This is a genomic window from Paracoccus mutanolyticus, from assembly GCF_003285265.1.
Classification (GTDB): Bacteria; Pseudomonadota; Alphaproteobacteria; order Rhodobacterales; family Rhodobacteraceae; genus Paracoccus; species Paracoccus yeei.
Map to the genome: position 1 here is coordinate 1632501 of NZ_CP030239.1, position 53659 is coordinate 1686159.

58 protein-coding genes, 1 tRNA gene, 2 rRNA genes and 14 pseudogenes (2 of these 75 only partly in view) are annotated in these 53659 nt (G+C 65.3%); 41 read left to right on the plus strand and 34 right to left on the minus strand.

Annotated features, from left to right (window positions below):
* The 3 genes from DPM13_RS08735 to DPM13_RS08745 form a co-directional block, all read left to right on the plus strand.
* Positions 1–1636: ribosomal RNA gene (locus DPM13_RS08735) — 23S ribosomal RNA — on the plus strand; it begins 1195 nt to the left of the window's first position.
* Positions 1637–1721: 85 nt separating this feature from the next.
* Positions 1722–1836: ribosomal RNA gene (rrf, locus tag DPM13_RS08740) — 5S ribosomal RNA — on the plus strand.
* Between the two features lie 60 nt (positions 1837–1896).
* Positions 1897–1973, plus strand: a tRNA-Met gene (locus tag DPM13_RS08745).
* On the opposite strand, the gene DPM13_RS26805 is transcribed toward DPM13_RS08745, so the two are convergent.
* Complete coding sequence (locus DPM13_RS26805) at positions 1930–3786, minus strand: recombinase family protein (protein ID WP_397246318.1); 1857 nt, start codon at positions 3784–3786, stop codon at positions 1930–1932. The two genes, DPM13_RS08745 and DPM13_RS26805, sit on opposite strands and share 44 nt — an antisense overlap.
* A 217-nt stretch (positions 3787–4003) precedes the next feature.
* Between DPM13_RS26805 and DPM13_RS08760 the strand changes: the two genes are divergently transcribed.
* Positions 4004–5299 (plus strand): hypothetical protein, encoded by a 1296-nt coding sequence (locus DPM13_RS08760; protein WP_080621405.1) that lies wholly within the window; start codon positions 4004–4006, stop codon positions 5297–5299.
* A gap of 138 nt (positions 5300–5437) precedes the next feature.
* Here DPM13_RS08760 and DPM13_RS08765 read toward each other — a convergent pair whose 3' ends face one another.
* The 8 genes from DPM13_RS08765 to DPM13_RS22765 all read right to left on the minus strand — a co-directional run bounded on the left by DPM13_RS08765 (position 5438) and on the right by DPM13_RS22765 (position 12298).
* On the minus strand, positions 5438–5869 hold the full coding sequence (locus DPM13_RS08765) for a hypothetical protein (RefSeq protein WP_080621406.1): 432 nt from the start codon (positions 5867–5869) through the stop codon (positions 5438–5440).
* Positions 5870–5960: 91 nt separating this feature from the next.
* Positions 5961–8027, minus strand: a complete 2067-nt coding sequence (locus DPM13_RS08775) for an AAA family ATPase (RefSeq protein WP_080621408.1) — start codon at positions 8025–8027, stop codon at positions 5961–5963.
* A gap of 93 nt (positions 8028–8120) precedes the next feature.
* Positions 8121–9086, minus strand: a complete 966-nt coding sequence (locus DPM13_RS20625) for a hypothetical protein (protein WP_080621410.1) — start codon at positions 9084–9086, stop codon at positions 8121–8123.
* A 169-nt stretch (positions 9087–9255) separates the two neighbouring features.
* Positions 9256–9594 (minus strand): hypothetical protein, encoded by a 339-nt coding sequence (locus DPM13_RS08785; RefSeq protein ID WP_145963334.1) that lies wholly within the window; start codon positions 9592–9594, stop codon positions 9256–9258.
* A complete protein-coding gene (locus tag DPM13_RS19685; protein WP_145963335.1) occupies positions 9546–10385 on the minus strand; it encodes a hypothetical protein in 840 nt (279 codons plus the stop codon). The genes DPM13_RS08785 and DPM13_RS19685 overlap by 49 nt, the downstream gene beginning before the upstream one ends.
* Positions 10386–10814: 429 nt before the next feature.
* Positions 10815–11177 carry a hypothetical protein gene (locus DPM13_RS08790; RefSeq protein ID WP_112887851.1) on the minus strand — a complete coding sequence of 121 codons (363 nt, stop codon included), beginning with the start codon at positions 11175–11177 and terminating at the stop codon, positions 10815–10817.
* A gap of 136 nt (positions 11178–11313) precedes the next feature.
* Positions 11314–11589: a TRAP transporter large permease subunit gene (locus DPM13_RS22760; RefSeq protein ID WP_262983281.1), complete on the minus strand. Its 276-nt coding sequence runs from the start codon at positions 11587–11589 to the stop codon at positions 11314–11316.
* Between the two features lie 148 nt (positions 11590–11737).
* Positions 11738–12298, minus strand: coding sequence for a hypothetical protein (locus tag DPM13_RS22765; protein WP_223252674.1), 561 nt, complete (start codon positions 12296–12298; stop codon positions 11738–11740).
* Here DPM13_RS22765 and DPM13_RS22770 point away from each other — a divergent pair.
* Positions 12252–12446 (plus strand): hypothetical protein, encoded by a 195-nt coding sequence (locus DPM13_RS22770; protein ID WP_262983282.1) that lies wholly within the window; start codon positions 12252–12254, stop codon positions 12444–12446. The genes DPM13_RS22765 and DPM13_RS22770 overlap by 47 nt on opposite strands.
* A 701-nt stretch (positions 12447–13147) precedes the next feature.
* On the opposite strand, the gene DPM13_RS20635 is transcribed toward DPM13_RS22770, so the two are convergent.
* Together DPM13_RS20635 and DPM13_RS08810 are read right to left on the minus strand one after the other, a co-directional pair.
* Positions 13148–13498: a hypothetical protein gene (locus DPM13_RS20635; RefSeq protein WP_189654991.1), complete on the minus strand. Its 351-nt coding sequence runs from the start codon at positions 13496–13498 to the stop codon at positions 13148–13150.
* Positions 13499–13877: 379 nt separating this feature from the next.
* Positions 13878–13970 (minus strand): annotated as a pseudogene (locus tag DPM13_RS08810) (CRISPR-associated endonuclease Cas2); the annotation flags it as partial.
* A 679-nt stretch (positions 13971–14649) separates the two neighbouring features.
* Here DPM13_RS08810 and DPM13_RS27675 point away from each other — a divergent pair.
* From DPM13_RS27675 to DPM13_RS24980, 6 genes and pseudogenes are all read left to right on the plus strand, one after another.
* Positions 14650–14822: pseudogene (locus DPM13_RS27675) on the plus strand (inorganic phosphate transporter); the annotation flags it as partial.
* A 169-nt stretch (positions 14823–14991) separates the two neighbouring features.
* Positions 14992–15171 (plus strand): TRAP transporter large permease subunit, encoded by a 180-nt coding sequence (locus DPM13_RS25960; protein ID WP_112887853.1) that lies wholly within the window; start codon positions 14992–14994, stop codon positions 15169–15171.
* Positions 15172–15277: 106 nt separating this feature from the next.
* Positions 15278–15460 (plus strand): SDR family oxidoreductase, encoded by a 183-nt coding sequence (locus DPM13_RS26810; RefSeq protein WP_397246321.1) that lies wholly within the window; start codon positions 15278–15280, stop codon positions 15458–15460.
* A gap of 1311 nt (positions 15461–16771) precedes the next feature.
* On the plus strand, positions 16772–17323 hold the full coding sequence (locus DPM13_RS19690; protein ID WP_145963336.1) for a hypothetical protein: 552 nt from the start codon (positions 16772–16774) through the stop codon (positions 17321–17323).
* A 258-nt stretch (positions 17324–17581) separates the two neighbouring features.
* Positions 17582–17761: a CocE/NonD family hydrolase gene (locus DPM13_RS08840; protein ID WP_112887856.1), complete on the plus strand. Its 180-nt coding sequence runs from the start codon at positions 17582–17584 to the stop codon at positions 17759–17761.
* Between the two features lie 53 nt (positions 17762–17814).
* A complete protein-coding gene (locus tag DPM13_RS24980) occupies positions 17815–17940 on the plus strand; it encodes a hypothetical protein (RefSeq protein WP_262983283.1) in 126 nt (41 codons plus the stop codon).
* A 187-nt stretch (positions 17941–18127) separates the two neighbouring features.
* On the opposite strand, the gene DPM13_RS20640 is transcribed toward DPM13_RS24980, so the two are convergent.
* Positions 18128–18676 (minus strand): hypothetical protein, encoded by a 549-nt coding sequence (locus DPM13_RS20640; RefSeq protein ID WP_189654887.1) that lies wholly within the window; start codon positions 18674–18676, stop codon positions 18128–18130.
* Between the two features lie 66 nt (positions 18677–18742).
* Between DPM13_RS20640 and DPM13_RS08850 the strand changes: the two genes are divergently transcribed.
* Positions 18743–19015 carry a hypothetical protein gene (locus tag DPM13_RS08850; RefSeq protein ID WP_112887857.1) on the plus strand — a complete coding sequence of 91 codons (273 nt, stop codon included), beginning with the start codon at positions 18743–18745 and terminating at the stop codon, positions 19013–19015.
* A gap of 903 nt (positions 19016–19918) precedes the next feature.
* Here DPM13_RS08850 and DPM13_RS08865 read toward each other — a convergent pair.
* Positions 19919–21136, minus strand: a complete 1218-nt coding sequence (locus DPM13_RS08865; protein ID WP_223252471.1) for a recombinase family protein — start codon at positions 21134–21136, stop codon at positions 19919–19921.
* A gap of 19 nt (positions 21137–21155) precedes the next feature.
* Entirely contained in the window at positions 21156–21338 is a 183-nt protein-coding gene (locus DPM13_RS08870) for a hypothetical protein (protein WP_112887859.1), read from the minus strand.
* Positions 21339–21682: 344 nt separating this feature from the next.
* Here DPM13_RS08870 and DPM13_RS19695 point away from each other — a divergent pair, with 344 nt between their 5' ends.
* Together DPM13_RS19695 and DPM13_RS26815 are read left to right on the plus strand one after the other, a co-directional pair.
* A complete protein-coding gene (locus DPM13_RS19695; RefSeq protein ID WP_145963338.1) occupies positions 21683–21880 on the plus strand; it encodes a hypothetical protein in 198 nt (65 codons plus the stop codon).
* 60 nt (positions 21881–21940) lie between these two features.
* Positions 21941–23260: pseudogene (locus DPM13_RS26815) on the plus strand (transposase).
* Between the two features lie 377 nt (positions 23261–23637).
* On the opposite strand, the pseudogene DPM13_RS08895 reads toward DPM13_RS26815, so the two are convergent.
* The 3 genes and pseudogenes from DPM13_RS08895 to DPM13_RS08905 all read right to left on the minus strand — a co-directional run.
* Positions 23638–24323, minus strand: a pseudogene (locus DPM13_RS08895) (IS5 family transposase); the annotation flags it as partial.
* Positions 24324–24842: 519 nt separating this feature from the next.
* The gene (gene eutB / locus DPM13_RS08900) at positions 24843–25070 is read right to left on the minus strand and encodes an ethanolamine ammonia-lyase subunit EutB (RefSeq protein ID WP_262983284.1); all 228 of its coding nucleotides are present in this window, start codon (positions 25068–25070) and stop codon (positions 24843–24845) included.
* Positions 25071–25663: 593 nt separating this feature from the next.
* Positions 25664–26068, minus strand: a complete 405-nt coding sequence (locus DPM13_RS08905) for a hypothetical protein (RefSeq protein WP_112887861.1) — start codon at positions 26066–26068, stop codon at positions 25664–25666.
* Positions 26069–26483: 415 nt separating this feature from the next.
* Between DPM13_RS08905 and DPM13_RS19705 the strand changes: the two genes are divergently transcribed.
* On the plus strand, positions 26484–26708 hold the full coding sequence (locus DPM13_RS19705; protein WP_145963340.1) for a hypothetical protein: 225 nt from the start codon (positions 26484–26486) through the stop codon (positions 26706–26708).
* Positions 26709–26830: 122 nt separating this feature from the next.
* On the opposite strand, the gene DPM13_RS27680 is transcribed toward DPM13_RS19705, so the two are convergent.
* Positions 26831–27073, minus strand: a complete 243-nt coding sequence (locus tag DPM13_RS27680) for an ORC-CDC6 family AAA ATPase (RefSeq protein WP_449579270.1) — start codon at positions 27071–27073, stop codon at positions 26831–26833.
* A gap of 150 nt (positions 27074–27223) precedes the next feature.
* The gene (locus DPM13_RS26820) at positions 27224–27379 is read right to left on the minus strand and encodes a hypothetical protein (protein WP_397246144.1); all 156 of its coding nucleotides are present in this window, start codon (positions 27377–27379) and stop codon (positions 27224–27226) included.
* Between the two features lie 313 nt (positions 27380–27692).
* Between DPM13_RS26820 and DPM13_RS08915 the strand changes: the two genes are divergently transcribed.
* The gene (locus DPM13_RS08915) at positions 27693–28625 is read left to right on the plus strand and encodes an IS5 family transposase (RefSeq protein ID WP_112887863.1); all 933 of its coding nucleotides are present in this window, start codon (positions 27693–27695) and stop codon (positions 28623–28625) included.
* A gap of 507 nt (positions 28626–29132) precedes the next feature.
* On the opposite strand, the gene DPM13_RS27685 is transcribed toward DPM13_RS08915, so the two are convergent.
* Positions 29133–29693 carry a hypothetical protein gene (locus DPM13_RS27685; RefSeq protein WP_449579286.1) on the minus strand — a complete coding sequence of 187 codons (561 nt, stop codon included), beginning with the start codon at positions 29691–29693 and terminating at the stop codon, positions 29133–29135.
* A 412-nt stretch (positions 29694–30105) separates the two neighbouring features.
* Here DPM13_RS27685 and DPM13_RS08925 point away from each other — a divergent pair, with 412 nt between their 5' ends.
* From DPM13_RS08925 to DPM13_RS08965, 9 genes are all read left to right on the plus strand, one after another.
* On the plus strand, positions 30106–30465 hold the full coding sequence (locus DPM13_RS08925; protein ID WP_074991485.1) for a hypothetical protein: 360 nt from the start codon (positions 30106–30108) through the stop codon (positions 30463–30465).
* Between the two features lie 29 nt (positions 30466–30494).
* Positions 30495–30953 (plus strand): aminoglycoside N-acetyltransferase AAC(3)-Ih, encoded by a 459-nt coding sequence (gene aac(3)-Ih, locus DPM13_RS08930; RefSeq protein ID WP_011749427.1) that lies wholly within the window; start codon positions 30495–30497, stop codon positions 30951–30953.
* Between the two features lie 233 nt (positions 30954–31186).
* Positions 31187–31603, plus strand: coding sequence for a hypothetical protein (locus tag DPM13_RS08935; RefSeq protein ID WP_112887864.1), 417 nt, complete (start codon positions 31187–31189; stop codon positions 31601–31603).
* Between the two features lie 448 nt (positions 31604–32051).
* Entirely contained in the window at positions 32052–32729 is a 678-nt protein-coding gene (locus DPM13_RS08940; RefSeq protein ID WP_112887865.1) for a DNA methyltransferase, read from the plus strand.
* A 73-nt stretch (positions 32730–32802) separates the two neighbouring features.
* Positions 32803–33093 (plus strand): hypothetical protein, encoded by a 291-nt coding sequence (locus tag DPM13_RS08945; RefSeq protein ID WP_112887866.1) that lies wholly within the window; start codon positions 32803–32805, stop codon positions 33091–33093.
* A 1928-nt stretch (positions 33094–35021) separates the two neighbouring features.
* Positions 35022–35432, plus strand: a complete 411-nt coding sequence (locus tag DPM13_RS08950) for a single-stranded DNA-binding protein (RefSeq protein ID WP_112887867.1) — start codon at positions 35022–35024, stop codon at positions 35430–35432.
* A gap of 529 nt (positions 35433–35961) precedes the next feature.
* On the plus strand, positions 35962–36195 hold the full coding sequence (locus DPM13_RS08955; protein WP_223252472.1) for a thioesterase family protein: 234 nt from the start codon (positions 35962–35964) through the stop codon (positions 36193–36195).
* Between the two features lie 479 nt (positions 36196–36674).
* Positions 36675–36878: a hypothetical protein gene (locus DPM13_RS08960; protein ID WP_112887869.1), complete on the plus strand. Its 204-nt coding sequence runs from the start codon at positions 36675–36677 to the stop codon at positions 36876–36878.
* 298 nt (positions 36879–37176) lie between these two features.
* Positions 37177–37377 (plus strand): hypothetical protein, encoded by a 201-nt coding sequence (locus DPM13_RS08965; protein WP_036749263.1) that lies wholly within the window; start codon positions 37177–37179, stop codon positions 37375–37377.
* A gap of 55 nt (positions 37378–37432) precedes the next feature.
* Here the strand turns inward: DPM13_RS08965 and DPM13_RS22785 are convergent, their stop codons facing one another.
* From DPM13_RS22785 to DPM13_RS08990, 6 genes are all read right to left on the minus strand, one after another.
* Positions 37433–37675 (minus strand): hypothetical protein, encoded by a 243-nt coding sequence (locus DPM13_RS22785; RefSeq protein ID WP_223252473.1) that lies wholly within the window; start codon positions 37673–37675, stop codon positions 37433–37435.
* On the minus strand, positions 37669–37911 hold the full coding sequence (locus DPM13_RS22790) for a DUF2285 domain-containing protein (RefSeq protein ID WP_262983285.1): 243 nt from the start codon (positions 37909–37911) through the stop codon (positions 37669–37671). Before DPM13_RS22790 ends, DPM13_RS22785 begins: the two co-directional genes overlap by 7 nt.
* A gap of 72 nt (positions 37912–37983) precedes the next feature.
* Entirely contained in the window at positions 37984–38226 is a 243-nt protein-coding gene (locus tag DPM13_RS22795; RefSeq protein ID WP_397246324.1) for a DUF7012 domain-containing protein, read from the minus strand.
* A 16-nt stretch (positions 38227–38242) separates the two neighbouring features.
* Positions 38243–38578, minus strand: a complete 336-nt coding sequence (locus DPM13_RS22800; protein WP_317616422.1) for a transcriptional regulator domain-containing protein — start codon at positions 38576–38578, stop codon at positions 38243–38245.
* Between the two features lie 75 nt (positions 38579–38653).
* Positions 38654–38917, minus strand: coding sequence for a DNA -binding domain-containing protein (locus tag DPM13_RS08985; RefSeq protein ID WP_112887870.1), 264 nt, complete (start codon positions 38915–38917; stop codon positions 38654–38656).
* Between the two features lie 185 nt (positions 38918–39102).
* The gene (locus tag DPM13_RS08990; RefSeq protein ID WP_036749366.1) at positions 39103–39318 is read right to left on the minus strand and encodes a helix-turn-helix domain-containing protein; all 216 of its coding nucleotides are present in this window, start codon (positions 39316–39318) and stop codon (positions 39103–39105) included.
* A 211-nt stretch (positions 39319–39529) separates the two neighbouring features.
* Between DPM13_RS08990 and DPM13_RS08995 the strand changes: the two are divergent.
* The 5 genes and pseudogenes from DPM13_RS08995 to DPM13_RS22810 all read left to right on the plus strand — a co-directional run.
* Positions 39530–39736 (plus strand): annotated as a pseudogene (locus DPM13_RS08995) (helix-turn-helix transcriptional regulator); the annotation flags it as partial.
* A 52-nt stretch (positions 39737–39788) separates the two neighbouring features.
* Positions 39789–40658 carry a replication initiator protein A gene (locus tag DPM13_RS09000; RefSeq protein WP_189654888.1) on the plus strand — a complete coding sequence of 290 codons (870 nt, stop codon included), beginning with the start codon at positions 39789–39791 and terminating at the stop codon, positions 40656–40658.
* Positions 40659–40909: 251 nt separating this feature from the next.
* Positions 40910–41403 (plus strand): annotated as a pseudogene (locus tag DPM13_RS09005) (DUF2840 domain-containing protein); the annotation flags it as partial.
* Between the two features lie 21 nt (positions 41404–41424).
* Positions 41425–41865: pseudogene (locus DPM13_RS22805) on the plus strand (DNA cytosine methyltransferase); the annotation flags it as partial.
* 100 nt (positions 41866–41965) lie between these two features.
* On the plus strand, positions 41966–42217 hold the full coding sequence (locus tag DPM13_RS22810) for a hypothetical protein (RefSeq protein ID WP_223252675.1): 252 nt from the start codon (positions 41966–41968) through the stop codon (positions 42215–42217).
* 221 nt (positions 42218–42438) lie between these two features.
* On the opposite strand, the gene DPM13_RS22815 is transcribed toward DPM13_RS22810, so the two are convergent.
* The gene (locus DPM13_RS22815; RefSeq protein WP_223252475.1) at positions 42439–42708 is read right to left on the minus strand and encodes a hypothetical protein; all 270 of its coding nucleotides are present in this window, start codon (positions 42706–42708) and stop codon (positions 42439–42441) included.
* Between DPM13_RS22815 and DPM13_RS09015 the strand changes: the two genes are divergently transcribed.
* The 5 genes and pseudogenes from DPM13_RS09015 (at position 42707) to DPM13_RS09040 (ending at position 47670) form a co-directional block, all read left to right on the plus strand.
* Positions 42707–43309 carry a S26 family signal peptidase gene (locus DPM13_RS09015; protein WP_397246158.1) on the plus strand — a complete coding sequence of 201 codons (603 nt, stop codon included), beginning with the start codon at positions 42707–42709 and terminating at the stop codon, positions 43307–43309. The two genes, DPM13_RS22815 and DPM13_RS09015, sit on opposite strands and share 2 nt — an antisense overlap.
* Positions 43310–43343: 34 nt before the next feature.
* Positions 43344–43679: a DUF736 domain-containing protein gene (locus tag DPM13_RS09020; protein WP_112888738.1), complete on the plus strand. Its 336-nt coding sequence runs from the start codon at positions 43344–43346 to the stop codon at positions 43677–43679.
* Positions 43680–43790: 111 nt separating this feature from the next.
* A complete protein-coding gene (locus DPM13_RS09025) occupies positions 43791–44378 on the plus strand; it encodes a lytic transglycosylase domain-containing protein (RefSeq protein WP_223252476.1) in 588 nt (195 codons plus the stop codon).
* 13 nt (positions 44379–44391) lie between these two features.
* Positions 44392–45123 carry a hypothetical protein gene (locus DPM13_RS09030; protein ID WP_223252477.1) on the plus strand — a complete coding sequence of 244 codons (732 nt, stop codon included), beginning with the start codon at positions 44392–44394 and terminating at the stop codon, positions 45121–45123.
* A gap of 831 nt (positions 45124–45954) precedes the next feature.
* Positions 45955–47670 (plus strand): annotated as a pseudogene (locus tag DPM13_RS09040) (relaxase/mobilization nuclease domain-containing protein).
* A gap of 320 nt (positions 47671–47990) precedes the next feature.
* Here DPM13_RS09040 and DPM13_RS22820 read toward each other — a convergent pair.
* Both DPM13_RS22820 and DPM13_RS26825 read right to left on the minus strand, forming a co-directional pair.
* Positions 47991–48356 (minus strand): type II toxin-antitoxin system VapC family toxin, encoded by a 366-nt coding sequence (locus DPM13_RS22820; protein ID WP_112887873.1) that lies wholly within the window; start codon positions 48354–48356, stop codon positions 47991–47993.
* A gap of 124 nt (positions 48357–48480) precedes the next feature.
* Positions 48481–48546, minus strand: a pseudogene (locus tag DPM13_RS26825) (type II toxin-antitoxin system VapB family antitoxin); the annotation flags it as partial.
* 205 nt (positions 48547–48751) lie between these two features.
* On the opposite strand from DPM13_RS26825, the gene DPM13_RS24985 reads away from it, so the two are divergent.
* The 5 genes and pseudogenes from DPM13_RS24985 to DPM13_RS09060 all read left to right on the plus strand — a co-directional run bounded on the left by DPM13_RS24985 (position 48752) and on the right by DPM13_RS09060 (position 51178).
* A complete protein-coding gene (locus DPM13_RS24985) occupies positions 48752–49249 on the plus strand; it encodes a hypothetical protein (RefSeq protein ID WP_262983286.1) in 498 nt (165 codons plus the stop codon).
* Positions 49186–49920 (plus strand): annotated as a pseudogene (locus DPM13_RS24990) (type IV secretory system conjugative DNA transfer family protein). Before DPM13_RS24985 ends, DPM13_RS24990 begins: the two are co-directional and overlap by 64 nt.
* Positions 49921–49975: 55 nt before the next feature.
* Positions 49976–50618 (plus strand): annotated as a pseudogene (locus DPM13_RS24995) (type IV secretory system conjugative DNA transfer family protein).
* Positions 50549–50755, plus strand: coding sequence for a hypothetical protein (locus DPM13_RS25000; RefSeq protein ID WP_189654992.1), 207 nt, complete (start codon positions 50549–50551; stop codon positions 50753–50755). The pseudogene DPM13_RS24995 and the gene DPM13_RS25000 overlap by 70 nt, the downstream one beginning before the upstream one ends.
* Before the next feature lie 3 nt (positions 50756–50758).
* On the plus strand, positions 50759–51178 hold the full coding sequence (locus DPM13_RS09060; RefSeq protein WP_112887874.1) for a CopG family transcriptional regulator: 420 nt from the start codon (positions 50759–50761) through the stop codon (positions 51176–51178).
* 33 nt (positions 51179–51211) lie between these two features.
* Here the strand turns inward: DPM13_RS09060 and DPM13_RS09065 are convergent, their stop codons facing one another.
* From DPM13_RS09065 to DPM13_RS26835, 3 genes are all read right to left on the minus strand, one after another.
* Positions 51212–51463: a DUF2274 domain-containing protein gene (locus tag DPM13_RS09065; protein ID WP_112888739.1), complete on the minus strand. Its 252-nt coding sequence runs from the start codon at positions 51461–51463 to the stop codon at positions 51212–51214.
* 4 nt (positions 51464–51467) lie between these two features.
* A complete protein-coding gene (locus DPM13_RS26830) occupies positions 51468–52004 on the minus strand; it encodes a TrbI/VirB10 family protein (protein ID WP_397246165.1) in 537 nt (178 codons plus the stop codon).
* A 143-nt stretch (positions 52005–52147) separates the two neighbouring features.
* A complete protein-coding gene (locus DPM13_RS26835; RefSeq protein ID WP_397246168.1) occupies positions 52148–52621 on the minus strand; it encodes a hypothetical protein in 474 nt (157 codons plus the stop codon).
* Between the two features lie 209 nt (positions 52622–52830).
* On the opposite strand from DPM13_RS26835, the pseudogene DPM13_RS27690 reads away from it, so the two are divergent.
* Positions 52831–52968 (plus strand): annotated as a pseudogene (locus DPM13_RS27690) (IS256 family transposase); the annotation flags it as partial.
* Here the strand turns inward: DPM13_RS27690 and DPM13_RS09080 are convergent.
* Positions 52961–53449 (minus strand): annotated as a pseudogene (locus DPM13_RS09080) (TrbG/VirB9 family P-type conjugative transfer protein); the annotation flags it as partial. The pseudogenes DPM13_RS27690 and DPM13_RS09080 sit on opposite strands and share 8 nt — an antisense overlap.
* Positions 53450–53618: 169 nt before the next feature.
* Positions 53619–53659 (minus strand): annotated as a pseudogene (gene trbF / locus DPM13_RS09085) (conjugal transfer protein TrbF); it runs 647 nt beyond the window's last position.

Genomic DNA, 53659 nt, shown 5'->3' on the forward strand with positions numbered 1-53659 from the left:
GCATTTATGCACGCGGTAGCGGAGCGTTCTGTGATAGAGAACGCTGCCTCTTTTGCTCGTCAGAGTAACGGAGGCAATGTTCTGACTGTGAAGCCGGGCTGTAAGGCATCCGGTGGAGTGATCAGAAGCGAGAATGTTGACATGAGTAGCGACAAACAGGGTGAGAGACCCTGTCGCCGAAAGTCCAAGGGTTCCTGCTTAAAGTTAATCTGAGCAGGGTAAGCCGGCCCCTAAGGCGAGGCCGAAAGGCGTAGTCGATGGGAACCAGGTTAATATTCCTGGGCCAGGAGATGGTGACGGATCGCAGGTGTAGTTCCTCCTTATCGGATTGGAGGGGCTGCTGAGCGGTTCCTGGAAATAGCCCTCCACAAGACCGTACCCTAAACCGACACAGGTGGACTGGTAGAGAATACCAAGGCGCTTGAGAGAACCACATTTAAGGAACTCGGCAAAATACCTCCGTAAGTTCGCGAGAAGGAGGCCCGATTGGTGCGCAAGCATCGGTCGGGGGCACAAACCAGGGGGTGGCGACTGTTTACTAAAAACACAGGGCTCTGCGAAGCCGTAAGGCGACGTATAGGGTCTGACGCCTGCCCGGTGCCGGAAGGTTAAAAGGAGAGGTGCAAGCCTTGAATTGAAGCCCCGGTAAACGGCGGCCGTAACTATAACGGTCCTAAGGTAGCGAAATTCCTTGTCGGGTAAGTTCCGACCTGCACGAATGGCGTAACGACTTCCCCGCTGTCTCAAATGTGGACTCAGCGAAATTGAACTGTCTGTGAAGATGCAGACTTCCCGCGGTTAGACGGAAAGACCCCATGCACCTTTACTATAGCTTCGCACTGGCATCAGGATTGCGATGTGCAGGATAGGTGGTAGGCATTGAAGCGGGGACGCCAGTTCCCGTGGAGCCATCCTTGAGATACCACCCTTCGCACTCTTGATGTCTAACCGCGGCCCGTTATCCGGGTCCGGGACCCTGCGTGGTGGGTAGTTTGACTGGGGCGGTCGCCTCCCAAAGAGTAACGGAGGCGCGCGAAGGTTGGCTCAGAGCGGTCGGAAATCGCTCGTTGAGTGCAATGGCAGAAGCCAGCCTGACTGCAAGACTGACAAGTCGAGCAGAGACGAAAGTCGGCCATAGTGATCCGGTGGTCCCGAGTGGAAGGGCCATCGCTCAACGGATAAAAGGTACGCTGGGGATAACAGGCTGATGATGCCCAAGAGTCCATATCGACGGCATCGTTTGGCACCTCGATGTCGGCTCATCTCATCCTGGGGCTGGAGCAGGTCCCAAGGGTATGGCTGTTCGCCATTTAAAGAGGTACGTGAGCTGGGTTTAGAACGTAGTGAGACAGTACGGTCCCTATCGGCCGTGGGTGTAGGATACTTGAGAGTTGTTGCCCCTAGTACGATGACGACCGGAGTGAACGGTCCACTGGTGGACCAGTTGTCGTGCCAACGGCAGTGCTGGGTAGCTATGAACGGACAGGATAAACGCTGAAGGCATCTAAGCGTGAAGCCCCCTCAAAACAAGGTATCCCTTGAGAGCCGTGGAAGACCACCACGTCGATAGGCCGGAGATGTAAGCGCAGCAATGCGTTCAGTTGACCGGTACTAATGGCTCGATTGGCTTGATTTGATCCGGAAGAAGACAGACCTTCTTCCAAAAGCATCCTTGGACAACATCATCCTGCGGGATAACGCCGATCTCGCTCCTTTTCCGGTCTGGTGGCCAAAGCACGAGCAAAACACCCGATCCCATCCCGAACTCGGCCGTTAAGTGCCGTCGCGCCAATGGTACTGCGTCAAAAGACGTGGGAGAGTAGGTCACCGCCAGACCTGAAAAGAAGCGAAAACATCTCTCAGAACGATGAAAGCAACGCAAAGCGATGCAACGGACGCGGGGTAGAGCAGCCCGGTAGCTCGTCAGGCTCATAACCTGAAGGCCGCAGGTTCAAATCCTGCCCCCGCAACCAGAACTAATTCTTCAGCGATATCAGAGCTTTGCAAATGCGCTTCTGCGGATTGCACACTGTTTGATCCTCCGCGCCCAGCCCTCCGCGGGGCCTTTTGCGTTTGTGCCACGGCTCCGACAACCTCATGCACCGGCAGTCCGCAGGCCAGACGCAGCAGGCTCGCCAGCGCGCCGTGAAGATGAATGGCAAGGCCGGGCCTGCCATCGGATTTGCCGCTGCCGCTCTCTTCCGGCGGGACCGGCACCAGGACGATCTTCTCCACCAGGGCCCGCAGCGCTTCCTTCGCCTCCTCCATCCGGTCGTTCTCCGACAGGCCCCGGATCAGTTGGCCGATCCGCGCGCGATAGGTGGTCGCCATGCCGGGATGGATCCGGATCGGATCCGGGGCGGGCGAGGCCGCAAGCTGGCGCTCCAGGTCCTTGCGCCGCGCGTCGAGCTCGATCATCCGGTCCTTGACCTGTTCGGCCGGCACCCCGGCGATGATCGCATCCACCAGCTTCTTGTGATCGGTGCTGATCTGCTTGAGTTCCCGCTCCAGTTCGATGCGGCTCGCTTCCCGGGCTGCCTGCAGGCGGTTGCGCTCGGCGGCATATTCCTCGCAGAAGATCCGCACGGCTTCCTCGTCCATCAGGTGATGATCGAGGGCGTGGAGCACCCTCCTTTCCAGATCGCCTTGTTTGATGACAGCCATATTGGTGCAGGCAGCGGCACCCTTCTTGCGGGCCGTCGAGCAGCCGAAGCCATCCTTCGACACTTTGGAAAACCCGCCGCCGCAGCAGCCGCAGGTCATCAGGCCCGAGAACAGGAACTTCGGGCGCCGCCGGTCCCAGATCGGCACATCGGTGTTCTTCGTCTTCATCGCGCCCTGGCGCGCCTTCACCTGATCCCACAGCGCCTCGTCGATGATCCGCAGGTGTGGGACGTCGACGGCGGTGACCCGATCTTCCGGGTTCAGCCGCGAGTTCCGCTTGCCGGTGTCCGGATCCTTGCTGAAATGCAGCCGGTTCCAGACCAGACGGCCGACATAAAGCTCGTTGTTCAGGATGCCGGTGCCGCGCTCGCGGTTGCCGAGAATGGTCGAGGTGCCCCACCAGCCGCCGCGCGGGCCGGGGATGCGCTCGATGTTCAGGGCCTCGGCGATCTTGCCGGCGGAGGTGCCTTGGGCGTAGTCGCGAAAGATCCGCCGCACGACTTCCGCCTCTGCCCGGTTGATCGCGCGGTCGCCGTGCTCGGATTTGCCGTTCACCGTGACCCCGGGCAGCACGTCATAGCCGTAAGCATTGCCGCCGGCGAGCTTGCCTGCCCTGACCCGGCCCTTCTGGCCGCGATGGGTCTTGATGCCGATGTCGCGCAGCAGGATCTGGTTCATCGTCCCCTTCATGCCGATCAGCATCTCGGTGATCTCGCCCTCGGTGAGCGTGTGGATCCGGATGCCCAGATGCTCCATCCGCTCGTGGAACTTCGCGATATCGGCGAGCTTCCTCGACAGCCGGTCCATGGCCTCGGCCAGAACGATATCGAACTTGCCCGCCCTTGCCTCGCGCTGCAGGGCCTCGCATGCCGCGAAGGACGGCCCCGCCGGGCTGATCATTGATGTCTCCGGCATGCCCGGCCCCGCCGGGCTGATCGATTGATCTCCGGCATGCCCGATCTCTTCGATGGCGAGGAGCATCTGCGCGCGGATCGGCTCGAACGGGTAGATCGCAACGCGCAGTTTGGGCTGGGACATGCATCTTCTCTCGTCTCGGGATGCAAGGGCGTCGCGGCCGGGTCTACTCGTCCTCGCGGCGGAGCGGCCAAGGGCGCCAATCATGGAGGACAGGTGCGCGCTGGCATTCACTGGCGACGCTCACGGCCTGCCGATTCCCGGATGCTGACACGCCCGAGGCGCTGGTGGCGGAACGCCTTGGATGGCCGTCGGTCGTTCAGGCCGATCCGGGGCCTATGGTTTGCAAGGACCACAGGCCTCGGTCGAAACGGGCCGGCCGCATTGGAATCAAATCGGCGATTTGCGCGCCGGAAAGGTGAGGATGCCCGATCTGGACGATCTGCTCGGCCGGGCCATGGCCTGCGCCGAGCCGCAGTATCTCGCCGAGCGCGAGGCCCGGGTGGCGGCGCTGGCCGAGGGCGCGGAACTCGAGGATGCCGATCTCTGGCCGCTGATGCTGCTCATCGACGACGAACGCCGGCAGGTGCCGAACATCGTCAGGGACAGGGTTCACGCGCAGCGCTCCCATTACATCAAGGGCTTCAGCCTCGCCGAGATCGAGGCCAGCGTCCTGGTGCCTGAATGGCAAAAACGGCGGTTCCGGACCTTCGGCTTCATCCTGATCGCGCTGCCGATGCCGGCGCTGGTCACGCTGCCGCGCGGGCGCCGCCAACTCGAGGCGGTCGAGGCACGGCTGTTCGAGGCGCTGCGGGTCTGGGGTTTTGCCCTGCGCCCGGCAATCAGGCTGCTGGTCGAACGCGCGCCGAGCCTTGCCCGCGCCTCTGCTTCCGAGGTGGATTACCTCGCCGCCCATGCCCCGGACCTGGTGGCGATCGCGGCCACGCCACACCGTCGGACCGAGAGTGTCGCCGCCAAAACGCAGGATCCGGGCAGCGTCGAGCCGCATGATGTGCTGCGCGACTTTCTCGACCAGCTGGGGCGCGAGGGCCGGCGCTTGCGGGTCAGGTTTGCCACCGAAGGCTCGGACCAGCCCTTCTTCGGCGATGCGCTGGCCGACCGGATGCTGGCCCGGATCGAGGCGGAGTTGCCGCCGGGCGTGCCCGAGGCTGCGACCGGGCTGGCGCCGATCTGCGCGCGGCTGCTCAACACGCTGGCCAAGGGCAGGCGCCTCGCACAGGCGGCGTTCGAGGATCGTCCCGTCGGCATGCGGGCCTACACGGAAGGGCTGGACCGCCTGGGCGATCTGCCGATGCATGAGGTGCTCGGCGCGCCGGAGCAACATGGCAAGCGATTGCATGCGGCGGCCGGTCGGGTGTATCGCGCCCAGCTTGCCGAGCCCCTGGTGCAGCCGCCCACAGTATCCGAGGCCGACCGGCTGACCGCCACAGAAATGGCGACGCTGGCCTTCATCGCCGACATCGACCCGTTCCAGATCTCGGCCCAGCACGTGCTGCTGCGCCCCGAGATCTGGGCCGCGCGCGAATATGGCGCCGACGCGTTCCTGCGCCGCGCGGGCGATCCCGCCCGCAAGGCGGTGTTCAGGCATATGCTGACCGAGGGTGTCGCGCCCAATGCGGAGGCGATGAAACAGCCGCTGGTCCCGGAACTGGCGTCGATCGCGGGCATGATCGGGCAGCTGCGTCGGATCCTGTCGTGACGGGCGGGCGGAGACCGGATCGAGACCTCCTGCCGCGCCAAAGCCGAGACGATGACACGCGGGAGATGTGGTCGGTCTTGTCTGGCGGGCAACCGCGCGGAAATGAAGAGATGAACGTGCGTTCATGTACTCATGCCTTCATGGCGCCGGTGGGAGAAGCCGTTCGACGTCGGCGATGATGTCGTCCAGGAACTCTGGCCTGAGCGCGCCGTCGAGGGAGAGCACCTCGATCTTGATGCGCAGCTCGGCGCGGGTGCGGGCGGGCGTCTTGGCCAGCTTGGCTTCGATCTCATCGATGCGGACCAGAAGCGCATCCATCCTGGCCAGTGCAGCGCGGCTGGGTTCGGTGGTCTCGAAGCCGCAGGCGGCGGCGCGCTGGTCTTGGGCGCGATAGCGTTGCCAGGCGCGGTGCCAGGCGCGCCGTGCCGTCCGGAAGGCCGCGCGCGGCGGCTGGTCAGGTGCGACTGGCGGAATTTGGGGCTCGGTCGAGGGCGTCCCGGCGGCTGACAGCAGCAGGGCGAGGCCGGGCAGCGTGGCGATGAGGTCGCGCCGGGTGGTGGCTTGCGGCATGACGGGGGCTCCGGCGCTTTTGGTGGAGTGCGATGGCTGCGGTTCGGCGGCGGGGATGGCGGCAGGGCGCAGGGGTTCGGAGGCGGGCGGTTCAGTCGGGCGGCGGCGTTGGCTGTTCGATGTCCAGCATCACTTGCGCGGCGACCTCCAGATCAAGGCGCTGCAGCCAAGGGGTAAGGTCGTCGTCGGAAAGCTCGCGCCGGGCCACCAGGGCGGCGGCCATGTCCTCGAGCAGCGCGCGGTGCGGGGCCAGCAGGGCGGCGGCGCGGGCCTCGGCGGTCTCGAGGTGGCGGCGGCAGCGGGCGCGCAGGGCCGGGTCGCGCATGGGGGCCGCGCTGTCGGTGCCGAGCCAGAGCGGGCCTTCGGCGCCGAGGCCGTAGCGGGTCTCGAGGTCGAGCGCCACGCGCGTGGCCAGCGCCAGGTCGGAGTCCGGCGGGCCGCCGGCGCCGGCGGAGACAGCGCCCAGCACCAGCCGCTCGGCGGCGCGGCCGGCCATCAGCTCGGCCAGCAGGTCGGTGTGGTCGGCAATGAGCCCGGCCTGCGGGCGGCGCGCGATCCGGGTCGTGCCGCCGCTGCCCGCAAGCGCCAGGCGCTGCACCGTGCCGCGCCCGAGCGCGGTGGTGACGAGGGCATGGCCGCATTCGTGCAGGGCGACGCGGCGGTCGATCGCCGGATCGCGCCCGGCGCCGAGCCGGGCCATGAGGCCGGCCGCGTCGAGCGCCACCCCGGCCCGGCGCGCCGCGCCCCGCGCCGCCCGCAGTTCGGCGTCGCATTCGGCAAGGCTCAGGCCGACGCAATGCCGGGCCAACACGGCAAGGTCCGCCTCGGGCAACGCCAGGTGGCGGCGCAGCACGCCCGCGAGCGTGGCGGCATCGGGCAGCGGCACCTCGATCCTGAGGTCGAAGCGGCCCGGGCGCAGCACCGCCGGGTCGATCAGGTCGATGTGGTTGCAGGTCGCGACGACGAGGACGCCGGGCGCGCGGGCGATCTCGTCCATCAGCGCGAGGAAGGCGTTGATGACCTGCACGCGGTAGTTCTGGTTCGAGCCCGCGTTGTCGCCGCGGTTGCCCACGGCGTCGAGCTCGTCGAGGATCAGCACGGCCGGCGCGCGGGCGCGGGCCTCGGCGAAGGTGCGGCGCATGGCCTTGAGCATCTCGCCCAGATGCCCCGCCGCCTGCCATTCGCCGAAGCTGCCGGTGATCGCGCTGACGCCCGCCGAGGCCGCCATGGCCTGGGCGAGCCAGGACTTGCCGGTGCCGGGCGGGCCGTAAAAGAGCGCGCTGCGGGTGATCTCGGACCAGTCGAGGCGCCCGGCGCGCCAGAGCCGCAGGTCCTCGACCAGGTGCCGCGCGGCCTGCAGCGCCGGGCCGTCGCCGGTGAGGCTGTCGAGGGTGGGCGGCGCGGCGGCGTCGCCCGGCGCAGGGCTGTGGGTCGTGGCGAGGCGTTCGGCGAGTTCGGCGAGGGTCGGCGCGCGCAGGGCCAGCAGGACATCGGTGCTGTCGAGGTGGAGCCCGCTGTCGAAGGCCTGGCGCAGCAGGGCCCGATCGGCCGCCGCGCCTTGGCGGGGCAGGCGCTGCAGGGCCTCGAGGAGCGCCCAGACGATCTCGGCGCCGATCGGCGCGAACTCGTGGATGACCGCATGCCGACCAGGCCGCGCGTCGGGCAGCGCGGCGCCCTCGGCAAGCAGGATCAGCAGCGGCGCGGCGCTGTCGAGGCCTGCGATCAGCGGCTGATGCAGCGCGTCACCGCGCCCGGGCGCGGGGGCCGTGATCAGGTGCAGCGTGGTGGCGCCGGGGTGCTCCCGCGGGGCGCCGTCGTCCGGCTTCAGCTCGCGGATCCGCCAGGCGCCGGGCAGGAGAGCGGGCAGCACATGGCGCAGCAGAGGGATGTCCTCGGCCGGGATCCCGCGCAGCAGGGTCAGCGCGCCGGGGCGCAGGGCGGCGGTGACGGCGGCCTGGCCGCCGAGGCTCGCGGCCAGGCGCAGCGCAGTCAGCAGGGTGCGCGGCGTCAGCGCCGCGGGCGCGCTGGCCAGGCCGAGCTCGGCGGCGAGTTCGGGATCGGGCAGCGCCTCGCCGGTGGGTTCGCGCAGGCGGTGCAGCAGCTTGCGGGCGAAGGGCAGCCAGGCGGGTGCGGGGCTGGGTCGGTTGGGTGTGGTCATGCAGGATCTCCAGAGGCCGGGGCGCGGCGGCAGGGCGCGCGGCACGCAGGGGCGTGTCGTCGTGGAAAAGGAGTTTGTCGGGGAGCGATGCGGTCAGGACGCAGCGGCGACGGCGCCGGCGTCAGCCGCGATGCGGTCGAGGCCCGCCGCGATCACCGGGCGCAGCGCCGGACGATAGATCTCGCGGGTGACGTTGATCGCGTCGGCGAACTCGGCCCTCGGCACCACCGCATCGGGGTGGGCGCGCCGCAGCTGGCGGTGCAGCGCCGTCTCGCAGGCGCAGGCCGCGTGGCCCGAAGCCATGGCCACGACCCGCAGCACGGCGACGCTTGCCTCCGGCGGCAGGCCCAGCTGGTGGCGGTGGCGCTTGACCGGATGGGCGCTGTAGCCGAGCTTCAGGTAATGCCGTGCCGGGCGGGGGCCGCGGGCCGGCAGGTGGATCTCGAAGAGATAGAGAAAGCTCGGCCTGGCGCTCCAGCTCTGGCCGCAGCCGGCGCAGTCGCATTGGCCCCAGAGCATGTTGGCCTGGGCCACGCGCTGCACATGGCCGCAGCGGTGCCGGTAGAGCCTGTAATTCGGCCGCCCCGACGGGCAGGGCCCGAGGCGCTGCCAGCCGAAGCGCCGGGCCTCGGCCGCCTCGCGCGCGGCGTGGCAGGTCTCGCAGCGCAGCCCGGTCTCGCCACGCGCGACCCGCGCGATCAGTTCGAACTGCCGGCGCAGGATGTGGCCGCAGGGGGCGCGGAACTGGCCGTAGGCGCTATGGTCCGGATCGGGGCCGAGGAAGGCGACGCCTGCCTCCGCCGCCAGCGCGGCGCGCCGCGCGGCCAGGCAATGCGGGCAGAGCGGCTGGCCGCGCATCAGCACGAAGAGCTTGACGGGGAAGTCGCGCCGGCAGGTCCGGCAGCGCAGCAGCAGGTGATAACGGTCATGGACGCGGGCGAGGATGCGAAAGCCCTTGGCGGCGGCGGTCAGTTGCCAATGCGGCCGGATCGGGGCGGGAAAGCGGGGCAGGGCGGTGGAGAGCGCCGGCGCGGCGCCGGGGGGCGTGGAAAAACACATGAGAAGATCCTTCCCTGGTCAGAGGGTGCGTGGGGTCAGGCCTGCGGGCGGCGTGGCCCGGGGCGGCGGCAGGATCCGGGAAGGGTGATGGGTCAGGCGCGGTGTCTGGCGATCACGCGCGGGGAACGGCGCGGCCCTTCGGGGGAGAAAGGGCGGCGGGAAGCGCCGGTCAGGCGGCCGCGGCGCCGGGCAGGTCGCGGGGCGCCGGGGAGGGCTTGCGCGCCATGTCGGCGGGATGGGGCAGGGGCTGGGTGCAGCTCTGGCGCGGCGCCCCGTCCTGCGGGCCGATCACGGCGGCGGGCACCAGCGCGTCGCCGCCCCTGTCATCCACCTCCGGCGCGTAGTCCGGCAGCGCCGCGACCGCGGCCAACTGCGCGCGTGCCTCGGCCAGCATCTCGTCGACACCCCGATCGACCGGGCCGATGCCGGGGCAGCGCAGCACGGCGCCGAACGCGGCGATCAACCCATGGGCCTGGGCGAACTCCGCCTCGTCGGTCGCGAGCAGCATGACCCGCGCGATCCGCGCCACTGCGCAAGCTGGACCGGATTTTTCGCGACGAACTGGGTCTGCGCAGACCGCGACGGCGCGGCTACCAGATGCCGTGCGCGCTGTCCCATGCCCGAGAACTGGCGGCAGCGACCGATTTCGATCTGCGCGAGATCGCGCTCGGCGTCGAGATAGAGCGCCAGCGCGGCCTGCATGAACGCAAAGCGCTGCACCATCGGCGTGGGGGTGAAGCCTGGCGTGAGAGCTTCCGCAAAGCCTGCCAAAGGGATAGATTGATGTGCAGTCATGGTCGATCTCCATACAGGTTGACCGTGATTAGGGCCGAGGCGAAGGGTGCCGCCCTTGGTTGCATTTTGACAGAAGCAAAACCAAAAAACAATTTGCTTTTGATGATGCAAAAATACAAATTCAACCAAGCCCACCGATTCGGACGGGCAGCAAGAATGCGATTCCTTGTCTTGCCGTGCGACGGTCCATCGAGACCCGTCGCGGTGAGCCAGACCTGCCCATTCGCCCGGATGTCCGCAGTGCGCAGGTGCAATGGCTGGAGATGACGCGGGCAACAGCGAGCCGCGCGATTCCCGCAGGCCCAAGCGCCAGACAGTCGACCAGTGGTGCCGGCGTGACGCGGTCGAGCTGCCGCCCCAGGCGCGTTGCAGATACCAGTTGGCCGCCTCGCAGCGCCGATCGCAGGGCGGCTGCGTGGGCTGCAGGACCAGTCGCGACCGGCCAATAAGAGCCGCGGCAGCTGCGGGATCGGCGCGCCGCGCCGCCCGGCCCGCCAGTCCCATGGCATCTCGACGGCCCGTGCCAGATCCGGCCCGGCGCCCGGCGCGCGCAGCATCGACAAGAGCCCCAGAAAGGCCAGCGCGAGAGCCCAGCTCCTGGCCACCATCCAGCGGTCGAGCCTCGTCCGTGGCCGAGGATCGATGATCTGGCCATGACGGCCGGCTCCACTCCCGCACCTGCCGCCGGCGGACGATTCAGCCCGAACGCCAGCGCCGCCTGCTCCGTAGCGCGAGTCTTGCCACTGCCGTGTCGGCGGGTGCGCGCTGTTCGGGCGCCGTCGAAGCTGTCAGGCTGATGCCTTCGTCATAGCGTCACCGACGACAGGCTCGGTCAGTCCGAAGACAAGCCGGGAAAGCACGGCACAGCAAGTCCGTCAAGATGCCGAAGAACAATGAGCCCAGCATGGGGTGACGGCCGGCCCAAACGGACGGTCAGGCCGCGCCCAACCGCTCCCATACCGGCCATTCATGTTTCCTGCAGGAGTGGCGTCGTATCGCAGGCGCCGCACCCTGCGGGGTCTGATAGTCGAACTTCGCCTTTTGCTTTCCCTGCGCAAGTGGTCTCGGTGCGTCACTCATCTGTGCCGCATGTTCAATTGCCGCGCGCACGTCGAAGTCAGCCACGACGAAGTGCTTGGACTTTCCAATGATGTTCAGCCATTCCGGCGCAGCTTCACCGGCCATAACCAACACCTCGGCCAGAGCGGGCGTTGTTACAATCTTGCCTGAGTTAGCCGCTATCTCTGCAATCAGGTGGTTCACCCGGTCATGGCGAGATACTTCGGCTGCGATCATCAGCAGTTGCCGCGATCGGCCGCAACGCTAGCTCGACCAGCAGAAGTGGCCCGAAATGCAGCCCGTGATCGCTGCCGCAAGCCTCGATCCCGACCGCGCCGGTAAAGGCCAGCAGGAAATCCGGCAGGGTATAGGATTACAAGACCAGCACACCGAGCGAACACGAAGACCGAGGGCACCAGCGCATTGCCCATCGACAGCCGAAGGCTGTGTCGCCGGCCGGAAGCCGTCGCCGCATCGGCCGATTCCAGCGCCGAGACCAGGCGCCCGCGACGGGCGGGGTCACATCGGCCAGGACGGCGAAGTAGAAGGCGAAGAGATGGGCGTTCAGCACCGGGACACCCTGCTGGATCAGCAGAGGCGCGCCGATGGCGGCCGTGATGATATAGGCGGGCGTCGTCGGCACGCCCATGCCCATCACCAGACAGAGACCGCCGCAGCAGCAGGGCGACAGCAGCGTCAGCGTCTCGATGCTGAACGTTCGATCCGCAGCGCCGCTAGCAGCCCGTGCAGCGTGTTGCCCAGTTCCCGCGCCGGGTGAACATGCGGCGACTTGAAGCTCACGCCGAGTCAGGGTGACGAGCCGATCGCCACGCCGACCAGCGCCGCCGCCGCCGGCACCGCCAGCGATTGCCGGGCGCGGCGACGAAGCCTTCATAGAGCCGGTCGCGGCTTCCTTGATCTTTCCAGCACGCCCGCCGCCATGATCCCTGGATCAGATAGCCCGCCATGCTGGCGGTGATGGCCCAGAAGGCCGACAGGAAGAGCCGGCGCGGCACATCTCGATAATCCAAGGAGGAGAAAAGACTATGAAACTGACACGCCGCCAGATAATTGCTACCGGGGCCGCCGGACTTGCCCTGTCCACCGCCCTGCCCGCGGATGCCCAGGAAAAAATAGCCCAGATCGCACCTGCACCAGCACGCGGAAGGCAGCATGAAGGCCGGACGATGGCGGCGATCAGGATGGTGCGCAAGCGGGATGCCCGGTATTGACCATCGGAAGGCGACCGCGCCCATCACCGGTGGCGTGATCTGCGGTCGGTCGAGGAGGAAGTTCCGCGCTCCCCCGGGGATGGAATCCGAGATATTCTCGAAACTGGGAGCGGCGCCGGTGGTCACCCCCTTTGGGGAGGTTTTTACCGCGATGAGCACCGGTGCCGTGGCCGGCACGGATGCCTCGACCCTGACGGCTCTCGGCCCAAGCCTTCTGCAGCGCGGTCGCCAGGTCGATGAAAACATACGACATGCCCGGGCTTCTGCGCCATGACGCCGAACAGCACGAAATGGAACACAAGGTGGCGATCACGCCAAGCGCGGTGCCGTAGATGCCATCGGCAGTAGATAGGACGATGAGGACCAGCGGCGCAGGGATGGCCATGATGCCGGGCATCGACTTGCCGAGATAGGCACAGGCCAGAACAGCCCGGCATGAGCGGCAGCGGCCAGCCCGTCGAGCGGCGCAGCGGCCCCATCAGCAGACCAGCAGGACGGCCATGGCCATGTCGACGGGCACGGGTTGCCCACGCGGAACTGCAGAAGGTCGACCAGGCAATTGAACACCACCTGCTTGCAGCCCTGCGCCAGCAGCCAGTCGAGCGCCGCCAGCGACTGCGCGAAGCCGCCGCCGGTGGCGGTTTACCCAGGGTCGAGAAACTAGGAAGATGACGAACAGCGACAGCCCGGTGCAGCCCCGAGCATAGAAGCGGTGAATGCCAAGGCCGCCCACGAAGATCAGCAGGAAGCAGGATCAGGATCACCCCGGTCAGGATGGCGATGGGGCGCGTCACCGTGCGAAAGCGAGCATCGGGATCGTATTCCTCTTCCAGGCGCGAAGCTGATCCTGGAAAGCTGGGAGGTGGTCTGGGTCATGGGAAGTTCCAGCCGTGCAGTTCAAAGGCCAAAAGTGCTGCCGAAACCGGCAGCTCCCTTCGACGGCTAGCGGGCTTGCTTATTTCAGTTCAGCCGGCCTCAATGTAGAAACGCACTCGGCGCCCGGGTGGAAGGGGAAATCAACGCCCAGAGCGCCCCGGCCGGGGTGGGCTGCTTGCCGCTTGGCATGGCCGGCGTCCAACAGCTTCTGGGTGTCTTGGGTGTAGATCGCTGGAGATGCCGTTGATCGCTCTTCGGGTTGGTCGCGTGCACAAGCTGCGCCCGACCGGGGTTGCGCCATCGGCGTCCTGCCCCTCGGAGATCCCGGCTGGAACGGTCTCGGCGGCAAAAGCTGTCGGTCACGCGCATGACCTGATCGGTCTGGGCGCGCATGGTGTCGCGCAGCGCCGGGCCGAAGTCGGCGGCCGATTTCAGCAGTTCGACCTGCATCTGGGCCATCAGCCGAGCCGTCCATCGCCTCGCGCATCCTGTCCTCGCGCTCGGAGGCGTGTTGCAGGCTTTCGGTCGAGAAGTTCTTTTCGGACACCCGTCGCGCGAGGATGATCCGGCTCGACAGGATGTCCGATGTTGGGTTCCACAGCGCCAGCGAGGTGTCCTCGATAGGCGCGGACGAGGCGATGCCCGCGTTGCCGACACCAGATGGATGCTTGTCGCAGTGGATTAGTGCAAGCGCAACCAAGGCCGGCCTGCCGGAAGACTGCACGGCCCACGGTTTGCGAAAGGCGCGTCGGGGGCTGGCTGAAGCCGGCGCCACGCTTCGCCTTGAGCGCCGTGTCCATTGCGCCGGGTCGACCTCGATCTCGAAGACCGAGAACTGCACCCGCTGGCCGTAATCCTCGCAGGCGCGGGCGACCTGGCGAATGGGAAAGCGCGTTCTTGCCGCCCTCTTCCATCGTGTCATCAGGTGCCAGCCGTCGCTACGGTGCCGATGCGGAGCTTGCCGGTCAATCGGACACCCGAGGCGAGGCTGCGCAGCTCTGCAGCATCGCGCACAATCGCACGGCTTTGGCCCAGAACCCCATGGCCCGCCACCGTCGCCTGCACGCGAACCAGGCGAACCAAGGTCATAGCGCACGCAGAGCCGCAGGGCGCGGCGAACTGATGCAGTCGGCGCAGGGGTAAAGCGCGACCCGGCAATCCGCGCGCTCTATCGCTCAGCCCGATGGCTGGCAGAACGGCGGCTGTTTCTGGCTCGCCACCCGCTCTGCCCCAAGCTGCACCCAGGGCCGGCTTACGCCCGCCAGCGTCGTCGACCACATGCATCCGCAGAAACGCGGCGCCCGTCCCCATGTTGTCGGATCCGCCTTGTCAGGCCGTCGAGATCGGCTGGCACCCGGCGGAACGAAGGCGGACCATGTCACAACGATCCGGCTTCGCATCTTGCAACGCTGGACCGCGATCTCGGGCGTTTCGCAAATCTCGAGGCGGCGGCTGCCTGTGTCTCGCGGCCGCAGGTGGCGCCCAGCATTCGCGCTCGTCTTCGTCACCTGACCGGACCGCGCAGGCGATGCTGCTGGGGCTTGCGGCGGACGCTGGCCCTCGTCACCGCAGCCGGCTCGGTCCCCTCGCTGGCCCGAGCAGGTGCCGATGCCGTGGCAAACAACATGGGACCTGCGGTTGGGGCGAACGCGCTCGCATGGGTGGGGCCATCGTCATCGCCGTGATTTTCGAAAGCGCGGGCGGCTGATCGCCGGCGCGGATGTGGTCTCGACCGTCGCCCAGGGCATCGTCGCGCCCGAGACGCTGCATACGGCAGGCACAGGCGTCAGAGCTACGTAGCGGTTTCGCTAACGGCCGACGGCGCTGGGGGTTTACAACCCTCCCGGCGAAGGTGCCGCCGTCATCGAACCGGACGCCGATGGCGAACGTGGTCGTGGCGCGGGTGATCGTCGGCGCCGGAGTCGGCGCGGTCAACTGGGCGCATGCTGGCGTCGCGGCCGCTGGTGCCGCCGGTGATGGGCGCGGCGGCCTTCGTGATCGCGGAAACGACAGGCATTCCCTACTCCGAGATCATCATAGGCGCCGCGCTGATCGCGGTGCTGTATTTCGCGGGCAACCTGCGGAACCTGCACGTCCACCTGGAAGGGGCGCACAGCTGGTGAAGCTGCGCGGCGCGGGCGTCGTGATGACGCTTTACCTGCTGTTCCTGATGATCCCGGTCTATTGGCTGCCTGACCGAGGGCTGGTGCACGCGTCGCAATAGTCGATCTGCACCCCGACAGGACGCAGGCAGCAGCAAGCCGCATCAGTGCCCTGGGCATAAGCTGCGATGTCGCCAATGCGGCGGCTGGTCAGGCCGCGATGTCTGAGATCGTCGATAAACTGGGTGCTCCGCATGTCTTGGTGAACTGTGCGGGCATTGCACCGGGCTGTTCATCGTCATCGGCGTAGGCGAGCTGACGCGGACGGGACAGGAAATCATGGCTTCGAACCCGATGCGGGCCAAACAGACTATGGCAGGAAATACTAAATGTTTACAAACCGCCTCTCGGATTGCCGGACAGCTGACTCATGTCGCGCGGCGGAGCGTGCGTCGGCTTTTTCCGCGAATGGAACGCCGCCTCGGCGACTGACGCCGGCCGCGGCGCCGATCCCCGGCCGCACTTTCACAGGGATTGCACCTATGACCGCCCAAGTTCTTCATGCCGGCCGCACGTGCTGACCATCGGAGCGGCCCGGATCGTGACCGTTCCCGCCGCGGCGCTTCTGTCGACGCCTCTGTCCGCACCGCGGCAGGATCCCGGCCTGATCGTGCACGGCCCCTTGCAGGCCACGCAACTGGTGCAGTTCGCCGAACGCCTCATCGAGCCGCGCGGCGGCCGGCGCTGTTGCAGGGGCTATCCATGCAAGACCGTGCGGAGAGAACGGCATTCGCGCAACAAGGCCGCGGCAAATCGGTCTCCGGACGGTGCCGGCCCACACGGCGGGCACTCCACCCGAAGCCTGCCTTCAGCATCGCTCCGATCAGCGCACGATGTCCCGCCGGTTTCGGTTCTGCCTCTCGGTGGGCGGCATGCCGGTTCTGGCCTGTGAAGCCCAGGCGCCGTGCGGCCTGCGCCGGTTCGACCATCGTCGATGTCAGCCCGTTCTCGACCAGCGGCGCGCTCGTGCTGCAAAACTCACTTCCAGGGAATCGGACCAACCAGTCTCCGAGTCGGCCTCGACAGTCGACGGGCGCACGCAGCACTACGAATGGGAATACTTCGATGGTCTCGGCCGGGTTTATAAGACGGCCACGTCGGGAAGTACTAGCAAACAGGCGGATGCCATCACGATCCAGATGGCGTATGATGCCCGTGGCACGATCCAGATGGCGTATGATGGACGCTATAAGAACACGCCCCGCCGAGGTCCATGTGACGGGGTTGAAAGGCGACGCCGTCCGAGCAACGCCGCGCCTTGCGCCATCGGCAACCATGAGGAGTCGGTCGCAGCGCGGGATGAAACGAAGCCAGCGGGGTTTGCGGTCGAAGCGCCGGACCCCGGGATCGCGTCGAATCCGGCGGAGTGGGGCGAATCCGGGATCAAGTGCCCGTTGCCGGCTGCGTCCGGGCATGTCGCTTCGCTGGCTGCCGGACCTTATAGCCTCGTGGCAGCCGACATGGCTAGATCATGGCATCGCGGCCTGGAGATCACATGCCCGATGGCGTTCGTCGGCAAGCGGCGGGCGGCGTTCTGGGACTGCCGACCTTTGCCGTGCCGATGCTGCTGGTGCTTGTCACCGGCTACATGATGGCCTCGACCACGCGGTGCGGCGCGGGCTGGAGCGGCTGGCCGACCTGCGGGATCGCCCGGCACCGCGAACCTGCTGGCAGCTTCGTCTCGCTGGCGGCGAGCTGGATCGACGGGGCTTCGGCCTGGACGTCGGCGCATTGTTCGCCAAGGCCATCGCGCGCAAGGTGCGGGTCGACTATCGGCTGCTGTCCCTCCGCCTATTCCGGCTTCATCGGACGTCATGGCGGGCTCGCCGGCCGGTTCCGCTGGCCTCGACATCGGCGCGCACCGCGTCGAGGTTGCCGTAACGCGCTGGGTGAACCAGCCAAAGGCCTGCATCTTTGCCGCCTCGAACCCCATCATCTCATTGCTCCTCTCACCGCGGTGCCGCTGGTCAACCGCATGAAGATGCCGCGTCCGGGCGAAGAGGTCTTTGTCGACCCCAGCTGCTGGCAGAGCCCGAAGTCGCCGATACGCCCGGCACCACACCGGCCGAGCGCATGGCAAACAGCCGCGTTCCAGCCTGATCAAGCCGGGTGAGTCGCCTGGCTGGTTCAGTATGTCGAGGTCACGCCGCTGACGCTGAACGACCGGTCAACCGCAAGAGCCTGATGCCGCCCCGCCCCGAGGGCAAGCGCGCCTTCCGCAGCCAGTCCATGCGAAGCTTCAAGGGCGGCGCCGGCAAGTGACCAGTGCCGTACTTGCCGGTAGTCATGGCGATCATGCTAGATGGCGGGCCTGGCCGATGACACCTCGATGTGGTACCGGCACTGACCAAGTTTTCTATCACGGCCTGGCATGAGCGCCGGACGTGGCGGCCGCTTCGCCTCGGGCGGCGGGCAAGAGGTCTATCGCCGCGAAATCGACGACGGCTACGACACGCTGGACTGGATCGCCGCGCAGGATTGGAGCGACGGCAACATCGGCATGTGGGGAACGTCCTATGTCGGCTTCACCCAGCTTGCGCCGCCGGCCTGAGAGCCCGCGACATCATGCGATTCTGCACTTTGAATCGGGCCGCCTACGGAAGCATGCGGGGAATCCCGAAGTTCAAGGCGCTGGGCGAGCGCCTGGAGGACCTGAAGAACCGGCATCAGCAGGGTCTCCTGCTGTCGATCGACTTCCTGAAGGAGCTTCTGGCGCTATGCGCTGAATGACGGGTCCTGGCAGTGGGGGCTACGTCATCCTGCGGCTTGGCTTTCTGCAGGTTCCGCCACGTCCCCGAGCTCCCGAGCGTGATCGGTTCTGGCCAGACCGCCAAGAGCGGGAGCACGCCTGCAGGCACTGACCGTCAGCCTGGCCACGCGCGTTGGGCAGGCGACCATCGCCTTGGTCGCGAGATCGCTATCTTTCCAGGAGGAAGCCCCCGGCGCGGTGTTCTGGCACCCGAAGGGCTGGCGGCTGTTCCAGACCCTGATCGGCTATATGCGTGAAAAGCAGGGCAGGGCGGGATACGAAGAGGTCAACACGCCGGACATCATGGATCGCGGCCTTTAGGTCTCGGGAGGTCTCGGGCCACTGGCTGGGCGCGATCTTTGCCGTCGCGCTGATCATCGCCTTGGCCTGGTCTTCAACTCGGTGCAGTCGAACTCCATCGCCGAGGCGGTATCGGCGGTTTCGCCGTGCGTCGAGGATGGCGGTCGGCCTGACGACGGCGGGGCTGCCGGCTGCGGTCACCGGGGCTTCTTCAGGTCGCCCGCGTGGCCGAGATCGGCCCATCAGGCGGGATCTATGCTGGCGGCGATCATCGTCATCGTGTGACCTGCCGCGGTGAAAGACCGCCTTTGCTTCGCGCGCCGCTTGCGCCATGCGGGCGGCGTCGCGGATGTCGGCCCGGACAGGCTCGATCCGGTCGCCGTGGCGGTCTTGCAGCCAGGCGAGGTTGCGTTCCACCCCCTTGTCGCGGCAGTAGCGACCCCTGATCCGCATACCTCTCGAGCTAGGGTTTCGTGCAGGCGCTTGGCGTCATGGACCGACAGCATCCTTGTCAGCTCGACGCTGCGGCAACATCCTGTCGGGCGTCGGACCCGCGGCATCGGCGTCCGGGAACCGGCTGCCGAATGCGCTGGTTCCTCGCTTCGGCATGCCGAATTCGACGAGTTCTGGGAGGGGATGTTTTCCTGGATGCTGTGCAGCGGGAACGCCTATGCCGAGATCGACTGGATCAACGGGCGGCCATCCTCGCTGATGCCGATCCCGTCGACGCATGTGACGCCGATCCGCAAAGCCTGACGGAACTCGTCTCACCCGGCAAAACTGCGTCACGAATAACGGCAAGGTCTGTTGCAGGGTCTTCCTCACCGACCGGCCTGCCATCTCGGGTTAAGTTTCAGGGGACTATCTGGCACATCGCTGACGGTAACAGGTTCGGCCCATTGCTGCCGGTCGGCCTCGAGAGATGCTGCGTGGCCGCAACCAAGGAATGGCTTGACTGGCGACTATCTGATATACTGCATCATCGGATAACAGGACACACGCGCTTTGGGCGACTCGACGATACTTTGGAGGATCTGATCGTCGCCGCCAGCCGCGAGGCACTGCACGAAGCGAACCTTTCAGGAGATGCGATCGACGCTATGCATGGCTTCCAGGCTGCGCGCTCGGACGCGCCACACGCTCCGTCGGAAAGGGGATGATCGCCTTTGACCACTCCGCAACAGGTCACAAATCCTGCCCCCGCAACCATCTTTACTTGCGCCCCCGCTGCACCCGCCGCGGGGTTTTTGCGTTGCGCGGAAAGCGTAAGGATTCCGGCCAGATCGCCGGACTTGTCCAGCGCCTCGGCCTCCGCACGATCCGGTCTTCTCCCGCGCGACACGCACGATTACGCCGAGCATCGCAGCGCAACACGACAGCCAGCTCGCCGTCGATGCGGACCAGCGCGCCGGGTCGACCAGCGCCCGCAGGATCCCCGCCGCCTGCGCGCGGCGTCCTCTGCTGCAGCGTCTCGTAGAGCTGCTGGACCCGTGCCCGGTATTGCAGCGCCATCGACGGATGCAGCAGGGGCGGGGGCCCGTCGGTCGTGGCGAGGAAGTCCTGCAGCTCCGCCTTGCGGGCGCGCAGCTTGTCGCCGCGTCCTTGACTCCTTCACCGCCTCGATCGAGATGGCGTCCCGCATGTAGAGATCCATCAGCTTCAGCTCCTGCCTCCGGCCTTGTCGATGCCGGCGCCACTTTCCATCCGCAGCCGGTTCATCTCCACGGTGAACGCGGCACAGAATTCCGGGAACAGCTCCGGCTCCATCAGATGCTTGCGCAGTCCGTTCAGGATCGAGGCCTCCAGCGCGTCACGGCGGATATTGACGCGGTTGTTGCAGGTACCCTTGTTGCGTGCGGTCGAGCAGCCCAGAAGATCCTTCGAGATCGCTGAATAGCCGCCGCCGCAGCAGGCGCACTTCGTCAGCCCCGAAAACAGGTATTTGGGCCGCCGCCGGTAGTTCACCTTGCGCACGTCGGCGATGCCGCGCGCGTCCCGCGCGACGGTATTGGTCTTCTGCCGCGCCTTCACGGCGTTCCAGAGATCGTCGTCGAGGATGCGCAGTTCCGGCACCTCCTGGATTACCCAGTCCTCTTCCGGATTGAGCCGGGCCTGACGCTTGCCGGTATCGGGATCCTTGACGAAGCGCTGGCGGTTCCAGACGATCCTGCCGACATACATCTCGTTGTTGAGGATGCCGTTGCCGCGCTTCGGGTTGCCGTTGATGGTGCTGAAACCCCAGTCGCCGCCCGAGGGTGCGGGGATGCCGTCCTTGTTCAGGGCTACGGCGATAGCCTTGGCTGATTTGCCGGCCGCGTAGTCGCGGAAGATCCGGCGCACCACCTCGGCCTGCGCTGCGTTGATCGTGCGGTCGCCGCGGATCGGCTCGCCATTGCCGTCGAACTTCTTGACGACATCGTAACCATAGGCGTTGCCGCCGCCGGACTTGCCGGCCTCGACGCGCCCGCGCTGGCCGCGCCGGGTCTTGTCGGCCAGGTCCTTGAGGAACAGCGCGTTCATCGTGCCCTTCAGGCCGACATGCAACTCGCTGATCTCGCCTTCGGACAGGGTGAACATCTTCACATCGGCATAGCGCATGCGCTTGTAGATGCCGGCGATGTCCTCCTGGTCGCGGCTGATCCGGTCCAGGGCCTCGGCCAGAACCATGTCGAAGCGGCCGCGCGTCGAATCCATGACCAGCGCCTGGATGCCGGGGCGCTGGATCATGCTGGCGCCGGAGATGGAATGATCGGAGTACTCCTCGACCACGGTCCAGCCTTCCTTCTCGGCCCGCAGCCGGCACATACGGAACTGGTCGGCGATGGACGCATCGCGCTGCTGGTCGGAGGAATAGCGGGCGTAGATGGCAACCTTCATGGCGGCTCTCCCTGTCGGATCAGGAGGCGCCGGGTTCCCTGGCCTTTTTCTGCGCCTCGAAATTGTCCCTGGCCGCCTGCCTGCCCAGCAGGCGCACCAGCCTGACGAGGCGCGGGTCGGGATTGCCGCGGGGCGTGAAGCCGAGTTCCGACTCGCCGAGCAGCAGGGCGTCGAGCAGCGCCTCGCGTTCGCTCCGCGTCATCGTGGCCTGGGTTCGGGAAGCTGGCAGCATCCGCGCCAACACAGCGTGGCGCAGGACAGCGAGCTATCACAGGCGGGATCGGGCGCATCGCAACTCACCTCGGCGCAGACAGCGTAAACCGGCGCTGCCGCGCCTGCTGCAGGGGGCGCTGCGCGGCGGCACATGCGTAGAGGGGCGTAAAAATACTGGAAACCGGCTGTGCAGTCTTCCGGTCATGATCGCCGCGCTACAGCCGGCCAGACGACTCATATGTCCGGTCGCAGGGTGTCCAAGAAGGTCTGCAATGCGGGATTGTCTTGGATCCTGCGGGTCCCCGTGGCCCGCCAGCAACGGAGGAAACGCCAATGAAGCGCAAGATCGCAGCCGGAATCCTTGTCCTCGCCACCTTCGGCCCGCAGGCGCTTAGCGTGCTCCGGCAGTCCGGCCTGAACAACCTTTCAGGCGGCGATTGCGTCCCTGATGGGGGAATTTTTCTGTACAAGGATCGCGGCGACCGGCTGAAGCAACGGGGACAGAAGCGCTCTGAGATAGGCGGGCTCTGATGATGTGCCCATTCCCGCGCCCCTGAACAGGATGACCTGCTCCGCCCGAGACTGGTCGACATGATCGACGCCCGCCATGAGTTGGTGAAGCTTGCGGCACTGATCGACTGGGATTTCTTTGAACGGGAGTGGGCGAGCTTCTTTCCGTCTCGCCAGGGACGGCCAGCGACATCTCCACGCCTGGTGGCGGGGCTCATGTATCTCCAGCACGCCTTCAAGCTCTCTGACGAGGCAGTCGTCGCCCGGTGGGTCGAGAACCCGTATTACCAGCACTTCACCGGCGAGACGTTCTTCCAGCACCGTCCCCCGATCGATCCCTCGTCGCTGGTGCGCTGGCGCAAGCGGATCGGGGTGGATGATGAACTTCATGCTGCAAGCCGACCGGCGCGGCCTGAAAATCGATTCGATTGCGCGTTATCGACGCCCTGCCCGATGGCAGTGATCGAACGGCTGGAAGAAACCTATCGGCTTTACGAGCGCCCGATCTGGGTGACAGAGATCGCCGTGGCCGATTGGCGCGCCGACGAAGGAAAATCGAATAGATACAAGAGTAAAGACACGCTCGCCATGTCCGCGGCTGGCCGCCAGGCGGGGCGCAATCTTTATCCCGTCGATCCCCGCGCCGTGCCTTCGCCCGCCGCCCATGCCCAGGGCGTGCGCATGGCCGAGGAATTGCTGCGCCGCCACCTGCAGGACCACGGCGACTGGCCGCGCGGGCTGGTCGTGGACCTGTGGGGCTCGGCCACCATGCGCGCACGGCACCGAAGAGCAAGAACAAGATCTACGCCCTGCACGAGCCCGAGGTCGACTGCATCTCCAAGGGCAAGGCGCGCATCCGCTATGAGTTCGGCACCAAGGTCAGCCTTGCTACTACCCTCGACGGAGGCTTTGTCGTCGGCGCCCGCAGCTTCCCTGACAACCCCTACGACGGCCATACATTGGCGCCTGCACTGGAGCAGGTTGCCATCCTGACCGAGCAGGTGCCGGATCTCGCCGTCGTCGATCGCGGCTATCGCGGCCATGGCGTGGAGACCACCAAGGTCCTGATCAGCGGCACAAGACGCGGCATCACCCCGCTCCTGGCAAAGCTCCTCAGGCGACGAAGTGCCATCGAGCCTGAGATCGGGCACATGAAGAGCGATGGTCGCCTGGCCAGATGCCCGCTGAAAGGCCGCATCGGCGACGCGGTCTTCGCCGTCCTCTGCGCCTGCGGGCACAAACCGAAAGATCCTCGCCCATCTCACGGCGCTTTTGTCCGTGTTGCTTCAGCGGGTCGCCGCGATCCTAGGACACGAAAATCCCGGCATCAGCGTCACAATCGCCGCCTGGAAGGTTGGTCAGACCGGATTTACTGAAACTCCTCGGTTTTCATGGATTTGAACCCTTTCATTAGATTTCTTGATGGAGAACCGCTACAGGACGGCAATTGGACGCCGCCCGAGGTCATAGTCCGCGCCAAAAGGAGTGGGCATAGTGACAGGCCTTGCCATAGCACGCGATGGCGAACTCTTCCGAGGATCACGTTCAAGCTAATTCTCAACCGGTGCAGCATGAAGCATAACGGCTCGCAAGCCATCTCCGATCCGCGAAACCATCAACCACTACACCGATCAGCAAGATTTCCATACGACGCGCAGGCCGTCCAGGCGGTCGCCGCCGAACGGATCGCCGACGAAAACATCAATGTCGGCCCGTCGGACTATGTCGCCTGGCAGAACGACAACAAGGTCTGCTTCCTGCGGATGGAGGGCGAGTTGTTCGGCCTTGCGTTCGTATCTGACGGCGAGGCGGCGAAATTGGGAAAGCCAGGCGAAGCTGCGTTCGACGACCCAGCGATGCTTTCCGAGATGGGCGCTGCTTTCGACACCCTTTCGGGCGATGCGATGCTTGATACTACGTTTGCTGCAAGCCCGGCGGCAGCGGGCATAGTCGTAGCCCTTGTCCGCATGGAGCTTGCCGGGCCGCTTGCGTGGCCGTCCCCGCTTACCTTGGACAGGAGGAATGGCATCAAGCAAAGGCTCAAGCATTCTACTATCGTGGAGGTTGGCGCCGCTGAGACGCACCGTCAGGGGAATGCCCCGCCTGTCAGTGATGATGTGGCGCTTCGTGCCGGGGCGGCCGCGATCCGTCGGGTTCGGCCCGATGACGTCGCCCCCTTTTTTGCCGCGATGGACGCACTGTCCATGCAGGCCCGGCTCCAGTCCAGGTGACCGGCGCGGTGCAACTGGTGCAGCAAGGTCCGATGCAACTGGTCCCAGATCCCGGCCAACTGCCAATCTCTGAGCCTTCGCCAGCATGTCACACCTGAGCCACAGCCCATCTCGGCGGGCAACATCCGCCAAGGGATACCGCTCATCAGGACAAAGAGGATCCCGGCCAGGGCAGCACGGTCCGATATCCGAGGCCGCCCGCCTTTCGAGGACAGAGATATGGGTGGCAGCAAGGGTTCGACAGCCCGGCGGCATAGAGCCCGATGATCTAGTCATCCACCAAGTAGATCCGGGTCAGGCCTTACTTCACCAGCTCCGGCTCGAAACTGCAGTCACGGTCACGCGGAACCAAAAAGAACGGAAGAGCGTCGTCGACGGAAATCCTCGGCAAGTCACTCCCAGACGGTAGTGCCGGTGGATCTCCGCCAAGGCATACCATTATCGGCATAGCATGTGCCGTCGGCTTGGTCGCCGAAATCTGCCGCTTCCTACCCGCGCGGCCTTGCATCGCCGCGGGCCAGTTGTTCAAGGCTTTCCGGATTTGTTGCGAAGGGCACTCAGTGAGTTTCGAGGATTCCGCGCACGTTTTCGAAGACGACCCATGCCAGATCCACAGCTGAACTTTTCGATTTCCGCGCAAGACAAAATGCCGGGGAGGGGAACATGACAATATGTATTCTTGTAATTCGCTGAACGGATTCGCTGATTTGAGAGTAGAAAATCTTGAAAGGCGTGTCAGTTAAATATGTTATTTAGTGATTGGTCAGTTTCTTAAGGCTATTGTGATAAATTCTGCATGTTATTCTCATGATTGAGTTAATTCTTGTATTGCGCGTGATTATGACGATCAGTCTCGAACTTTGCGTCGGGATGGCAAAGGCCTGCCGCATCTCGTCCAGCGCCACCAGAAGCGCCTGGCAGTTCGCCAGATTGTCCGACGCCGGGTTGATGCCAATCACCGCATCGCCCGCGCCGTGCAACAGCCCGTCCACAACATGCCGCGATCGTCCCAATAGCAGAAATCGAAAGATCGGAAGAGCGTCGTGTAATTGAAAGATTGTAGATAAAGGCGGTCGCATACACATATGGCAGTGTTGCGCTTCAACGGGTAAATGGACTGGACGTTGCCCGCGTCCACGTTCAGGATGATTCCGGTCTTGTTAGTTGGCAGGACAGTTCGATCACGAGGAAAAAGACCCCATCTCGCTTCAATATCCTGCAAGCCAGCGAGACAACGAACCCTACCGTCTGAAAAGCTGTCTCACGATGCCGCGGTTCTTTTCCACGCTCCAGACATGCCGCTCGCCGCCAGGAATCGGATCCCGACCATTAGCGATCGGGCTCGATCTCCTCAACCAACCAGCGCATTCTTCAGAGTCAAAGCCGGAAGTGCGACCTAGCGGATTTGCGGGTGCTCGCGCATCGCTGATCACCAGCTTCACTCGCGATCCCGGCTCCTTTCGGTATCCCCCTCGTCCCGTTCGCTGAGCCGCGTCTTGGCCTCATCCACCTGGCTCAGCGTCATGCCCATGCCTTCGTGGCGCTCGGCTGCGGCCACAAGCGTGATAACAGTTCATGCGAATGGGTGGTGTCGGCGACCTAACGGCCTGGTCGTCGCCTCCTGTCTGCGACCCGCGACGACATCTGCCTCCAGCTCTTCCGCTTCGATGCCCCCCTGCCGAGCCCGCCGGTCGCTGAACGCGGGCTTCACGAAACGGGCGTATCGCATCTGTGTTTCGTGACCGATGACATTGCGGCCGACCACGCCAGGCTGACGGCTGCGGGCTGCCGCCACGCTGAGGTGCGATCCTCGAAGCTCGGCACTGATCAGAGCGAGAGGCCCGGCATCTGCTCCGAGAGGCTTCCCGGTGCTCAGGATCGGAATCACCTCGAAAAAATCGATCGACAATTGGCATGCAATACACGTTTGCCAAGGCAACGCAAACTCAATTGCTCCCACACGATCTTCGATCAGCATCGTCGACTCTGCGATTGGTCAGGAATTTGTAGTCGAATTGCGCCATCGCAACGCAGATTCACTAGCGCCTGCGCACCGAATGACGCTCTAGACCGAATAGCGGTGGTGATGAACAGTTCGTTTCATGTGGTTTCTCCTCCTCGTGAAGAGATACCCATAGCGTACGCCTAGCCGCAACACCTCCTCAATTCTTGGCGCGAACTTTGTTATTCAAGTTGAACAGCTTACTGTTCGGTGGCGGATGGGTGTAGCTGTCTCAGCAGTGCGATGCAGGGAAAAGGCGCTTCATTTTTATTAGAGTTGAAAATGGACTTGGCGTAAACGACGTAGCCGGTTCGAGACATCATGGCACAGATCCTTCGTCGCGCCCTACATCTTTTCCGCGCTGCGCAATGCCCATGCCCTGGCCTGGAAGGTGATCGTCGTCGCCGAGATCTTCGGCGCAGCCCGCAAGGGCTTTGGCGCCAAGTTCGAACATGCCTGGGAATACATGCTGATGACCGCTTTAGGAAAAAGACGAGTAGCTGCAGATCGGAATGAGCACAAGTCTGAACTCCAGCCACTAATCGATCTCGATATTCCCGTCGTTTCTTTCGGAGAGATTGCCCAGGCAACGTTTAGTTCTTGGAACGAGAATTAAAGCCATGAGGCTCTGGCTTTAGAGCTGTTCAGGGCGGTGCACCACTCAGGGTATTATAACGTACCTACCGCCAGCGAAGCGAAGGCACCGCCGATTAGGATCGGAAAATTCCTTCAGCCAATTCATCTGAGTTCAGAGGGCCCAAGCGCGATCCACAACTCCCCTGATGCGGCTTCATCCGATAATCGCTGATTTGCCATTTCTGACTGATTATAATCAGAAAGATTGATCTCCTGGTAATCGTGAGGGGATTCAATCCGGGTATTGTAAACTGTGACCATTGTTTTGTAGGCGGTGATCTGCGCAGCGATTTTAAGTGTGCAAAGCCCGGAATTCAGATTGGGACCCGCTCCGCTGATCACCATACCGGCCTTCGGATTCTCAAAGCGCCATTCCGCGCTTGCCTAGTTTTGAATTTTCAGTTTTGGGTAATTCGGGAATTTGAAGTGCTGGTAATTCATGATCCACCAATGGTAGAAGAAGATCGTCGAAGCCGTAGAGCTCGCCATTGTATGCTAATGTTTCTGATTTAAACCCATGCTTGCGCAAAGTCGTCGACGACGAAGTTCGCTGCGCACCCGCGGCCAGTCGCCCAGCCCCAGCCGGATCGCGAGTTGCGCGCCGGGGTCGATGGCCTCGCTGCTTTCGCCGGTCCGCAACTGCAACTGCACGTCCGGGCAGCGCTCGCGGAAGCGGTCAAGCCGGGGCAGCTGCGATTTCTAAGGAGCCGCAATACGACTTGTGCGCCGATGGCGAGTACGAGAAGGTGTTCATTGAAGAACACCTCGCCATGACGATTGTCGAATCTTGCAAGCTCACTAATTTGTGCTTGTGTCTCTCGGAATGAAACATATAGGGAGAGGAAGGGGAGATCACTCAATGATTTCCCCGTAACCAACCGCTGGCAATCGGGCTCGAGATGGCTCTGTTGCACAAATCCTGAGAGGGATTCATCTTGTGGATCCAGCGTGGTAGCTGGACGGCATGAGCAAACCTACACCGCCAACCTACAAGACCAGGAACTGGCCCGCGTACAATAGAGCGCTTAAGCGTCGGGGTTCGCTGACGATATGGTTTGACCCCGCCATGACTTGGGAAGCCGAGCCCACCGGCAAGCGTGGCCGCCAGCACGACTATAGCGATGCCGCCATCCAAACCTGCCTGACGATGAAGGTTTTGTTCGGCCTGGCGCTAAGACAGACCACTGGGTTCGTCGAGAGCCTGCTACGGCTGATCGGTCTGGACTGGGCGGTGCCGGACTTCAGCACGCTTAGCCGTCGCCAGAAAACCCTGAAGGTCAGCATTCCCTATCGTGGGTCGGATGGGCCGCTGCACCTGCTGGTCGACAGCACTGGCATCAAGGTTGAAGGCGAAGGCGAGTGGAACGCCCGCAAGCATGGCGGCGCTAAACGCAGGGTCTGGCGCAAGATCCACATCGGAATTGACGAGAAATCCTTGGAAGTCCGGGCAGCTGGATTCACCACGAGTGGGATCGGTGATGCGCCCATACTACCTGAGCTGCTGGACCAGATCCCGCCCGATCAGGAGATCGCCACCGTCACCGCCGACGGTGCCTTCGACACGCGCAAGTGTCATGATGCCATCGCTGCCCGGGGCGCCGCCGCAATCATTCCGCCCCGAAAGAACGCCAAGCCCTGGAAGCCCGACACCGCCGGGGCCATCGCTCGGAACGAAATCCTGCGCACATCGAAGCGCGTCGGTCGGACCATCTGGCGACGATGGAGCGGCTATCACCGCCGAAGCCGGGCCGAGACCAAGATGCACTGCGTCAAGTTGCTGGGCCAACGCCTGTCCGCGCGGGACTTCGACCGTCAGGTGGCCGAGTTCCAAGTCAGGGTCGCCGTGCTCAATGGCTTCACCGCGCTCGGCATCCCAGTCACGGAAGCCGTGGGATGAGGCTGTCTCGGGAAAGGGCTACTCCGACCCTCAGCCGATTTGTGCAACAGAGTCGGACTGGGTCAGCGAAGATAACCTTGTCCGTGTCGTCGATCTCTTCGTCAATGACCTCGATCATGGCCTCCTTGGGGTTTCATCGTCATGCATTCCGGTTGCGCAGATCGCAACGACCCGATTGGCGTCGACCTACGAGCATGAAGAATACGAAAGATTAATCGGAGCAAGTACTACTGGCGCGGCAATCAGCTCCTCGAAGTACGCCGGAGTCACGGCCAAGCCGTTATAGCGCGAACAGGAAGCCGAAAAAACATCTAGTAGATGTGTAGCCGATGGTTTCCGTATCCAGCCGCAATAGTGTAAACGATATTGGCGAGGGCTTAGCGGCAGAGTTGACACGAGGCCAGGATGCCCACCGGGGATCTTGTCCGTCGCCCCAGCAGGGCCGAGGCACAAGACCCTCGCAGGACAACGACGAACAACGAGACGGTGCGAGGAGACGGAGTCACGCTACGGAACACTCCGTCGAGAGAAAACGATCCGGCCCATGCGCCTTGACCGAATATCCTTCACGGGGCCGGGGCCGCGGAACGCGCCTGCGGGCGTGTTGCCATTCTTCCTTCGGGCGCGACGCATGACGCGCGGATCATTGCGCGCCGCATCCCGGCGGCAATGCTGTTCGTCAAGTCCATCGGCGGGATAAGCCATGACGTCCGCGAGGACACCCCCGAGGAGGATATCATCCTGGCAGCCGAGGCCGTAATGACACCATATGCTGCAGAACAACTCTGCGAACAACTCTGACTTTCCGACCATCACGGCCCGGGGCGGATACGAGGCGATCTGCTTGCCGAAATGCTCCTCGAAGGAATAATCGGCGAACTCCAGCCCCTCCTTGGGCCCGTTGGTCCATCTGTCGCCACATGAATACCGCACCAAGGCAAGGGCCTGCACGGAGGGATGGGAATGGATGAGAAGGATGTTCTGCGCGTGGCGCTGGACTGGGAGGTGGACGGGATCGACCCGCCACGGTCCTTTGGCGGCTGGAATACAGGTCGCGTGATCCAGCACCGACTCATGAAAGCCTGATGGAGGACGATTTCGACACCCCACCGGCAAATCCGGGCCAGCCGACCGCGGGATAATCCGGGCCAGCCGGAGAAATTGCTGTAAATACTTCATTTACAGGCAAACTCCGATGTCTGGGACGAAGAGACAGGTGTGGCTCGGGAGATCTTTGGCGTGAAGCGGTCCGATCGCGCCTCGCACATCGCTCTTATACCCAGGAGACCGCGCCTGCCAGTTGGTCATCAGGTCCAGCGCCGGGGTTCGCATCCAGTTCGCGGATCGCGAGGTCGAACGGGGCGGCGCCTCCTGACATTCAGCCGATGGATGGTCAGCCGAGGAAGCAGGTCTCCCGTTGCGACCCTTCCCCGGCCTGCGCGAAGCTGACCATCCACCCGACTCTTGCCACGACGCCCCCATGACCGAGATCGCAACGCACCCCCGGATCAAGCTGTCGAAGCTGCGCGATATCGGCTGGTCGCTCTGGGACCCTATCGGGTTGCTGGACCCGGAAAGCCCGGCGGGCAGATGGGACGACGAAGCCAACCTGTCCTTTGCGGACGAATACGACAGCTATCTGGTTGCGGCGGCCTCGCAACTGCGCCGGGGAACGTCCCCCGATGAGGTCGTTGCGTTTCTGGTCGAGATCGAGACCGAACATATGGGAATGGGCGACAACCAGAGCGCCCGGTCAAGGGCGGAAGCGGTCGTGGATGCGATCCTCGCCGACGAGACCATTTGGACATGGCCCGACGCGCAGGGGCGGTTCAGGGTATAATACACCTGAAGCATGAGGAGGAGTTGCCGATGTCCGTGTCGATCAGGTGCCTGGACCGATCCGACGTTTCCGTCCTGCGGCAGATGAACGCCTTGTTCGGGGATGCCTTCGACGATCCGGACACCTACCTGGGAGAGCCGCCGGACGACGCCTATCTGAGCGGCCTTCTGGCCGGGGATCATCTCATCGCGCTGGCGGCCATGGACGGCGCCGTCGTCGTCGGCGGCCTGATCGCCTACGAGCTCGAGAAATTCGAGCGGGCGCGTTCGGAAATCTACATCTACGATCTTGCTGTCGCCGAGACCCACCGGCGGCAGGGCATAGCCACCGCGCTCATCGGTGCCTTGCAACGGATCGCGGCCGAACGGGGCGCCTGGGTGGTTTACGTTCAGGCCGATTACGGGGATGAACCGGCCATTGCCCTCTATACCGGGCTTGGAAAGCGCGAGGACGTCCTGCATTTCGACATTCCGGTCGATGCGGGATAGTTGACGGACCTCATGAGCGCGTGGGCTGGCGGCTTGTCGCCGACCGTTGGCCATTTCCGGCATCTATCCGCATGATCTGTCCGGTCTTCCCCCGTTCGCTTGACCCGTCGCCGTGTCATAGGAATGCTGTTTGCGATAACAACGGCGTAGTGAAACTTTGGTCGCAGGCGTAGCGTACATCCTCTGGCAGCCTGACGTGAACGATCCCTGATTCCCTTGGTTCGGAGGCGTCCATGATCCTGATCCTGCTTGCCGTCATGCTCACCGCCGTCGCCTGTGTGATCGCTTGGTATCTGGCCATCTACGCGCTGCCGGTGATGGTCGCGGTCGAAACCTTCCGATTCATCCACGCCACCGAGGCAGGGTTCCTGCTCTCGGCGCTTGCGGCAGCTGCCATGGCGCTGCTGTCGGTGGGGCTGGTGCTTCTGGTGCTGTTCAAGGCGAAGAACCCGATCCTTTGCCTGCTGGCGCGGGCCGTCTTCGTGATTCCGGCGATGATCGCCGCATATGCCGTCGTGCATGGCGTTACCCATGATGCCATCGACTCCGCCATCGCCCTGAAGCTGCTTTGCGGCACCGCCGGCCTGATCACCGGTAGCGCCGCGCTGATCAATCTGAACGGCTTCGGGGAACTGGCGCCGCAGGGCTGATCCGAGGGGGCGGTACTGACGGACATTTCCGCCTGCCGCCTTTTTCCTGCCGCATCGAGCCAAGGTGATCCGCGCCCGGCGCGCGGATCGCGGTTGTGCGGAAGCCGGGCAGGGGGCTCGACCGGGCCTTGCCCGGCTCACCCCCGGCCCGACGGTTTTCCCGTTTCCTGGATTTGTCCGCCACGCATCCGCCTGTCTGGCCGTCAAAGGGCAGGCGCCGCCTTCGGGCGTCGTCGGGGCGCAGGGCCGTGTCCTCGCCTGCGGCTGCGGGCCGCCCCACCCCTGCGGCCCGACCCATGACCGCCAGCCATGCGGCCGCGGGTCGGGCTGCGCCCTCACCGCTCTGCCTCCGGGGAAACATGCGTTTCCCAACGTCAGACCGGTGAGGCGCGGCCCATCGGCGGATCAGGACAAGGGCCTTCCGCCCCGAACCCGAAAGGACAGAGACATGACCGGCAAGGCCAACACCCCCCGCAATCTTATCATCAATGCCGATTGCATCGAGGCGATGCAGGCTTTCGGCACCGGAACCGTGGACTTCATCCTGACCGATCCGCCCTATGTGACCCGCTTCCGCGACCGGCGGGGCCGCACCGTCGCCAATGACGACAACGCCCGCTGGCTGCGCCCGGCCTTCGCCCAGATGCACCGGGTTCTGAAGCAGGGCGGTTTCTGCGTCAGTTTCTACGGCTGGAACAAGGTCGATTTGTTCGTGGAGGCGTGGAAGGCGGCGGGCTTCCGCATCGTCGGGCATCTGGTGTTCCGCAAGCGTTACGCCTCATCCGCCCGCTTCCTGCGCTATGAGCACGAACAGGCCTATCTGCTGGCGAAGGGCGATCCGGCATTGCCCGCCCGCCCCGTGCCCGATGTGCTGGACTTCCCTTATACCGGCAACAAGCTGCACCCGACGCAGAAGCCGGTGGCGGCGCTGCGCAAATTGATCGGCGCGTTCACCCAGCCGGGCGATCTGGTGCTGGATCCGTTCAGCGGCAGCGGTTCCACGCTGGCGGCGGCGCATCTGCTGGGCCGCGATTGGCTCGGGATCGAGTTGGACGTTGAGCATTACCGCACCGCCGGCCGGCGGATGGCGGCCTTGCAGGAGCGGGACCGGAAGGCGGCCGCATAGGCCAGACCCCCAATCCAACGGCGCCCGTCATGGGGCGGGCGCCCCCCAACAGCTTCAAGGAAAGGATTTCGGCATGCGTTGGATTGTCACGAAGGATCATCACGGCGGTTGCATCGGATTGGGCGAGGACGCCGACGGCGTTCCCGCACGCGGCAAGCCAGAAGACGGCGACGCCCTGCCGGCGGAGTTCCGGCTCTACACCGCGCGCGGCAGGCTGCTGTTCGAGGGCCGTTGCGGCGACATCGCGGCCGACTGGTGGCACGGCATGGAGCCGCTGCTTTACACTTGGACCACGTTCCGCTGCCGCCGGCTGACCTGGCGCCCGGTTGGGACGGACGAACCTTGGCGGCCGCTGCGCCCGTAGACCCCAAGCCAGCCCACAACACTACGGCCGCCGATCCATCGGACCGGCGGCCGTCGCGCGTCCGATCCCTGCCGCACGCCCGCACAAAATCGCGCTCGCCGGGCATGGCCCGGCTCGCAAGACAAGGCGAAGATATCGGCAGACGCGCCAATGGCTGATGCGAACGGCGCGAATGGCGCGGCGTGATCCGGACGGGGGAGACCACCCATATCGGTGAAAGGAGGACGGGAAAGGCGGATAGCCGCTGTCAGCGTACGCACGCTAAATTCCGAAATATCAGGCGTCATTCTCTCAACATATCCAAGATTGTCATGTTCATGTCTGATCGGCAACTTCTTCCATGTCGCGCGGAATGGCCGCCGTTTGGTAAGGGGACCATGACCCCGATACGCGCTTCGTAAAGCGCCTTGGGATCCGAGCTCTGGCCCCGCCAAGGTTCCACCCGGATTTTGCAGTATGGGCCAACCTATTTCTACACTAGGATCATCCAAGCTGTAACCAAAGCTGTTCGTCCCGAAGCTCGGCCTGGTTCATGAAGCAACGGCGGCTGAAGATCACTGGTCCATGAGCGTGAGTGCCTGATGAAGACGGTGCGAGCAATCCCTTGCATCGCGGACAGCAGCGCACCAGCGTCATGGGGGTGCCTTCGGCGGTGTTTTTCGTGTTCACCTTTTGCGCCGTCGTCTGGCCGTTCACGGTTACGAATAACGGTTGTAGACGTTGAAGACCACGACCATAATGTGAAGTTCAAAAGAGCATGGCCAGCGGGATATGTCAGACAATTTCCCTATCCTGAGTGGCGAGATACGCGACATGCAAACAGCTTCACGCATTCAGATGCAAACGAGGTGGAATGAATGGCTGGACACACAAATGGACTGGAATGGAACTTTCATTAAGCAATGGACTGGAATCAAACGGAATGGAATGCATGTATGCAATCAAATGGTCATGGAATAAAATAGAATGAAAGAGATATCTTGCTTGCCAACAGTCTCGAGCCTTTCTTTGAACACATTGATACAATATCCAGAATCCTTGCTCTTTGATAATTAATCTGAACATGTGCAGGATAGTGCGGCCATTTTCATTCATCATTTTAAATATTTATAGTTGTATGGTGCTGTGAAGCCGTGAGTCAGGAAGTTCGACGTGCAGGCAATCAATCGTCGTCCAAGCGAAGCAAACCCAGGCGCATTCATGCAGGGGCAAACACGCGTGTCCATGAACAGCTCACTGGCTGGAACTACCGGTCCTTCGCGTCCCCGCGCAAGCAGTCGCCCGCCGCAGGCACCGGGCACCGTCTTGATCTTCCTCGATCTGCGGCCTCCAGAGTACGGAAATCCTTCATCCCCCCAACTTTCGCAACCCCATGATCCCTGCCGTCCGCATCCTGCCATTCCGTGCCGTGAATGCCTGCCGCGCTGCGACCAGCCTCATGCCAGCCCCGCAATACTGCCGGACGATCCAGCCCAGTGCCGATGAGGTGGCAGCCATGCCATCCCGCGCCCCCGGCCCGACAGCCAATCCTTCGCGTCCCGAACGACCCGGCCTTCCGGCGGCAGGCGCAAGGCTGACCAGCAAAGGGAAGCAAAGCGGCACCGCCGCGGGTGGTGCCGGTCCGGGGGATTCCCCGACCGGACGGCACCGGCGAGAACGCCGCCGTTCTGCGATCTGTCCCCGTCATGCCCCCCGGACGAACCAATCCCTCCGCCTGTCCGATCCCCTAACTCCGTGCGGTTTTCACCGGCAACCCCCAAGGCTCCGGACCGTGTTGCCGCGCGAGGCGCGCGGCTGCCCGCCCCACTCCGAAGCCTTGCGGGCAAGCTGCCGCCCGAAGGGGGCGTCAGTTGCAGGTGCCTCCCGACGGACTTGGCCGGGTCTCGTCGGAGGGAATGGTCCCTCCGGTGAAGCAACGGAGACACACAATGCAGAACATCGTCATCCTCGCCGGCACCATCCGTCAGGCCCCCGAAACCCGCACCACCCGCACCGGCACCGATGTCACCCGCTTCAAGCTGGTCACCTCGCGCCCGCGCTATTCGGAAGGCCGGGTTGTGCGCGACGAGAAGGGCTATCGGGTCGAGGACGCGGAATGGCACCGCGTCGTCGCCTTCAACGGCCTGGGCCGGACCATCCAGCAATATTGCGACTCCGGCACGAAGGTTCTGGTGCGCGGCCGCATCCACTACACGAAATGGCAGGATGCGGACGGCAACGACCGCTACGGCTGCGAGATCGTCGCCGAGACGGTGGATTTCCTGAGCCGGGCGCCGCAGTCCGAGACCGAAGACGAGGACGAAGGCCGTTTCATCGACGAAGACGACATCCCGACCTGAGCGGGAGGCCCGGAGGCCCGGCGGTTCCAGCCGCCGGGTTTTCCCATGTCCGCACCGGATCGCCCTGAGACTGCGCGGGCAAGAGAAGGCTTCCCCGGCCGGATCGACCGGCCGGAAAGCCTCCGGTGGGGGGCACCCCCCGCGGACCTTCCTTCCCCCAAATCCCAATTCTACTCCCGTGAAGAAGAAACAGGGGCTGCGGGAAGGACGAGCGGTGCCCGGATTGCGGCTCGGGCGCCAAGCCGCAAAGCGAGGGCTATTCGTCGCGCCGACGGTGCGGCCTCCTCCCGTCAGAACGAACCGCCCCAGGACATGACCAGCCGAGCACAGCCCCATCGACCCCGGCAGCCCGGCCTAACCGGCTCAACAGCCAACGCGGCTGACATGGCTGAGCTGCACGACCGAACTGGCCGCGCGGCGGCTCGCCGAGGCGCCGATTACCTGCATGGCGGCTACGACGAGGCACGGCGACGTGCTCGCCATCCGAGAACCTGGAGCCGCACGACGCTGGACGCGAGCGATCCGCGCCATGGAGATCGGCGCCGGCCCGGACTATATCGCCCAGGGCCGCAGCTATTTCACGGTGGAAAGCCATGTCCGCTATCTGGATGAAGTCCGGGCAGGCGAGACCTTGACCATGACGACCCAGGTGCTGGCCGGGCAGGGCAAGCGGCTGCACCTGCGGGAGGCGGCCCCGCCGCCTCCCGCTTCCGCACCGCCAGCCGAAGCGCCGCCGGCTGGATCGACCGGTCGGCGGCGCTGACGAAAGGGGGGCGTGCCGCCGACCGGCCGGAAAGCCTCCGGTGGGGGGCACCCCCCGCGGACCTTCCTTCCCCCAAATCCCAATTCTACTCCCGTGAAGAAGAAACAGGGGCTTGGGAAGGAAGGCTTGGGAAAAGACAGCGCCACAGCGCCACCGATGGGTTTTGCATTACCGTCGGCGCATGGTCGCGAACGGCGCGCTTTGCTTCAGAGCAGAGGGGGGAACGGGTGTCCGCTGGCGAATGGGGTGGCCATCCGTGGGCGTTTCGGCGGCAGTGTTAAGGGGTTAAGAAATCATCTAAAAGACTGAAAATAATGGATAAAACATCGCAATCGGCTTGCGTTAGCGCCTTGTTTTTGCTAGACTATTCGTAAGGCGCGGAGGTGGTCGACACCAGCCGGCGCCATGCCCCCGCAACGCGGGGTCGGGGTGGTGAAAGGGGTCGAATGGATCGCCCCCGAAGCCCGGAGAGACGCCCGATGCATACCGCGACATTTGAGATCAACATCCCCAGCAACCCGCTGGCCCGCTGCATCAACCTCGAGGACATCGAGATGGGCATGGACGCGGACACCGGGGTCAAGGCCCGCGCCAGCCGCGACAGCGTGACCCTGACGGTCATTGTCCACGCAACCGATGCCGCCGACGCCGCCAAATGGCTGCGGAAGGCGGGCATGATCTGACCACCGCCAGCGGAAGCGCCGGGAACGGCGCGCGCATAAGCCGAGGAGAACCGGCATGACCACCGCCAAGGATCATCCCCTTCGCCGCCGCCCGCGCTGCCGCAACGGATTTGGTCGGGATGACCGGCCGACGTATGCTCGCGCACGAACATGCCGGGCAGGATCGACGCGGTTCTGTTCGCGCAACGGAAGGCGATCATCACGGTCGAGGTCGAGATCGAGCATCTGCCGACCCCGGCCCAGCTGGCCACGAGCATCGGCTGAGCGGTTCAGCCCAACCCCAGAACGGAGGACGCCGATGACCTGTGAAACCGAAACCACCGCCCTTGCGGCGAAGATCCACGCGGAATGCGAATTCGGCTTCGACCGCAACGACATCCACGAAGCCCTCGAACTGCTCGGTCAGATGGTCGAATACGGCGCCACCACCCCGGCGGAGATCGAGGCGTTCCTCCGCCAGCGCCGGGAGCGATACGAGGCCGACCTCGCCAGCAGCTGATGTCGCCAGCGAAGGTCGGTTCAGCGCCGCTGGCGCTGGCCGCCCCGCAACAAGGTCAGGTATTCGCCGCCGACCAGGGCCCGCGCCTCGACCAGACCGGAGAGACATCATGAACCACCCGAGCACCGTGACCGAACTGATGGCCGAAGCCGCCAACGCCTAGATCGGGACGCCCGTGCACCGTGTTCGAGGAACTGGAACATTCGCAGGCGATGCAGACCGTGCAGCCATTGGCCTTGAGCTTGGCCAGATGCCCCTGCACGGCGGCGATCTCCTCCTCGACCGAGCGGATCAGCACGCCTGAAGCTGCGGCGGCAATCGGTTCAGAGCCGCCGGCGCGGCTTGCCCCACAACAGCGTGAGATACTCGCCGCCGATCATGGCCCGCGCCTCGGCGAGGATGCGGGCAATGCCGGCGCTCGGAGGCCGATTTCCATTCCGCGGCGCTGAGCCCGCTAAAATCCGTCCGGAACAGCACGCCGGCGATGTCCCGGCGGGAGGCGCCGGATTCGGCCCCATCCCAGGCACGCAGCATCAGGGTGGCGCGGTGCCGCTCGGATGCCGAAAGCGCCTGCAGGGACGGGATCGGGCTTGACCGGCCTGCCGGTCAGCAGGCGATGAAATCGCCGGAGCTGTTCAGCCGGAGCATCAGATCCTCGTCGAGCGGCACGACGATCGCCAGCCGGATCCGGGCCATGCCGTGCGGAAACCAGAGCCGGTGATCGCCGCCCGCATCGGCGACAATGCCGTGCAGCCCGTCGTTTGTCCGCAAGACCGGCGCCAGCGGCAGATCGGCTGGATTAAGCAGCGGTGGCCGGTCATAACCTTCAGGTGCGGCGGTGAGGATCAGGGTGGAGGGAAGCGCATCAGGGTGCCAGAGCGGCCGGGCTTCCGATACCGGAAGGGCCGGATCGACCGGGAAACATCAGCCCCCAGCGGCGGGCCATCCGGGCGATCTCCTCTCTCGTGCTGTCGGCAACGGGCGCCCCACGCCCTATATGCTTGCGGATCCTGGAATATTCCGCGCCATAGCGGCGGTTGCGGCGCAGGAACTGGAAGGTCATCCGGGCACGGTCGAGCGTCCGGAACCGGTCGTCATAGCCCGGTGACCTCCAATCGGTGGAAGGCGGCATGGCTCTGCTCCCCATCGGAATAAAGGCGGGTCGGAACCCGTGATTATGCAGACATGCGGATTCACGCATAGATTGTGCTCGGGAATGGCGGATATGCCGACGCCACCCCAAAGACGCGGACAGATACCGCTGCCGTTCCCTGCCCTAGCGCATGTGCGGTTTCAGCAACTGACGGTAGCCTGCCTCGGTCATCCAGCGCGCCCGGGCCAGATGGCTGCTATGGATGCGCTTCGCCCGGTCGGGATCGGCGGCGACGTCGAGGCCGAAGACGATCCGGGCCACCTCGCGCCAGTCGGCCCCTTCCTCCTCTGCGTCAAGCAGTCGCAGATAGGTGGTCAGATGGGCCTCGTCATAGCCGGTCAGCCGCTCGGATTGCGGCGGGGTTTCCTCGAAGGCGTCGGCAGCCATTGGGCTCTCCTCTATCGGATCCGTGCCCAGGATGAAGAACGCGGCGATCCCTTTCTAGGGGAACGATCCGTGCCGCGTATCGGGATTTTTCGAATACGCACATTCCGGAACGAACATGACGGCGGTTTGACGGTCGGCGCAAACCTGCGAATCCTCGGAAAAACGGGCGAACAGCTGCCGAAAGCTCACGTCCGGTCGCGGCGGAGCAGTTCCACCGGATCGACCTCCAGCACCGCGGCGAGCTTTTCCAGCATGTCGACCGTCGCCGCGTTCTCCTCGCGCTCCAGCATGCCGACATAGTTCCGGTTGATGTCCGCACGGTCGGCAAGCTCCTCCTGCGACAGGGATTTCTCCTGTCTCAGCCGGCGCAGATTCCTGGCAACTCGCTCCCGCAGTCTCATGCCGGAGGAGTCGCCGGGCACCCGATCCGGCGCCACCTAGTATAATGGGGATTCGTGAGAGGGGAAAGCTTTTCGTTGACCGGGTTCCGGCCGCCAGCGAAGGGGGTGGCGAAAATCGGGCCGTCACTCTGTCACTCCGGCCCGGTGCTGCTTTTGCGCCATCGTCGTCGCAATCCCGGCTCTCCGGTGGGTCTTGCGACGGAGTCTGACGATGCAGAACGAACCCGATCCCGACTGGCCGCGCTTCGTGCGCACCGAGGAAGCCGCCCGGCTTCTGGACCTCTCGCCCCGCACGCTGGAAAAGCATCGCTGCGGCGGGACCGGTCCGGTTTACCGCAAGCTCGGCGGCCGTGTCGTCTACACCATCGCCGACCTGCGCGCCTGGATCGAAGGCTCGGCGCGGCAATCTACATCGGAGATGGCAAGTCGCCCGCCGCCCGACCGATCGGTGCCGGACGGGGAATGGCGCGATGACCTCTTCGCTGTCCCTGCGCCGCATCTGCGACGGCCGGCAGATGGAACTGTTCCGGCCGGTCGCCCGCGATATCGCCGCGCGCGATTCCCGCGACCTGATGTCCTGGCCGTTCTTCTCGCTGGCCAAGTCCCGCCGCGTTGTGCCGATCGATTTCCACATGGGCTCGGTGTCGATCCGCGTCGAGGCGACGCCGGAACACGGCATGGCGACGATCTGGGATGCCGACATCCTGATCTGGGCCGCCAGCCAGATCGTCGAGGCCCGCAACCACGGCTTGCGGACCTCCCGGCTGATGGCGGCGACGCCCTACGAGATCCTGACCTTCATCCAGCGTGACGATTCCGCCCGCAGCTACCTGCGGCTGAAGGCGGCGCTCGACCGGTTGCAGTCGACGACGGTCGCCACCTCGATCCGCCAGCCGGCGGAGCGGCGGCGGCACCGCTTTTCTTGGATCAACGAATGGAAGGAACTGCTCGACGACCGGCGCCGGCCGCTCGGGATCGAACTGATCCTGCCGGATTGGTTCTATGCCGGGGTGATGGACGACGCGCTGGTCCTGACCATCAACCGGGCCTATTTCGACCTGAAGGGCGGGCTGGAGCGCTGGCTCTACCGGCTGGTGCGCCGCCACGGCGGCCGGCAGCCCGGAGGCTGGAGTTTCGACCTTCGGCATCTGCACCTGAAATCCGGCAGCCTCTCGCCCTTCAAGCGCTTCGCCTTCGAGATCCGGGCCATCGTCCAAAGACAGCCGCTGCCCGGTTATCGCCTATCTCTCGGTATCGGTTCCGACGGGCTGCCGCGGCTGTGTTTCCAACCCGCCCCCGCCAATCCCTTTACCGCCGCGCCTCGCGCTGCGCGTCGGTGAACCGCCCCGGGTTTACCGGAGAGTTTGTGGTTCACTGATTAGGCTGCTTTTTCGGCAGCATTCAAGGTTTCGTGGAAAGCCTCCTCAGCTTCGTTCGGCGTGATGTAACCGATGAATGCGAACAGGAATTCAGCCCCTCCTAACTTACCTAACTTAAGGAATCCTAACCTTGTAGGCGCGTGGCAGGCGGTGGAAAATACCGATTTGTCCCTTAATTCGTGGACTGGCAGTGCCATGAATGGGGGTGACGAATGAGTGTTCGTCACCCTGAGAAGCCGAGGCCAGATCCTGCTCCGCTTACCCTTGTCGACCTGATCTGGCGGGAGAAGCGGGTCGAGCAGTGGCTGCGTTTCGGACGCTTCTGCCATGAGCACCGGATCGACCGTCAGCGCCGGACCGTCGGCTTCGCACCGGGCAGCGCCTTCGCCGTCGTGCGCTGGGCGGGCAACGATTACGGCACCGTGGTCTCCCGCCTCGACATCCTGCGCGCCGTCGGGGCGGGCGAGCCGTTCCAGACGCTGCCCTCCATCCGTCCGGGCGCCGAGATCCTGCTGCGGGTCAGCGGCTGGCCGAAGGTCGAGCGGGTGCTGCAAGCGGTCGACGCCGTCGAGGCGCTGGGCATCGACGCCACATGGTCTCGCCGGAGCATTGGCGGCATGTCCACAACCGTATGGCTGCGGGGGAGCCGTTCCGGACCTACACCAAGGCGCAGCACGCCGCCTGGCTGAAGCGCCGGAAGGTCGGGGCATGCGCCGCCGCGCCATGGATGCGGGTACTCGACCTCTTCAGCGGTGCTGCCGGCGGTTGGACCCTAGGCCTGCACCGGGCGGGGCTCAATACCATCGCCGCCTGCGAGATAATCGCATGGCGGCGCATCCTCTATTCGGAGAACTTCCCGCATGTCAGACTCTATGACGACATCCGCACCCTCACGGCAGCTCGACTTGTTTCCGACCTCGGATGTCTGCCCGAGATCGTCGTCGGCTCGCCGCCCTGCCAGGACATCAGCAGCGCCAACACGAAGGGCAAGGGGATCAAGGGCGAACGCTCGGGCCTCTACCTCGAAGCCGTCCGGCTGGTCGGAGAGTGCCGCCCTCGCTGGTTCGCTTTTGAGAACAGCAGCAATCTCCGAACTCGCGGCGCCGACCGGCTGCTCGATGAGTTGGACGCGCTCGGTTACGCCTGCTGGCCGTGCGTGGTGGGTGCTGCGGATATCGGCGCCAACCATGTCCGCAAACGGTCCTGGCTCATCGGCTGCGATCCCCAGAAGCTTGCCGACACCCGTGTCGCAATCCCAGCAGGGTGGCATGCGGCTGGAAGGCGGATCGGGGGCGCGGAGGGCGATGAAGGAGTCGGGCCTCTCCGACCTGTTCCGCAACCGTCCGCTGCCGACGCCGATGGCCTCGGACGGGATGAAGGACGGCGCCGGCGGCGGCGCGGGCTCGACATATCCGCTGCGGATGATCCTCGCCACACCGCGCAAGACGGATGCGGATCGCGGCGGCCGGGGCGATGTGCTGAGCCAGTTGCAGGGCCACAACAGCCGGCATGCGGGGTGACTGCGGCATTCCAGGAGCGCCCGAGATCCTGCCGACGCCGACGAAGCGGGACAGCCGCATGGACGACTGGAGCCCGGCCTACGACCGCCGGAAATCCCCGACTATGGACGCGGTGACGGACGGGGCAATGACGGACCGGGCGCCGGACAAATGGGCCGGGGCGCGGGCGCTGGCGGCGATGCTCAGGAGCCATGGCCTGACTGGAACGGCGGCATTGCCCATCACATACGGGTGGATGATGGGATTTCCGCCTGGCTGGCCGCACGCGCATTGCGCTCGGCAGCCGCAAGGGGACGTCTGCGGCCAGCCTGATCGTCGAAGCCTTCGGCGATGCGGTGGTGCCACAGATCCCGGAGGCCATCGGCCGCGCCATCCTGCGCAGCGAGGCTGCGCTGAATGCGGTGCTCGGGGACGCATCCCCGAATGACGCGGTCACCGCAGTCGAGGCATCCATCTGCGCAGACGGCGGTAGTGCCGGTGCGGATGGTCATGCACCCGCCGACGGTCCTGCGGATCGCGGAGGCGCGTCATGATCCGCAGAACCCGCACCGCATACCTCGCCGCAACCGGCCTTGCCGTGCTGGTGATCGCGGCATTTCTGTCACCGAGATCGCGCCCCGGCTGATCTGGAACGCGTCCGCCAGTGTGCCCATCGGCCTTTATGGCCTTGCGGCCGACGACACCGCCATCGGCGATCTGGTCGCTGTCACGCCGCCCGGACCGCTCGCCCAGTTCGTCACGGCGCGCGGCTATGTCGGCCCCGGCGTGCCGCTGCTGAAGCGCGCCGCCGCCCTTCCCGGCACGCGGGTCTGCCGCAGCGGTGACACGATCACAGTCGACGGCAAGGCTATCGGCAAGGCGCGCGGATGCGACAGCCTCGGCCGACCCTTGCCCATCTGGCAGGGCTGCCGGGTGATCGGTGGCGACGAGATCTTCCTGTTGAATCCGGGCGTCCGCGACAGTCTCGACGGCCGTTATTTCGGCCCGCTCCCCGCCGCTTCCGTCATCGGCCGCGCGATCCCGCTCTGGCTGCTCGGCGAAGGTGATCGTCATCACGACCAGCCCCCGCTGCTTGCCTCTCCACCTAGCTGATTTCACCACCAACCGAAACCGAAGGGACCAAATGATGCCACAGATCGGCGAATTCACCCGCACGCAATCCGGCTACGAGGGCCGCATCCGCACCGTCACGCTCGACCTCGCACTGGTCTTCGTGCCGACCCACAATGCCGATGTCGAAAAGGCGCCGGATTACCGGATTCATTTCGTCAGCGAGGACGGTCCGGAGATCGGCGCCGGCTGGACGCATAGCGGCGAGAAGGCCGGGACATACATCTCGGTCGCCTTGGACGATCCCGTCTTCGTGCAGCCGATCCGCGCCAGGTTGTTCCAGTCGGACGAGCAGGGCCGGATGTGGAGCCTGCACTGGTCGCGCCCGAGAAAGCGCGACGAGCGGGATTGAGCCATGCGGATATTCGTTCATCAACATGACAACGGGCGGGCTGGTGCCGCCCGCCGCTTCGCCGTCCTTCTTCTTTCCGGCCTGAGTTTCGCCGTCGCCCCGACTGCCGGCTTGCTGGCGCAGCCCGTGCAGCCTGTCGAGCAGCAGAACAGCGATCCTTTCGCCGCCCATGTCGCGGAAGCCTCGCGGCGCTTCGGCATTACGCCCGCCTGGATCCGCGCCGTGCGCCATGTCGAAAGCCGGGGTAATCCGCGCGCGGTGTCGCCCAAGGGCGCCATGGGCCTGATGCAGATCATGCCGGAGACATGGGCGGCGCTGCGCGCCCGCCATGCACTCGGCAGCGATCCGTTCGATCCGCGCGACAACATTTTTGCGGGCGCCGCCTATCTGCGCGAGATGCACGACCGCTACGGCACCATCTCCGGCATGCTGGCGGCCTACAATGCCGGGCCGGGCCGCTACGACGAATATCTGGTCTCAGGCCGGGCCCTACCGGCCGAGACCCGCGCCTATGTCGCCACGCTCGCGCCGCTGCTGGGCGGCGACCCGCTTCCTGGCAGCCCTCCTGCCGCCGCGCCGCCGCTGGATTGGCGCGAGGCTCCGCTCTTCGCGGGCAGCATGGCCGGCGGCCCGGATGCGGAACGGTTGCAGCCCGGCGAATCCTTTGGGGTCCGATGCAGAACCAGCGCAGACCGATAGCGCCGCACTGCCCATGCAACGCAGTTCACTGAACCATCCGACGACGTTTCTGCCACCCGCCCGTCGCAATCCAACGGACTGTTCGTCCGCCGATCCGACGCGGGACCAGCGCAATGAAAAATCATTCCATTCATTACGTCATCCCCCTCAGCGGAGGGCTCAACCCATGAAGATCGCCTATGCGGACCCGCCCTATATCGGCTGCGCACATCTCTACCGCGACCGGTCCGATTACGCCGGCGAGGTTGATCATGCGGCACTGATCGCGCGGCTCGAACGGGATTACGACGGCTGGATCCTGCATGCCGCCGCGACGCCGCGCTCGTTCGCCGTTCTCGCACCGCTGGTCGAGCCGACGGGCGCCCGGTGGATGGCCTGGGTGAAGGGTTTCGCCGCCTTCAAGCGCAACGTGCCGGTCGCTTATGCCTGGGAGCCGGTGATCGTCAAAGCCGCGCGCAAGCCTGCGGTCAGCAAGCGGCTGGTCCTGCGCGACTGGCTCCAGGAGAGCATTACCCTGCGCCGCGGGCTGACCGGCGCCAAGCCGGAAGCCGTCTGCCATTGGGCCTTCGAGATGGTCGCTGCGCGGCCCGAGGATACGCTCGATGACCTGTTTCCCGGCACCGGCGCCGTCACCGCCGCATGGCATTCCTGGCAACGGAAATTCACCCTGCCGGACGATCCTCTGCCCGATTTTCCTCAGCCCGACAGCGCCCGTCGGGGACGATCCCGCCGAGGAGGCTCGTGATGAGCGTATCGTAATTATCCTGGCGACAACCGCGCTGTAGCGTACGAACAGCGCAGGAACGGGCGGCGCGGCGGAGTCGACGGCGATCGGTGGGAAGCGCGACGAGCGACGGCTTCTATCTGTCGCGCGACTATGAGCCGCGCCCGCAGCAGGGCGCCGCAGCATCGCCCGCAGCAGGGCGAAGTCGATCTGATCGGCATTGCGATAGCGCACGCAGCGTTTGCCGCATCGAGCCCGCGCCGCTCGCGGAACCGGTCACGGTCAGGGGGCCGAAAAGCTGGCGGCCTTCGGGCACCTGGATGATGCCCATTTCCACGACCTCGGCCGGGCCCAGCCCGGTGATGTCGTGCCCCTCGAAGGTGATGCCTGGCGGCAGGCGGCGTAATGCCCGCAGCTTTCGAGCGGTCCCGCAAGGTCTGCGCCAACGCCTCGGAAATCTCGATCCCTTCGGCCATTTGACGGGCATGTTCCGCATAGGCGCGTTCACCCGGCAGCCGCACCGGCTGCGATCCGCTGGGCCGCGACGCATGGCAGCGCGCGCACCGGCCGGTCGTCGCCCAACGACACTCACGTCGCGAGGATGCGATGATCCTCGTGCGAAATCGCAGGCGCTCCCGAGGACCGGCGCGGGGCGTCGGCGTGGCGGCGAGGGCCAGCCTCGCCTTCAGAAAACATGCAAGATAAAAGCCCGCGATGTGCGGGTCGGGCGGTCGGGGGTGTTTGCCGGGTTTTCGGGGCATTTCCGCACATCGCGGTGCCAAACCGCACCTCGCAGTTTTCCGGAATATGCAGGGTCTTGAACGAATCCCGCACCTCGCAGGAGATAGGCCCATGAGCAACGAGGAGGCTTTCCGCATCCGCCCGGGGCGAATCCGCTCCAGCCGCAGCCAGCGCGCCCGGCCGTTGGGCCCAGGCGCTGGTCGCGCACAGGGCGGGCGGGCGCGTCTCGCGCAACGGCATCGTCGTGGCGCCGGGCGCATCGCTGCTTGGCCGGGGCCGAACTGCTGCCGTCCGCGCCAACAGGCTGATCACCCGGCGCACGCGGCTCTGCACCGTCAAGGTCCGGGTGGTCCGCAGAACCGGGCAGGCCGCGGCACTGCCGCGGCATCTGGGCTATCTCGGCCGCGACGGCCCCGCGAAAAAGCCCGCATGTTCGATCCACACAGCGACGATGCCGACATCAAGGAGTTCGCTGAGCGCAGCAAGGACGACCGGCATCATTTCCGCTTCATCGTCTCGCCCGAGGATGCCGCCGACATGGCGGACCTGAAGCGGTTCACCCGGGAGTTGATGGTGCAGGCGGAAAGGGATCTCGGCACGGAGCTCGACTGGATCGCCGTCGATCACTGGAACACCGACAATCCCCATGTCCATGTCATCCAGCGGGGGCGGGCCGATGACGGCAAGGATCTGGTCATCTCCCGCGACTATATCCGCGAAGGGTTTCGCGACCGGGCGCAGGACCTGATCACCCGGGAACTGGGGCCGCGCCATGACCATGAGATCCGCCGTAGCCTGATGCGGCAGGTCGAGGCGGAACGCTGGACCGCGCTGGACCGCCAGCTTCTCCGCGACGCCGGCAAGTCCGGCATCATCGACATGGCACCGGGCATCGACGGTCCGCGCGACGATTACCTGCCGCAGAAGGTCGGCCGGCTGCGGCATCTGGAACGCCTCGGCCTGGCCGATCAGGTCGGGCAGGGGCAATGGGCGATCCGGCCAGAGGCCGAGAGCGTGCTGCGCGACCTCGGCGAGCGCGGCGACATCATCAAGCGCATCCATCGGGCGCTGTCGAGGCAGGGGATAGATCGCGGGGTTGCCGATTATGTCTTCGCCAGCGAGAAGGCCGATGGCCCGGTTCTCGGCCGGCTGGTCGAGCGCGGCCATGACGACGAGTTGAAGGGCAGCGCCTATGCGGTGATCGACGGCGTGGACGGGCGCACCCATCACATCCGGCTGCCGCATTTCGACGCCGCCGGCGACAGCGCGCTCGGGTCTATCATCGAGTTGCGGTCTTACGAGGATGCGCGTGGCGAGCGACGCGTCGCGCTGGCTGTTCGTTCTGACCTGGACATCCGCGCTCAGGTGACCGCCAGCGGGGCCACCTGGCTCGACCGGCAAGCGGTCTCTCGCGATCCCGTGCCGCTGTCGGAGGCCGGTTTCGGCATCGAGGTGCGGCAGGCGATGACGCGGCGCGCGGAACACCTGATCCAGGAGGGTTTGGCCGAGCGGCAGGGCAGCCGCGTGGTCTTCGCCCGCCGGCTGCTCGACCGACTGCGCGACCGCGAGGTCGGCGCACTGGCCGAAAAGCTCGTTGCCGAGACCGGCTTGCCCTTCGAGCGGGCACCGGTGGCGAACTGGAATGCTGTCACTTGCTGGCTTCGCCATGATCGCGCTGTTTCTGGCGCTGATCCGATGGACTGGGCAAGCTGGTCCCGTGGACGCCCTCGCTGGACCGGCATCTTGACCGGCACGTCTCCGGCGTCGCCCGCGCGGATGAGCGTCGTGGACTGGTGCTTGGGCCGAAAGCGCGGACTGGGATTGTGATGGCGTTCGGGGACAGCCGCTTTCGGGATGCGATAGCGGCCGGGACGACGATGCACATGCCGACCTTTGTCGACTGCCGGGCGATCCCGGCGACCTGCGGTTTTGGTCCTGTTTCGCATCCGCCCGCGCGTTGCGAGGTGGCGGGGTTTCCCTCAACGTCACGCGGCTGGAGGGCATTCCAAGCTCGCCTAGCCAGGATCCCAGGATTTCCTCGTTGCTTCTTGAACTGGCGACCGCGCAAGGGCCGGAGGATGGCGGGACTGGAAGTCGCTGAGATGATCAGCAGCGAGCGGGCGGGTGGGATCGATCAGGGACATGGGTCATCCTTTCGGGAGAAGGTCGAGGCGTTTTGCCGCCGCGCTCAGCCGCCGGTCGCGGGTCCAGAGCGTGGTGCCGGGGACGAGCAGGGTGGCGGCGATCAGATGCGCATCGACATAGCCGATGCCGAGGCTGAACAGATGACGCGCTTCGATCAGCGCCATGACCTCGGCATGGCTGGCCGATGGGGCTTGCGGCAAGCCCTGCATCGCGGCGATGACGGTCTCCCGGTCCTTGAGACTGCCGAGCGCCAGCTCGCCGATGACGAAGGGATGCGCCAGCACCAGCCCGGCATTCAGCAGATCGGCCAGTTCCGCATCGGCCGCGCGCAGGTGGTCGATCCAGATCGAGGTATCGACGAGGATCACGGCGCCGGCTGCCGGCGCGGGGCCACCGTGCCCGTTTATCGCTGCCACCAAGCAGGGCGAGCCGTCGGGCGCTCTCGCGCTCGATCAGAGCCTTCAGCCCCTCGCGCACCAAGACGGCCTTCTCGCCGATGCCGGTGAGGTCATGGGCTTGCCGGAGCAACTCGTCGTCAAGATTGAGGGTCGTGCGCATGATGATGCCTCCGAAAGCGATGCATCGAATATAGCATCATCAGGTGCCGATTGCGATGCATCGCAGGAAGCCTGCGCGCCGCAGCCCGCCGGTATTTTTATGCTGCTCTGCGACGGGCTGCGATCAGCGCGAAGATCGCGGTTGCAACCCGCGACGGGCGCGTTCTCCTCAATGTGTCGGGATAGCAGCAGGGAAACCAGATTTCATGTCCGGCACGAAGATCCTCTGGGGCCAGATCCTCATCGTCTTCCTGATCGTGCTGATCTCGGTCTGGACGGGCACGCAATGGACGGCCTGGCGGCTCGGCTTCCAGCCCCAGCTCGGTCCGCCCTGGTTCGATCTCTGGGGCATCCCAGTCTATTACCCGCCGGCGCTGTTCTGGTGGTGGTATTTTTACGACGCCTATGCCCCCCGCATCTTTGTCGAGGGCGGCATCATCGCGGCCTCGGGCGGTTTCCTCGCCATCGCCGTCGCCATCTTCATGTCGGTCTGCGCGCGCGCGAGGCCGAATATGTCGAGACCTACGGCTCGGCCGATGGGCGGGGCCGAGGAGGTCCGCAGGCAGGGCTGCTCGGCCCCGACGGTGTCGTGCTCGGCCGATACGATCAGGACTATCTGCGCCACGATGGCCCGGAGCATGTGCTCTGCTTCGCCCCCACCCGCTCCGGCAAGGGCGTCGGGCTGGTGGTGCCGACCCTGCTGACCTGGCCGGGCTCGGCCATCGTACACGACATCAAGGGCGAGAACTGGCAGCTCACGCCGGGTTCGCGCTAAGCATGGCCGCGTCCTGTTGTTCGATCCGACCAATGTCAGATCGCCGCCTACAATCCGCTGCTGGAAGTCCGGCACGGCGAATGGGAAGTGCGCGACGTCCAGAATATCGCCGATATCCTCGTCGATCCCGAAGGCTCGCTGGAAAAGCGCAACCATTGGGAAAAGACCAGCCACGCCCTGCTGGTCGGCGTCATCCTGCATGTGCTCTATGCCGAGGAGGACAAGACCCTGGCGCGGGTCGCCGCCTTCCTCTCGGACCCGCGGCGCTCGATCGAGGCGACGCTGGCAGTGATGATGAAGACCCCGCATCTGGGCGAGGCCGGACCGCATCCGGTCATCGCCAGCGCCGCGCGGGAACTGCTGAACAAATCCGAGAACGAACGATCCGGCGTGCTGAGCACGGCCATGTCCTTCCTCGGCCTCTATCGCGACCCGGTCGTCGCCCAGGTGACCAGCCGCTGCGACTGGCGCATCGCCGATCTGATCGCGGGCGAGACGCCCTCGACGCTCTATCTGGTGGTGCCGCCTTCGGACATCTCGCGCACCAAGCCGCTGATCCGGCTGGTGCTGAACCAGATCGGCCGCTTTGTGGCCCGCTGAGCGGCTCAAGACCCCTGCCCTGTTCCTGCTCGACGAGTTCGCGGCGCTTTGGCGTCTGGAGGCAGTGGAGCGCGCCATGGGGCTGATGGCCGGCTATGGCATCCAGCTCTGGCCGATCCTGCAGGATATGAGCCAGCTGAAGGACCTATGGGCCGAACAACTCGATCCTCGACAACTGCCATGTCCGGGTCAGCTTCGCCACCAACGACGAGAGGACGGCCAAACGGGTCTCCGATGCCCTCGGCACCGCCACCGAGATGAAGGCGATGAAGAACTATGCCGGGCACCGCCTGGCGCCCTGGCTCGGCCATATCATGGTCTCGCGCTCCGAGACCGCTCGGCCGCTGCTGACGCCGGGCGAGGTGATGCAGCTGCCGCCCGGCGACGAGATCGTCATGGTCGCCGGTACGCCGCCGATCCGGGCGAGGAAGATGCGCTACTATGCCGATCCGCGTTTCCGGGAGCGGGTGCTGTCTCCACCCGATCCCCGGAAGGTCGTGCCATCGGAGCGGCCGGACGACTGGACCGGGCTGCAGCCGCCAAAGCCGGATGATGTGGGGCAGGGGGCTGATGCTGCCGCCGCGCCGATGCCGCGCTTGCCCACGCCGACACCAACTCGTCCGGGGATTTGGACAATGCCGGCCTGCGCCGCGAGCCGGGGCTGGAGCCCTATCAGGATATCGTGCCGCAGCCGGTGACGCTTCCAGACAACGAGTTCGATCCCGATTTTGATGCCTCGGAGCGGCAGGCGGTCCGCAATCGGGGTCTGGTGCGCGACATGCGCCGGGTCGCGCGCCAGATCTCCATGGACCAGAACGATGGGTTGGAACTTTGAGCCATGCCGGAACATGCCGACAAGAAGAGACGCCTTTCGGTCTATCTCGACCCGGAACTGATGCTGCTGTTGGCCGATTACGCCGACCGGCGCGGGAAATCCCGCTCGCTCGTCGCCGAGGCGGCTATCGCCTCCTTCCTCACCCCCGATGCCGACGAACGGCAGGAGGCGGCCATGACCCGGAGGCTCGATCGCATCGACCGCAGCATCCAGCGGCTCGAACGCGATATCGGTATCGCCAACGAGGCTTTCGCGATCTTCATGCGGTCCTGGCTGACCGCCACCCCGCCGCTGCCCGATGCGGCGCAGGCCGCCGCGCAGGCGCAGGGTGGGCAACGCTACGACCGCTTCCTCGAAGCCCTTGGCCACCGCCTCGCCAGTGGGCCGAGGCTGCGGCAGGAGGTGCCGGAGGAGCGCGAGTAGGTAAGGCACGTTGGTTCCCCACCTACCCTGTGTTCAGCCGTCTGCCTGCCCCCGGACAATGACGCTCCGCCTTGCTTTCGCGAACCCGCGATCCGAGGCCAGAAACCGCTCCAGCATCGGCACCACGAGCTTCTGCGGCGGGACTGCTGCGCCCTGCCCGCCGGGTCCGATGCGGGCGAGGAGTTCGCCGTAAAGGGTCAAATCCCTGTGCAGGCCGGCGGGCAATTCGACGGTCAGTTTGACCGGCACATCGTCGGCGATCGGCCCCAGCTTCAGCTTGGTCATGGTGTCATCCTCCGGCATTCTCAAACACAAGGTCTCGCGAGACCAGAATCCTGACCGGGAATCCCGGCCGGACGGTCAGCGTGGGTGCGACCTGCAGCTGGCGCTGGACGATCTGCTGACCGGCCTGGTCGATGGTGTCCTGGGCGCCGTCGCGGACGGCGCGGACGAGCCGGTCCTCCTCGTCGCCGGCAGCCAGTTCGGTGCCGACCGCCAGCAGCGTCGAGAGCCCGGCGGCCTTCATCAGATCTCCCCAATGGTAATCGACGCCGTCCTCGAGCCCGGCGTAACCGGCGGCATCGGCGCCCGGCAGGCGCTCCAGCACCAGCGAGCGGCCGTCGGGAAAGATCAGCCGGTTCCAGACAAGGAGAACGCGGCGCTGGCCGAATGCGACATCCGCATCGTATTCGCCGATGATGCGGGTGCCCTGCGGGATCAGCAGGATCGAGCCGGTCGGACTGTCATAGACGGGCTGCGTGACCTGGGCGATGATCTGGCCGGGCAGGTCCGAGCGGATGCCGGTGACCAGCGCCGCCGGGATCACCGAGCCGGCCTGCAGGATCCAGGGCGAGGCCGGGGCTCGATGCGGTCCGGGGCCGCCGTGACGCGATCGGCGGCGGCGCCCAGGAACGCCGCCTGGCGGTCCTGGGCGCTGTCGCGCCGGGCTGGCCTATGGCGCCAAGCCCGTCAGCGGCCTGCCCGGCCTCCGGCGGCCGCCGTACCCGCCTCCCGCGATCCGCCCTGAAAGAACACGCCGCTGAGCCGCGCGGCCTCCTCTTCCGCCAGCCGCTGCTGCTCCGCCGCATCCATCGCCGGTGCGGTGTCGGCGGGCGTGGCGGGCGCGGGCACCGGCTCGCCGCGATTGCGCGCATCGAGGATCGGCTTGCCGAGATCGCCGGGCAGCGCCGGGCCGAGGGCGGGGCCGGTATAGTCGCGCGGCAGATTCGCCAGCCCGTCGGCGGTGGCGCGGTTTTCGGTGGAGAACAGCTCCTCGCCGGTTCGTTCCACGTCCCTGCCCTGCAGCGCATAGATCAACGCCGCACCGATGCCGAGCGCGGCAATCGCGGCCATGCCCGCAAGCGCCTTGCGCGACAGCCGGGTCACGCGGGGTGGGTTCGCCCGCAGGCGCATCGGCGCGGCAGTGCTTTCCTTATCGGTCATGAACACGATCCCTGCCGGACCGCGAGCGATTGGGCGTACCGCACCGTGGCTGCACCATGCGGATGGATCCGCACCACCTGCTGGCGTTTTTCCGATCCGAGCCGCAAGTCGGTCCATGCTTCCTGAGAGCGGTGAGGATCATGACGTTTCCTGGAAGCGGCTGATGACGATTTCCAGCGAGTGCGGGCCGTGCGAAGCGGCCTGAGGATCTGCTGGGCGATGCCGGGCTGATGAAAGAGCTGAAGGTCCGGCTGATGGAACGGATGCTGGGGGCCGAACTGACCGCCCATCTGGGCTATGAGGCCGGTGCGGTGCCGCCAGCCGAACAGAGCAACCGCCGGCAGGGGCCGCGCGACGCTGTGCGGCCGCAGACGAGGTTTCCGGATAGTGCCATGACACCGCCGGCATCCAGGTTTCTTCGTCGGCGCGCAGTTCCAGCATGTAGCGTCGCCGGTCGGTGGCGATGACCAGATTGGTGCTGATCTCGGGTCGGGTCGGCTTGACCAGCACATGCACACGGCGGCGGCTGCCGCTGCCGCTCTCGGTGTCGCCGATGATCCAGCGGGCGGTGTCGCCGGCGGCGATCGGGCCCGTGCTGGTCAGCTGCTCGCCCGGTTCCAGCGCGATATCGGTGATCTGGCCCGGCGCGGCATAGACCTGATAGAGCGCGCCTTCCGACCAGGGATAGACCTGGATGGCATTGTAGTAACCCTCGCGGCGCGGCTCGATCCGGGCGGCAAGATTGGCATTAGTCACACGACCGCCGGATTCTCCGCCGCGGCCGCCGCGCGCCGCGGTCCAGTCCGGCGGCACATGCAGCGATTCTGGTGCCGTTTTGGAACGCACCGGGCTGTCCGAACGCCCGACGAACTGATTATCAGCCGCGAGGGATTCTGGAAGCGCATCCTGCTGACACGCGGAGAGCAGGGCCTGACAGAAACTAAGGACGGAAGCTTCTCGCCCGAGGTGCCGATCATTCCTTCGGTGAGAACAGCGGTCATTGGCTCATCTCCCGCGACCATGAGATCGCATTGACGT

What these genes read in the sequence shown, in the direction of transcription:
- DPM13_RS26805 (WP_397246318.1), bottom strand. Translation starts at nt 3,786, where the DNA reads ATGATTGGCGCCCTTGGCCGCTCCGCCGCGAGGACGAGTAGACCCGGC.
- DPM13_RS08760 (WP_080621405.1), top strand. Translation starts at nt 4,004, where the DNA reads ATGCCCGATCTGGACGATCTGCTCGGCCGGGCCATGGCCTGCGCCGAG.
- DPM13_RS08765 (WP_080621406.1), bottom strand. Translation starts at nt 5,869, where the DNA reads ATGCCGCAAGCCACCACCCGGCGCGACCTCATCGCCACGCTGCCCGGC.
- DPM13_RS08775 (WP_080621408.1), bottom strand. Translation starts at nt 8,027, where the DNA reads ATGACCACACCCAACCGACCCAGCCCCGCACCCGCCTGGCTGCCCTTC.
- DPM13_RS20625 (WP_080621410.1), bottom strand. Translation starts at nt 9,086, where the DNA reads ATGTGTTTTTCCACGCCCCCCGGCGCCGCGCCGGCGCTCTCCACCGCC.
- DPM13_RS08785 (WP_145963334.1), bottom strand. Translation starts at nt 9,594, where the DNA reads ATGCTGCTCGCGACCGACGAGGCGGAGTTCGCCCAGGCCCATGGGTTG.
- DPM13_RS19685 (WP_145963335.1), bottom strand. Translation starts at nt 10,385, where the DNA reads ATGGGACTGGCGGGCCGGGCGGCGCGGCGCGCCGATCCCGCAGCTGCC.
- DPM13_RS08790 (WP_112887851.1), bottom strand. Translation starts at nt 11,177, where the DNA reads ATGATCGCAGCCGAAGTATCTCGCCATGACCGGGTGAACCACCTGATT.
- DPM13_RS22760 (WP_262983281.1), bottom strand. Translation starts at nt 11,589, where the DNA reads ATGGGCGTGCCGACGACGCCCGCCTATATCATCACGGCCGCCATCGGC.
- DPM13_RS22770 (WP_262983282.1), top strand. Translation starts at nt 12,252, where the DNA reads ATGGAATCCGAGATATTCTCGAAACTGGGAGCGGCGCCGGTGGTCACC.
- DPM13_RS20635 (WP_189654991.1), bottom strand. Translation starts at nt 13,498, where the DNA reads ATGCAGGTCGAACTGCTGAAATCGGCCGCCGACTTCGGCCCGGCGCTG.
- DPM13_RS25960 (WP_112887853.1), top strand. Translation starts at nt 14,992, where the DNA reads ATGCTGGCGTCGCGGCCGCTGGTGCCGCCGGTGATGGGCGCGGCGGCC.
- DPM13_RS19690 (WP_145963336.1), top strand. Translation starts at nt 16,772, where the DNA reads ATGCTGCTGGTGCTTGTCACCGGCTACATGATGGCCTCGACCACGCGG.
- DPM13_RS08840 (WP_112887856.1), top strand. Translation starts at nt 17,582, where the DNA reads ATGAGCGCCGGACGTGGCGGCCGCTTCGCCTCGGGCGGCGGGCAAGAG.
- DPM13_RS24980 (WP_262983283.1), top strand. Translation starts at nt 17,815, where the DNA reads ATGCGGGGAATCCCGAAGTTCAAGGCGCTGGGCGAGCGCCTGGAGGAC.
- DPM13_RS08865 (WP_223252471.1), bottom strand. Translation starts at nt 21,136, where the DNA reads ATGAAGGTTGCCATCTACGCCCGCTATTCCTCCGACCAGCAGCGCGAT.
- DPM13_RS08870 (WP_112887859.1), bottom strand. Translation starts at nt 21,338, where the DNA reads ATGACGCGGAGCGAACGCGAGGCGCTGCTCGACGCCCTGCTGCTCGGC.
- DPM13_RS19695 (WP_145963338.1), top strand. Translation starts at nt 21,683, where the DNA reads ATGAAGCGCAAGATCGCAGCCGGAATCCTTGTCCTCGCCACCTTCGGC.
- DPM13_RS08905 (WP_112887861.1), bottom strand. Translation starts at nt 26,068, where the DNA reads ATGCTGATCGAAGATCGTGTGGGAGCAATTGAGTTTGCGTTGCCTTGG.
- DPM13_RS27680 (WP_449579270.1), bottom strand. Translation starts at nt 27,073, where the DNA reads ATGGTGATCAGCGGAGCGGGTCCCAATCTGAATTCCGGGCTTTGCACA.
- DPM13_RS08915 (WP_112887863.1), top strand. Translation starts at nt 27,693, where the DNA reads ATGAGCAAACCTACACCGCCAACCTACAAGACCAGGAACTGGCCCGCG.
- DPM13_RS08925 (WP_074991485.1), top strand. Translation starts at nt 30,106, where the DNA reads ATGACCGAGATCGCAACGCACCCCCGGATCAAGCTGTCGAAGCTGCGC.
- DPM13_RS08935 (WP_112887864.1), top strand. Translation starts at nt 31,187, where the DNA reads ATGATCCTGATCCTGCTTGCCGTCATGCTCACCGCCGTCGCCTGTGTG.
- DPM13_RS08940 (WP_112887865.1), top strand. Translation starts at nt 32,052, where the DNA reads ATGACCGGCAAGGCCAACACCCCCCGCAATCTTATCATCAATGCCGAT.
- DPM13_RS08945 (WP_112887866.1), top strand. Translation starts at nt 32,803, where the DNA reads ATGCGTTGGATTGTCACGAAGGATCATCACGGCGGTTGCATCGGATTG.
- DPM13_RS08950 (WP_112887867.1), top strand. Translation starts at nt 35,022, where the DNA reads ATGCAGAACATCGTCATCCTCGCCGGCACCATCCGTCAGGCCCCCGAA.
- DPM13_RS08955 (WP_223252472.1), top strand. Translation starts at nt 35,962, where the DNA reads ATGGAGATCGGCGCCGGCCCGGACTATATCGCCCAGGGCCGCAGCTAT.
- DPM13_RS08960 (WP_112887869.1), top strand. Translation starts at nt 36,675, where the DNA reads ATGCATACCGCGACATTTGAGATCAACATCCCCAGCAACCCGCTGGCC.
- DPM13_RS08965 (WP_036749263.1), top strand. Translation starts at nt 37,177, where the DNA reads ATGACCTGTGAAACCGAAACCACCGCCCTTGCGGCGAAGATCCACGCG.
- DPM13_RS22790 (WP_262983285.1), bottom strand. Translation starts at nt 37,911, where the DNA reads ATGCTGCGTGCCTGGGATGGGGCCGAATCCGGCGCCTCCCGCCGGGAC.
- DPM13_RS22800 (WP_317616422.1), bottom strand. Translation starts at nt 38,578, where the DNA reads ATGCGTGAATCCGCATGTCTGCATAATCACGGGTTCCGACCCGCCTTT.
- DPM13_RS08985 (WP_112887870.1), bottom strand. Translation starts at nt 38,917, where the DNA reads ATGGCTGCCGACGCCTTCGAGGAAACCCCGCCGCAATCCGAGCGGCTG.
- DPM13_RS08990 (WP_036749366.1), bottom strand. Translation starts at nt 39,318, where the DNA reads ATGAGACTGCGGGAGCGAGTTGCCAGGAATCTGCGCCGGCTGAGACAG.
- DPM13_RS09000 (WP_189654888.1), top strand. Translation starts at nt 39,789, where the DNA reads ATGACCTCTTCGCTGTCCCTGCGCCGCATCTGCGACGGCCGGCAGATG.
- DPM13_RS22810 (WP_223252675.1), top strand. Translation starts at nt 41,966, where the DNA reads ATGCGGCTGGAAGGCGGATCGGGGGCGCGGAGGGCGATGAAGGAGTCG.
- DPM13_RS09015 (WP_397246158.1), top strand. Translation starts at nt 42,707, where the DNA reads ATGCACCCGCCGACGGTCCTGCGGATCGCGGAGGCGCGTCATGATCCG.
- DPM13_RS22815 (WP_223252475.1), bottom strand. Translation starts at nt 42,708, where the DNA reads ATGACCATCCGCACCGGCACTACCGCCGTCTGCGCAGATGGATGCCTC.
- DPM13_RS09020 (WP_112888738.1), top strand. Translation starts at nt 43,344, where the DNA reads ATGCCACAGATCGGCGAATTCACCCGCACGCAATCCGGCTACGAGGGC.
- DPM13_RS09030 (WP_223252477.1), top strand. Translation starts at nt 44,392, where the DNA reads ATGCAACGCAGTTCACTGAACCATCCGACGACGTTTCTGCCACCCGCC.
- DPM13_RS24985 (WP_262983286.1), top strand. Translation starts at nt 48,752, where the DNA reads ATGTCCGGCACGAAGATCCTCTGGGGCCAGATCCTCATCGTCTTCCTG.
- DPM13_RS09060 (WP_112887874.1), top strand. Translation starts at nt 50,759, where the DNA reads ATGCCGGAACATGCCGACAAGAAGAGACGCCTTTCGGTCTATCTCGAC.
- DPM13_RS09065 (WP_112888739.1), bottom strand. Translation starts at nt 51,463, where the DNA reads ATGACCAAGCTGAAGCTGGGGCCGATCGCCGACGATGTGCCGGTCAAA.
- DPM13_RS26835 (WP_397246168.1), bottom strand. Translation starts at nt 52,621, where the DNA reads ATGACCGATAAGGAAAGCACTGCCGCGCCGATGCGCCTGCGGGCGAAC.